The organism is Catellatospora tritici (assembly GCF_019083965.1).
GTDB classification, from domain to species: domain Bacteria; phylum Actinomycetota; class Actinomycetes; order Mycobacteriales; family Micromonosporaceae; genus Catellatospora; species Catellatospora tritici.
In genome coordinates this window covers 1-57,671 of the sequence record NZ_JAHRCY010000036.1, presented here as the reverse complement: position 1 = coordinate 57,671, position 57,671 = coordinate 1, and the positions used below count along the sequence as shown (strand labels likewise).

General features: G+C 68.9%; 33 protein-coding genes and 1 pseudogene. 16 read left to right on the top strand and 18 right to left on the bottom strand.

The window, feature by feature from the left end; genetic code table 11:
• The first annotated feature begins 187 nt into the window (after positions 1-187).
• Together KUA19_RS40130 and KUA19_RS40125 are read left to right on the top strand one after the other, a co-directional pair.
• Positions 188-484, top strand: coding sequence for a hypothetical protein (locus tag KUA19_RS40130; protein ID WP_217404925.1), 297 nt, complete (start codon positions 188-190; stop codon positions 482-484).
• Positions 485-750: 266 nt separating this feature from the next.
• Positions 751-1,059, top strand: coding sequence for a hypothetical protein (locus KUA19_RS40125; RefSeq protein ID WP_217404924.1), 309 nt, complete (start codon positions 751-753; stop codon positions 1,057-1,059).
• A 139-nt stretch (positions 1,060-1,198) separates the two neighbouring features.
• On the opposite strand, the gene KUA19_RS40120 is transcribed toward KUA19_RS40125, so the two are convergent.
• Positions 1,199-2,713: a hypothetical protein gene (locus tag KUA19_RS40120; RefSeq protein ID WP_217404923.1), complete on the bottom strand. Its 1,515-nt coding sequence runs from the start codon at positions 2,711-2,713 to the stop codon at positions 1,199-1,201.
• Between the two features lie 30 nt (positions 2,714-2,743).
• Here KUA19_RS40120 and KUA19_RS40115 point away from each other — a divergent pair, with 30 nt between their 5' ends.
• Positions 2,744-3,262 carry a toll/interleukin-1 receptor domain-containing protein gene (locus tag KUA19_RS40115; RefSeq protein WP_217404922.1) on the top strand — a complete coding sequence of 173 codons (519 nt, stop codon included), beginning with the start codon at positions 2,744-2,746 and terminating at the stop codon, positions 3,260-3,262.
• A gap of 24 nt (positions 3,263-3,286) precedes the next feature.
• Here KUA19_RS40115 and KUA19_RS40110 read toward each other — a convergent pair whose 3' ends face one another.
• The 5 genes from KUA19_RS40110 to KUA19_RS40090 form a co-directional block, all read right to left on the bottom strand.
• Positions 3,287-7,339, bottom strand: coding sequence for an nSTAND1 domain-containing NTPase (locus tag KUA19_RS40110; protein WP_217404921.1), 4,053 nt, complete (start codon positions 7,337-7,339; stop codon positions 3,287-3,289).
• A 52-nt stretch (positions 7,340-7,391) separates the two neighbouring features.
• Entirely contained in the window at positions 7,392-10,562 is a 3,171-nt protein-coding gene (locus tag KUA19_RS44345; protein ID WP_302563822.1) for an endo alpha-1,4 polygalactosaminidase, read from the bottom strand.
• A gap of 644 nt (positions 10,563-11,206) precedes the next feature.
• Positions 11,207-12,589 carry an IS607 family element RNA-guided endonuclease TnpB gene (tnpB, locus tag KUA19_RS40100; protein WP_217404919.1) on the bottom strand — a complete coding sequence of 461 codons (1,383 nt, stop codon included), beginning with the start codon at positions 12,587-12,589 and terminating at the stop codon, positions 11,207-11,209.
• Positions 12,590-13,400: 811 nt separating this feature from the next.
• A complete protein-coding gene (locus tag KUA19_RS40095; RefSeq protein WP_217404917.1) occupies positions 13,401-16,187 on the bottom strand; it encodes a toll/interleukin-1 receptor domain-containing protein in 2,787 nt (928 codons plus the stop codon).
• Positions 16,188-16,286: 99 nt separating this feature from the next.
• Positions 16,287-16,832, bottom strand: a complete 546-nt coding sequence (locus tag KUA19_RS40090; RefSeq protein WP_217404915.1) for a RyR domain-containing protein — start codon at positions 16,830-16,832, stop codon at positions 16,287-16,289.
• Between the two features lie 349 nt (positions 16,833-17,181).
• On the opposite strand from KUA19_RS40090, the gene KUA19_RS40085 reads away from it, so the two are divergent.
• The 5 genes from KUA19_RS40085 to KUA19_RS40065 all read left to right on the top strand — a co-directional run bounded on the left by KUA19_RS40085 (position 17,182) and on the right by KUA19_RS40065 (position 28,337).
• Positions 17,182-20,064, top strand: a complete 2,883-nt coding sequence (locus tag KUA19_RS40085; protein WP_217404913.1) for a toll/interleukin-1 receptor domain-containing protein — start codon at positions 17,182-17,184, stop codon at positions 20,062-20,064.
• Between the two features lie 79 nt (positions 20,065-20,143).
• Positions 20,144-23,854, top strand: coding sequence for a DUF4062 domain-containing protein (locus KUA19_RS40080; protein ID WP_302563806.1), 3,711 nt, complete (start codon positions 20,144-20,146; stop codon positions 23,852-23,854).
• A 258-nt stretch (positions 23,855-24,112) separates the two neighbouring features.
• A complete protein-coding gene (locus tag KUA19_RS40075) occupies positions 24,113-25,873 on the top strand; it encodes a RyR domain-containing protein (RefSeq protein WP_217404909.1) in 1,761 nt (586 codons plus the stop codon).
• A 230-nt stretch (positions 25,874-26,103) separates the two neighbouring features.
• Positions 26,104-27,003 (top strand): hypothetical protein, encoded by a 900-nt coding sequence (locus tag KUA19_RS40070; protein ID WP_372452032.1) that lies wholly within the window; start codon positions 26,104-26,106, stop codon positions 27,001-27,003.
• On the top strand, positions 27,000-28,337 hold the full coding sequence (locus KUA19_RS40065) for a methyltransferase (RefSeq protein ID WP_217404907.1): 1,338 nt from the start codon (positions 27,000-27,002) through the stop codon (positions 28,335-28,337). Before KUA19_RS40070 ends, KUA19_RS40065 begins: the two co-directional genes overlap by 4 nt.
• 13 nt (positions 28,338-28,350) lie before the next feature.
• On the opposite strand, the gene KUA19_RS40060 is transcribed toward KUA19_RS40065, so the two are convergent.
• On the bottom strand, positions 28,351-29,175 hold the full coding sequence (locus KUA19_RS40060; protein WP_217404905.1) for an SDR family NAD(P)-dependent oxidoreductase: 825 nt from the start codon (positions 29,173-29,175) through the stop codon (positions 28,351-28,353).
• A 242-nt stretch (positions 29,176-29,417) separates the two neighbouring features.
• Between KUA19_RS40060 and KUA19_RS40055 the strand changes: the two genes are divergently transcribed.
• From KUA19_RS40055 to KUA19_RS40045, 3 genes and pseudogenes are all read left to right on the top strand, one after another.
• Positions 29,418-29,870: an SgcJ/EcaC family oxidoreductase gene (locus KUA19_RS40055; protein WP_217404903.1), complete on the top strand. Its 453-nt coding sequence runs from the start codon at positions 29,418-29,420 to the stop codon at positions 29,868-29,870.
• Positions 29,798-30,394: pseudogene (locus KUA19_RS43605) on the top strand (FAD-dependent oxidoreductase); the annotation flags it as partial. The gene KUA19_RS40055 and the pseudogene KUA19_RS43605, both read left to right, overlap by 73 nt.
• Positions 30,395-31,282: 888 nt before the next feature.
• On the top strand, positions 31,283-32,461 hold the full coding sequence (locus KUA19_RS40045) for a cytochrome P450 family protein (protein WP_217404966.1): 1,179 nt from the start codon (positions 31,283-31,285) through the stop codon (positions 32,459-32,461).
• Positions 32,462-32,693: 232 nt separating this feature from the next.
• On the opposite strand, the gene KUA19_RS40040 is transcribed toward KUA19_RS40045, so the two are convergent.
• Positions 32,694-35,588, bottom strand: coding sequence for an NB-ARC domain-containing protein (locus KUA19_RS40040; RefSeq protein WP_217404901.1), 2,895 nt, complete (start codon positions 35,586-35,588; stop codon positions 32,694-32,696).
• Positions 35,589-36,495: 907 nt separating this feature from the next.
• Here KUA19_RS40040 and KUA19_RS40035 point away from each other — a divergent pair.
• The gene (locus tag KUA19_RS40035) at positions 36,496-37,248 is read left to right on the top strand and encodes a peptidoglycan-binding domain-containing protein (protein ID WP_217404899.1); all 753 of its coding nucleotides are present in this window, start codon (positions 36,496-36,498) and stop codon (positions 37,246-37,248) included.
• A gap of 97 nt (positions 37,249-37,345) precedes the next feature.
• Here KUA19_RS40035 and KUA19_RS45165 read toward each other — a convergent pair whose 3' ends face one another.
• A complete protein-coding gene (locus KUA19_RS45165; protein ID WP_217404897.1) occupies positions 37,346-37,486 on the bottom strand; it encodes a type II toxin-antitoxin system RelE family toxin in 141 nt (46 codons plus the stop codon).
• Positions 37,487-37,786: 300 nt separating this feature from the next.
• Positions 37,787-38,935 (bottom strand): hypothetical protein, encoded by a 1,149-nt coding sequence (locus KUA19_RS40025; protein ID WP_217404895.1) that lies wholly within the window; start codon positions 38,933-38,935, stop codon positions 37,787-37,789.
• An 844-nt stretch (positions 38,936-39,779) separates the two neighbouring features.
• Here KUA19_RS40025 and KUA19_RS43600 point away from each other — a divergent pair.
• The 3 genes from KUA19_RS43600 to KUA19_RS40015 all read left to right on the top strand — a co-directional run bounded on the left by KUA19_RS43600 (position 39,780) and on the right by KUA19_RS40015 (position 46,110).
• Positions 39,780-40,601: a hypothetical protein gene (locus KUA19_RS43600; protein ID WP_254550865.1), complete on the top strand. Its 822-nt coding sequence runs from the start codon at positions 39,780-39,782 to the stop codon at positions 40,599-40,601.
• Positions 40,517-42,724 (top strand): discoidin domain-containing protein, encoded by a 2,208-nt coding sequence (locus KUA19_RS43595; RefSeq protein ID WP_308167922.1) that lies wholly within the window; start codon positions 40,517-40,519, stop codon positions 42,722-42,724. The genes KUA19_RS43600 and KUA19_RS43595 overlap by 85 nt, the downstream gene beginning before the upstream one ends.
• Before the next feature lie 242 nt (positions 42,725-42,966).
• Positions 42,967-46,110 carry a DUF4062 domain-containing protein gene (locus KUA19_RS40015; RefSeq protein WP_217404893.1) on the top strand — a complete coding sequence of 1,048 codons (3,144 nt, stop codon included), beginning with the start codon at positions 42,967-42,969 and terminating at the stop codon, positions 46,108-46,110.
• Between the two features lie 8 nt (positions 46,111-46,118).
• Here the strand turns inward: KUA19_RS40015 and KUA19_RS40010 are convergent, their stop codons facing one another.
• The 3 genes from KUA19_RS40010 to KUA19_RS40005 form a co-directional block, all read right to left on the bottom strand.
• Positions 46,119-46,988 (bottom strand): hypothetical protein, encoded by an 870-nt coding sequence (locus tag KUA19_RS40010; protein WP_217404891.1) that lies wholly within the window; start codon positions 46,986-46,988, stop codon positions 46,119-46,121.
• Positions 46,989-47,033: 45 nt separating this feature from the next.
• Positions 47,034-47,156: a hypothetical protein gene (locus KUA19_RS44340; RefSeq protein ID WP_302563801.1), complete on the bottom strand. Its 123-nt coding sequence runs from the start codon at positions 47,154-47,156 to the stop codon at positions 47,034-47,036.
• A gap of 275 nt (positions 47,157-47,431) precedes the next feature.
• Entirely contained in the window at positions 47,432-47,971 is a 540-nt protein-coding gene (locus KUA19_RS40005) for a cysteine dioxygenase family protein (RefSeq protein ID WP_217404889.1), read from the bottom strand.
• 542 nt (positions 47,972-48,513) lie between these two features.
• Here KUA19_RS40005 and KUA19_RS40000 point away from each other — a divergent pair.
• Positions 48,514-49,167, top strand: coding sequence for a 4'-phosphopantetheinyl transferase family protein (locus KUA19_RS40000; RefSeq protein ID WP_308167921.1), 654 nt, complete (start codon positions 48,514-48,516; stop codon positions 49,165-49,167).
• Between the two features lie 169 nt (positions 49,168-49,336).
• Here the strand turns inward: KUA19_RS40000 and KUA19_RS39995 are convergent, their stop codons facing one another.
• The 5 genes from KUA19_RS39995 to KUA19_RS39975 form a co-directional block, all read right to left on the bottom strand.
• Positions 49,337-52,027, bottom strand: a complete 2,691-nt coding sequence (locus KUA19_RS39995) for a condensation domain-containing protein (protein WP_217404887.1) — start codon at positions 52,025-52,027, stop codon at positions 49,337-49,339.
• A 2-nt stretch (positions 52,028-52,029) separates the two neighbouring features.
• Positions 52,030-53,235 (bottom strand): class-II aminoacyl-tRNA synthetase family protein, encoded by a 1,206-nt coding sequence (locus KUA19_RS39990; protein ID WP_217404885.1) that lies wholly within the window; start codon positions 53,233-53,235, stop codon positions 52,030-52,032.
• Between the two features lie 89 nt (positions 53,236-53,324).
• Positions 53,325-53,576 (bottom strand): acyl carrier protein, encoded by a 252-nt coding sequence (locus KUA19_RS39985; protein WP_217404884.1) that lies wholly within the window; start codon positions 53,574-53,576, stop codon positions 53,325-53,327.
• Between the two features lie 39 nt (positions 53,577-53,615).
• Positions 53,616-54,467 carry a 3-hydroxyacyl-CoA dehydrogenase family protein gene (locus KUA19_RS44850; RefSeq protein WP_217404882.1) on the bottom strand — a complete coding sequence of 284 codons (852 nt, stop codon included), beginning with the start codon at positions 54,465-54,467 and terminating at the stop codon, positions 53,616-53,618.
• A 43-nt stretch (positions 54,468-54,510) separates the two neighbouring features.
• On the bottom strand, positions 54,511-57,671 hold a 3,161-nt coding region (locus KUA19_RS39975), incomplete at its 5' end, for an SDR family NAD(P)-dependent oxidoreductase (protein ID WP_217404880.1).

Here is a 57,671-nt window from a genome sequence, read left to right as displayed (position 1 = left end):
ACCGGCGCCGTGGTGACCACACAACCAACCCGGCCTCAGGCACGCTTTCGGCCGACTTTGGAGTCTCCTTAGAGATCACCCCGCCGTCGAGCTGCCGCCGCGGGGGCTCTTACGGCAGATGTCGATCGCCTATGGAGTGACCCGGCTCGGCCATTTATGATCATGCCGACCAACTCTGGAGGCAACCGTGAAACGTACGCTGGCAACCGCCGCGGCCATGCTCGTGGCCGCCGCGGCCGGAACCGCACTCGCCACTCCCGCACACGCCGACGTCCTCTGCATGACGGTGGAGAACGCCCCGTTCTACGCCTCGATCGACGGGTACGGCGGGACCAGCTACCTCTTCACGCTGAGCCCGGGTCGTGGGTTCCGTGCCGATGGCTGGGGCTACAACGACGTGTACGGCCGCAATTGGATCCGTGGCCACGGCGCGGAACACCCCGATCGCACGGGCTGGGTGCTCCACAATCACACCAACTGCTGATCCTGGTGTCTGCGGCTGCTTCGACCGTCCAGGCGCGGATCGATGCGGCTCGCAGGCGGGTGGCCTGATCGGCGGGCGAGGCTGCCACCTTGCCCGCCGACATCGCGTACGTGCGTCCGTTCTGCACTGTGCGGATGCGACACGCGGCGGTGGTTGTCACGGGGTGGGGTGCCCCGAGCCGGATTTATGACAACCGCTCACTTTGTGGCCGAGGGGCGGGTTGTCGTGTGCTCTGGGCTGCGACGACCGGTCCCACATCCCCAACGTTGCTGACGCTCAAGTGTCGCGATCTCAAGACAACCGCGCAGCAGGAGAGTCTTGCGCTTCTGGCGCTCTACGACGCCGTCACCACGGACCGGGATCTGGGACGGATCGGCGGCACGGACGCCGACTTTCCCGAGCTTCACGAGAACGCCGTGCAGCAGGTGGCCGCGGCCAAGCAGGCTTTGGCAGAGTATGTGAGGACTGGCGGCACCCTGCCGACGCGATACTTCGCCGACGACGTCTACCTCGCGTGGAACCAGCTGGTGGTCTATCGGCAGAACGCCGACGACGTCGCGCCCTCCTGCTCGTAGACGGCCTGGACGAGGTCTTCGCACCCGACCGGCGTGAACAGCTGCTCGCCGACGTGCGCGTCCTTCTCGACGAGCATCCCAGCGTCCGGGTGAACCGCAGGCGCCGCCGTAGCGGTGCCCGCACCTGGGATTGCGGAGCTCAACGCCGGCCCACGGCGCTGAGTCGGTGCCGCAGCGACTCGGCGAACACCTGCCGGTCGAGCACCGTGTGGCCGTAGGCGAGGATCTCCTCGCCGTCGAGCAGCCTGGCCAGCAGTCCCTGCGGGCTGCCGGTCAGCGCCGTCTGCGGGTGTGCGAGCGCGGCGACGCGTTCGCGTGCGCCGACGAGCACCCAGCGGCCGGCGAACATCGGTTTGATGTGCTGGACCTCCCAGAGCAGCGCGTCGGTGGGTTCGGAGACGTCGATGACGACGACATCGCAGACCTGTGCCAGGCCGTGGATCGCTCGCTGCCAGAACGAGGTCGGCACGCTGACGACCATGAGCCGTGGCGCGAAGGTGCGGCGGGCCGCGGCGGCGAGCCGACCGGCCGCCGCGCCGATCTCGTGTTCGCGGTGCACGGACTGTCGGGCGATGCCCTCGGCCCGGCTCGCGGCGCGCCGCGCGGCGAATCCAGCGATCATGATCAGGGCGAACAGGCAGCCGAAGATGATCAGCATGAGCGTGCCCAGGGCGTTGATGAACGCGATCCCGACGGTCTGGGCCAGGCGGTCGCCCGCGGAGTCGGCCTGTGCCAGCGCATTGTCGAGGTTGCGTTGCTCCTGGGCGGCGGCGTCGCCGCTGATGAAGTACCAGACGACCCAGCCGGCCAGCCCCACTCCGACGAGGACCGCCAGCGTCGACAGCCCTCGCTTGGCCGTGCCCACGCCGACCGGGACGACCATCGAGTCGTCGAGGGTCACCAGGCGCCAGGTGCGCCCAGCGGCCCGGCGAAGCGCGAAACTCACTGTGTTCGTCGTCGGCGCGAACCCGAACTTGCGCAGGTAGAGGCCGATTCTGCGCCGCCCGCGGATGAGCCGCAGGCCCAGCCAGACGGCAGCCCCCGCGAGCGCGGTGAAGATCAGCAGCTGCTGCCAGCCCTGCCCGGACATGCTCATCTGCGAGCCAGTGCGCAGGCTGTCGGCGAAGACCACGACCGCCAGCAGCGGTACGACGGCCATCACGAGTCCGGCCGACACCAGCAACACTCCGAGCGTGACGGCGACGAAACGCACCACCGTACGCCCGGCGCCATGCGCCGGCACGCGCTCGACAATCCTTACCGTCATTGCCACCCATCCCAGGAACGACCTCCCGGCAGCATCCATCGTCAGGGATCCCAGCGGCATCGGCCGCACGGAGCGATGTCGTTTGATGGACAGTGTCGTCAGGTCGGCTGATGAGGTTGGTCCTGGCGCCGTTTGATCACTGGTACGCGATAACGTGGGCACATTGGATTCGCATCGGAACCGACGTTCACCGAGGCCCTGTTCGACGGGCTGACGCCCTGGCATCTGCTGGTCATGGCCCTTGCCGCCGTGCCGCTCGCGGTCGTGTGGCGTCGCCGCCTCGCGAACCGTCGCCAACCTGATCCTGAGGTCGCTGTGCTCTCGGCCGCCGCAGACCGCGTGGCGCCGGCGCCGCTCGCTGAGAACAGGCAGGTCACGCAGGTCCACCGGCCGGATCCGCCGCCCCACCCACCAGCGGTGAACGGGGAACCGAAGCCCGTCGAGGCGCCGGCAGCCGCTGCGACGCCCACGTACTCGAAGATCTTCATCAGTTATCGGCGCTCCGACGTCGCGCATGCCGCGCACCGGCTCTACGACTACCTGGCTGACAGGTTCACCGCCGATGCGGTGTTCATCGACCTCGACACGATCGCGCCCGGCGCGGACTTCGTCAGCGCGCTCGACGACGCGCTCAAGCACTGCCGGGTGCTGCTCGCCGTCATCGGGCCGGGCTGGGTCGACGCCGCCGACCCCGACGGTGTGCGCCGCCTGAGCAGCCCCACCGACCTCGTCCGCCGGGAGATCGAAAGTGCCCTGGACCGGGATGTCGTGGTGATCCCCGTCCTGGTGGACGCCGCGATGCCCGGCGAGCACGACCTGCCGGACTCGATGGCGGCGTTCGTGCGCCGCCAGGCGCTCGCGCTGCGGCTGGCCAGTTTCCGCGCGGACTGCGCCAGGCTGGGCGACCACATCAGCATCGTGGTCGCCCAGCCCTGACCGACGGCGGCCGCCGCCGTCCGGTCAGCAGGTCTGTGGGTAGGGCAGGCCGGTGTGGTAGTCGGTCCATTGCTGTTCGGACAGTCCGCGTCCGGCGATCTCGCAGGAGCGGTCCTCCACGTGGTCGCGTTCGTCGCGCAAATCCCCCAGGTCGATCAGTGCCGTGGCTCCGTCGCCTCCGACGGCGAGAGTGCGGTTGTCAGGACTGAACGCCAGCGACCATACGACGGTCCGGGCCGGCGTCAGCGGCGGTCCCAGTGCCGGATAGTTGGATTCCCGCAGGTCCCATAGGAGTACCTGCCCGTCGGTGCCGCCGGTGGCCAGGATCTGGCCGTCGGGGCTGAACTCCAGCGTCTGCACCGGCCCGGTGTGGGCGGTCAGGGTGGGCCCGACCTGGCTGTGGTTGGGGTTGGTCATGTCCCACAGGCGCACCGTGCGGTCGACGCTGGCGGTGGCCAGGGTGTGACTGTCGGGGCTGAACGCGACCTTCCAGACGGTGTTGGTGTGGACCTCGATCGGCTGCCCGATCTGTGCGTGGGAGGGCAGGGTCAGGTCCCACACGCTGACCTTGTTGTCCACGCTCCCCGTGGCCAGCTTGGTTCCGTCCGCGCTGAACGCGACGGAGACGACCTCGTCGGAGTGCCCGATCAGATTGCCCTCGATCTTGGGATATCGGGGCCTGGTGATATCGATCAGCATGACCGTGTGGTTGGCGTTGGCGAGCGCGAGGGTATGGCCGTTAGGGCTGAACGCGACCGCGTAGACGGCGCCGGTCTGCCGGTCCAGGGTCGCCTTGCGTTTCGGTCGCGCGGGAACGGTCATGTCCCACAGGATCACGATGCCGTTGTCGTCGGCGGTGGCCATGGTCTTGCCGTCGGGACTGAAGTCGATGGAGTACACCGCCTCCTGGTGGTCGGTCAGCGGCGGGCCCAGCCGGGTGTAGGGGACGGTCGTGGTGTCCCAGAGCTGGACCGTCCAGTCCTCGCCGACGGTGCCCAGGGTCTTGCCGTCGGGGCTGTAGGCCAGTCCGAACACCCCGTGGACGTGGCCGGGCAGCGGGCCGGCCGGGTGGGGGTAGGGCAGGCGTCGCAGGTCCCAGACCACGGCGGTGGCGTCCTGGCTGGCGGTGACGAACGTCTGGCCGTCGGCGCTGAACCCGATCGCGAAGACGGAGTTCACGTGCGCGACCAGCTGGGACGACACCTGCGGGTGGGTCGGCGTGGTGAGGTTCCACAGCAGCACGGCGCCTTCGTCGCTGCCGACCCCGAGGGTGCGGCCGTCGGGGCTGAACGCCACCGACCAGACCGGCGTGTTCAATGCGGTCAGTGCCTTCCCGATGCGGGGATACGCCAGGTCGGCGGCGTTCCACAGGTTCACCCTGTTGTCCTCACCACCCGTGGCCAGCATGCGACCGTCGGGGCTGAACGCCAGGGCGTACACGGGTGCGATCGACGCTTCGATGGGCGTGCCGAGCATCGACAGGCGCGGACCTGTCGTGTCCCACAGCACCACGTTGCCGTCTCCGTCGGCGGTGGCCAGCACGCGCCCGTCGGGCCGGTACGCCAGGGCGTTGAGGTCGGTGTCGTCGGCCGCGGCCAGTTTGCTCAGCTGTGGATGTCCGGGTGTCGTGGCGTCCCACAAGGTGACGGCACCGGTGTCGTCACCGACGGCCAGCACCCGCCCGGCCGGGTCGAATCGCACGGTGTGAATGGTGATCTTGACTTCGGCGTTGCCGAGGGAGATGGCCGCGCCGTACTGGACCGGCTTCGCCCCGGTGACGTCCCACACGATGACGTTGCCGACGTCGTCGCCGGTGGCCAGGAACTTGCCGTCCGGACTGAACGACAGTGCGTTGAGCGAGTCCTCGGGTTGTCCGGGGACGTCCGTCTCGTGGCGAGGCACACCCGAGGAGTCGAGCGACCACAGGCTGAGCATGCCGTCGTACCGGGCGGTGGCCAGCTGGCTTCCGTCGGGGCTGTAGGCCGCCGCCAGGATCGGCGAGTCTGCGACGAGGGTGGCGATGACCGGGCTGTCGAGAGCGTTGCGCAGCAGGCTGGCGCGGGTACCGTCGTCCCGTTGCACGGCCTGCGCCGCCAGCGACAACTGGACAGCCAGGCGAGGATCGTTGACGCGTACCGCCGAGGCCTCGGCGACGAGCCGTTGCGACACGGCCAGGCGCTGCTCTTCCCGGGCCTGGTGGGCCAGTTTGTCGGCGACATCCAGCTGCCGGAGCGAGATCGCGCTGGTGACCGCGGCCACCACGGTCAGCGCGATCAGGACGGAGACGGTACCGCGGTAGCGCAGCCGGTCCCAGGACCAGCTGGACCGCAGGAAGTCCCGCGACAACTGGTCGAGCCGTCTGCCGGCGGCGCTGCTCGCCCGAGTCTGCTCCCGGGCCAGGGCGAGCTGACCGCCGCGCCACAGCCGGTCGCGGGGGCGCCCGGCCTCGTGCCATTCCTGCGCGGCCCGCCTCACGCCGCGGGTGGCCCGCAGTCCCGAGGCGTCGGCTTGGATCGCGTCGGCCAGCGGTGACCAGGCCGTGAGCAGGCTGGGGTGGGTGAGCCGCACGATCAGGAATTCGTCGTCGCCCTTGTCGACCGTGATTAGCCGGCGGGTCTCGAACTCGACCAGCGCGGTCCACAGCGGCTCGGACAGGCTTTTCAGACGCTGGGACTGCGGCACGACACCGCCACCCGGATCGGCCTCGACCAGCTGCATCAGGCCTTGGACGATGTCGTCACGTGGCATTCCGGTCGCGGCCGCGGCTGCGGTCAGCGCAGCGTCGGCCTGCCGGGTGACGATCGCGGACAGCCCGCCCATGCTGTCGTACCGGCCGGTGGTGATGGTGTTGCCACGGACGACGCCGACCGCCAGCTCCGCCAGCATGAGCTGTAGCAGCGGGAGCGCGTTGCCGTCCCCGGCGTCCTCGACCAGGGTCTTGGCGAGGTAGGGGTCGAGTCTGAACCCCGCCGCCCGAGCCGGTTCCTCGATCACGTCCCGCATCGCCTGGCGACCCGGCGGGCGCAGCGGGTACAGCTGCAACGGCAGGGTCGCGGCCTCGGGCCGGTCGTGCAGCTGCTCGAACGCCTCCCAGCGCATCGTCGTCAGGATCGGCGCCGCCGAGGAAAGGCCCCGCAGTAGGTCGGCGATCCGAGCCAGCCTGGCCGGCGCCAGCGTCGCCAGCTGGCCCAGATCCTCGATGATGACGAGCAGGTGTTCGGGCGTGGCCGATCCGCCGACGCCGGATTCGGGTGCCTGGAGCAGCTCGTCGACCAGCCGGCGCGCGTCATTGGGCTGTTCCAGGGCGCGGGTGACCTCGGTGGTGCCCCATGGCATGCCAGTCTTCCGGCCGGCCAGGATGAGGCAGCGGGCCAGGGCCTGCTCGGGGTCGTCGTCCAGGGTGACGCGCAGGACCCGCCACCTCTGATCCTGGTGGAACCGGGGGAACACGCCGGCCTGGACGAGGGAGCTCTTGCCGCAGCCGGACTGGCCCACGACGACGTGCACCGCGAACCGGTTGCGCGCCTGGCCGTCGATGATCCGTTTGGCGACGGCGTCGATGTCGGCGTGGCGGCCGCGGAAGACCGCACGCCGATCGGGCCCGAAGGCCTGGGCGCCCGGGTAAGGCGACAGCGCCGCGGCATCGTCCCAGCCGCGGCGGCCGTACAACCCTTGATGATCAGCCCAGTCGAGGAGGATCTGCCGGGCGCGGGCGCGCACCTGCTCGGCGTCCTCGCCTGGTTCGGGCACCATTCTGATCTGTTGCCGGTTGTCGAGGATCGGGTGCCGGACGCCGAGTTCGCACAGCAGCGGCACGATGTCCATGCCGTGGCCGACGGCTATGCCGACCTCGGCCGAACACCATGCCGACTGGGTGTGGGCTTCGGTGACCAGGCAGATCACCGAGTCTGCGGCGTGAAGGCGGCTCAGCACCACGTCCCGCCAGTAGTCGCCCGGCTCTGTCGCCAGCGGCATGCTGCTGACGTAGACGTCGTGGCCGGCGGCCGTCAGCCACGACTCGATCAGCGCGGCGAGGGCATGGTCCTGCGAGGAGTGGCTGACGAAGAAGTTCGCCATGGTCGCCCTTCTGGCGGGGTCGGGGGGTGTGCTGTCCGGTCCTGTGTCTGCGCTACCGGCAGGGTTGGAACAGGGAGTCGTCGAGGTTGACCGACAGCTGCACACCGTTGAAGTTGGCGGCGTTGCTGTCCACGCAGAAGCCGGGTGAGGCCGTGTACTCGGCGATGAACACCGGTTTGCCCGCCTGGACGAACTGCTGGTAGACGGCGCACTCACCGTTGGCGTGGCACTCCTCGTTGAGGGCCATGTCGAAGTAGGGCAGCAACAGGGTCGCCTGGGCGATGTCGTTCTTGAAGACGGTGCTCATGCCCCGGGTGTGTGCTTCGTCGGCCAGCCAGGCGTTGTAGTAGGCCTGGTCGGAGCCGGTCAGCGGGAATCCGGTGACGTTGACGAAAGCGTCGATGTTGTCGAATTCGACGGCGTCGAAGCCTTTCGCGTCACACATGTCCAGCCGGGCCCGCATCAGCGCGGCGAGCGCGCTGCCGGGCTGCCGGACGTCGCGTACGTCGAGCCAGTTCTCGCCCTCCCAGCCCACCAGCGGGGAGCCGACGATCGCCGCCGGGAACTGGGCGGCGTCGTCGCGCCAGTCCTCGCGGGAGCCGACGCTGAGGTAGCAGACGGCTTTGATACCGGCGGCATGCAGGGCAGCTACGTCGCCGGCCTGGGCGGCGAAGCCGTCTATGTCGTACATCTGCACGGCTCGGTACGGCGGCGACGGCACGGGGTCCAGCACCCAGTTCCAGGTCGTGGCGACAGCCGGGTGCCAGCAGCCGGGGCAGGCCACGGGGGCGGGCAGTGCCACGGTCGGGGCGGTGGTTGCGGACACCGCAGCGGATGCGGCCGAGGTGTTGCCTGCGGCGTCTCGGGCTTTGACGATGAACACGATGGTGGTTGCCGGTGCGAACCCGGTGAGCGTGGCGGAGGTGCCGGTGACGGTTGCCTCCGGCGTGGCGTCGGCGTCGGCGAAGAGGTCGTACGCGGTGACGGCCACGTTGTCGGTGGCCGCGGTCCAGGACAGCGACACCGACGTGGTGCTCACCCCGGTGACCGTGACAGCGGTGGGGGCGCTGGGCGCGGTGGTGTCGACCGGCGTCGCCGTGACCGGGGCTGAAGCGGCGGAGGTGTTGCCTGCGGCGTCTTTGGCTTTGACGGTGAAGGTGTAGGTGGTGGCGGGGGTGAGTCCGGTGAGGGTGGCGGTGGTGGTGGTGACGGTTGCTGCCGGGGTGGTCGCGCCGTCGATGTGGATCTGGTAGCCGGTCACTGCGACGTTGTCCGTGGACGCCGTCCACGACAGTGACACCGACGTTGCGCTCACCCCGGTTACGACCAGCCCGGAGGGCACACTGGGGGCGGTGGTGTCGGGCGTCGAGCTGGTGGTCAGGACGATCGCCGCGTAGTCGATGTCGGCGTTGTCGCTGGCGTTGGCGGCGACAACTTGCACCTGGACGGCGCCGGTGGTCGAGATGTAGTCAGCAGGTGTTCCTGAAGTGGCGAAGGTGTACAGCGTCCAGGGGCCCCAGTCGGAGGCTGCGGCGGTGGAGCCGACGGTGGTCCACGTGTTGGTGGTCCAGTTCTTCAGCTTGAAGGTCCAGGTCTGCGTGGCAGCGTCCGGCCCCCGGTAGTTGATTTTCAGCTGAATGGCGCTCACCGAGGACGGGCTGACCCCGCCGGGCACGGTGTAGCCGAGGTACCCGCTGTAGGCGCCCATGAATTCGATGTACTTCGTCCAGGTGTCCTGGGTGCCGGACTGGTCCTGGACGGTCAGGTTGGTGACGGACTGCCCGCTGCCGAGCTGGCCCGCGCTGGTGGTGAGGCTGGCGGGGGTCAGCGTTGTCGTGCCGCCGCTCGCGGCCGACGTCGTGCCGGTCGCGCCGGTGGATGCGGCGGAGGTGTTGCCGGCGGCGTCTTTGGCTTTGACGGTGAAGGTGTAGGTGGTGGCGGGGGTGAGTCCGGTGAGGGTGGCGGTGAGGCCGGTGACGGTGGTTGCCGGGGTGGTCGCGCCGTCGATGTGGATCTGGTAGCCGGTCACTGCGACGTTGTCTGTGGATGCCGTCCATGACAGTGACACCGACGACGTGCTCACCCCGGTCACCACCAGGCCCGACGGAGCACTCGGCGCGGTCGTGTCGGCTGCCGCCGACGTCGTACCGGTGGCGCCGGTGGATGCGGCGGAGGTGTTGCCGGCGGCGTCTTTGGCTTTGACGGTGAAGGTGTAGGTGGTGGCGGGGGTGAGTCCGGTGAGGGTGGCGGTGAGGCCGGTGACGGTTGCTGCCGGGGTGGTCGCGCCGTCGATGTGGATCTGGTAGCCGGTCACTGCGACGTTGTCTGTGGACGCCGTCCACGACAGCGACACCGACGACGCGCTCACCCCGGTCACCACCAGCCCGGAGGGCACACTGGGGGCGGTGGTGTCGGCCGCGGCCGACGTCGTACCGGTGGCACTGGCCGAAGCGGCGGAGACGTTACCGGCCGCATCCCTGGCCTTGACGGTGAACGTGTACGCCGTCGATGCCGCCAGCCCGGTGACCGTGGCGGTCGTGCCGGTGACCGAGGCGACCGGGGAGGGGCCACCGCCCTGGTAGAGGTCATAGGCCGTGACAGCGGTGTCGTCGCTGGCCGCGGACCAGGACAATGACACCGACGAGCTGGTCACCGACGTCACCGCGAGGTTCGCCGGGGTGCTCGGAGCGGTGGTGTCGGCGCCGGCGGGGTAGGTCAGGACGATGGCCGCGTAGTCGAGGTCTGCGGCATCGTCGTCGTTGCCGGCGGTCAGCTGCAGCTGTATGGCGCCGCTGGAGGAGATGTAGTCGGCGAGGGTGCCACCGGCGCTTAAAGTCAGCAACGTCCATGGCCCCCAGTCGGAGGCGGAGGCGTTGGAGCCGATCGTGGTCCAGGTGCCGGTGGACCAGTTCTTCAGCTTGAAGGTCCAGGGTTGGGTCGCAGCGTCCGGCCCCCGGTAGTTGATTTTCGCCTGGATGCCGGTGACCGCCGACGCGGAGACGCCGCCGGGGACGGCGTAAGTCAGCTGTCCGGAGTAGGCGCCGCCGAACTCCACGTACTTGCTCCAGGTGTCCTGGGTTCCCGACTGGTCCTGGACGTTCAGGTTGGTCACCGGCTGGCCGCCACCGACGGTCCCGGCACTCGTGGTGAGCGACGACGGCGTCAGCACCGACGTAGCCGCGCTGGCCGGGCTGGGATTGAGAGCGACGCCTGCGGCCGCCATGGTCACGCCTACGCAGATTCTTCCCAGGATTCTCTTTGCCCGGGTTCGACGGTCGGTGCGCATGGCAACTCCTCGCTCATCGGAACAGGGGCTTGTCGGCGTGTGGGGCGGCATTGCGACTCCACTATGCACCGGCCGCACAAATGATCGACGTCGACCACTGCGGATTCAGCCTATACGGACGGGAAATGATCGCAATGGGTCGCGTAGCACCGTTCGGACATTGTTTCAAGCCGATCTTCCCGCGGCCTCTCTTGTCTGCTCGACCTCCCCATCGACCTGGTCGGCGTCGGTCAGTGAAACGTCTTTCCGGACAACTCGCCGCGCGCATCGATCGCATCTGATTCGAGACCGGACAGAACATGGACGCCTGCAAAGTGCCAGTTGCGCCGTGCTGACGGTTCCCAACCCCTGGGGCTTTGCATCCTTTTCGCTTACATTCGTTTGCGCGCAGCGCTTTTGGTAGCGTATGGAGCACCTATTCTGGGTGCTCTGATCTTGCGCGGGCGGCGTTCCCTTCGAGGTGACGCTGTGTGGCTCGACCGCCGGGGGCATCTTCCGTCAGGCTCGCGGTGCCTGCCCTGCGGGCGACAGCCACGACCCGTGGGGGCTGGAGTTCCTGCTCCGTTGCAACTGAGTGGTCTTTAGTGAGTACTCGTGTTGCAGTCGGCCGTTGCCGGCCGACGGTCCCCGTCTTGCCCACCGGGATGGTGGTGCGGGGTGGTCGCTTCACGGCCACCTGCCACCACAAGGATGGTCTTATGGTCGGCTCCACGGCCGTTTAGCGTCTCCCGGCCACTCCGGACGACGTACTGCTTCAAGTTGATCGCGGCATTGAGGTCGCGGTCCAGGATCAGGCCGCAGTGCTCGCAGTGGTAGGTCCGTTCCCGCAGCGGCAGCTTGAGTCTCACTGCGCCGCAGGACGAACAGGTCTTCGAGGAGGCGAACCAGCGGTCGGCCACGACCTCCCGGCCGCCGTTCCAGGCGGTCTTGTACTGCAATTGTCGGTGCAGGGTGGCCCAGCCGGCGTCGGCGATGTGCCGGGCCAGCCGCCGGTTGGCCATCATCCCTGAGATGTTGAGATCCTCGACGATCACGGTGCCGTACGTCGCGGCGAGGGTCGTGGTCAGTTTGTGCAGGCCGTCGGCGCGCAGGTTCGCGACCCGGGCGTGCGCTCGGGCCAGGCAGGTCTTGGCCCGCCGCCAGCGGCGCGACGGCTGCTGCCCGGTACGCCGATCCGGACCCTGGCGTCGGGACAGGGTCCGGGCTGCGCCGCGCAGCCGTTCGGAGGCGGCCGCCAGGTGGCGCGGGTTGGGCACCACCTGGCCGGTCGACAGCACCGCAAGGTTGGCGATCCCGACGTCGACACCGACGGTGCGCTGCGGATGCACCGGTGTCCGGGTCGTGCGGGTGACCTCGACGGTGAACGACACATGCCAGCGCCCGCTGGTGAGCCGGACCGTGGCCGACAGGATCCTGGCGGTGCCCGCGTGCAGGCGGCGCGCCAGTTTCCGGGTCGACTCGTGGGTGCGGATACGGCCCAGCCTCGGCAGGGTCACGTGGTGGCGGGTGTCCTCGACCCGGATCGTGCCGGTGGTGAACCGCACCGACGGCACCACCCGCCGCCGCGACCGAAACCGCGCAAACCCCACCCTTGGCCCGGCACGGCGACCCGACCGCGACGCCGACCAGTTGCCCAACGCCCTGGCCAGCCCATCCAGCCCGGTGTTATACGCCTCCTTCGAGCACTGCGACCACCACGGCGCGACCTGCGGCTTGGCCGTATTCCAGGCGCGACGCAGGGCGGGCAGGGTCCAGCCCTGCGCCGGGGTCAGCTGGGCGTCGGTGAGGCCGTAGGTGCGTTCGGCGGCACGCTGGCCGAGGTTGGTGCGTACTGTGGCCAGGGCCCAGTTGAACGCGAACCGGCCCGCACCGGCATGCCGGTGCAGGTCGCGGTCCTGCGCCGGGGTCGGGTCCAGGGCGAAACGATACGCCTGCACCACCACCTCACCGGCCACATCGGACATGCAGCAGAGGGTAGACACCCGGTATGACAACACCGGCCACCATCGGCAAACCGAGGACACCTACGCACGCTCAAGCACGCCAAAGCTCACCTAACCGGCAACAGTTCGATGCCCCTTCGACCGTGTTGAGCAGGAGCACCGGCAGACCCAGTGGCGTTTCTGCGGCAAGTGCAACGGCCTGTTTGGGGACCGCAGCCGGGTACGTGCCCGAAGGATCACCATCCGCATCAGGCCGGGGCCGGGCCGCAGGCGCCCGGGTTCAATTTCGGGCTCACCCATAACTGTCCGCATGGTGTGAGGACTTCACGGTAATAGTCCGGGCGGAGAGGCTGCGGTCGTGGCGGCTGGAACGTTGCCCGAGGTCGCGCAAGCCGTGTCGGCGGTGCGGGTGGTCGGGGTGCTGCCGCGTGAGGCGGCGCACTTTCAACCTCGGCTGGCTGAGGTGGCGGCGCTGCGGAGTGCGGTGGCTGGTCCGGGCCAGGTGGCGTTGGTGACGCTGGCGGGTCCGGTCGACGGTGGACAGGATCGGGTAGTGGTGTCGGTGCACCGGCTGACCGCCCGCATGGTGCGGCTGCTCGGCCGACGACCGGATGCGACAGTGCTGGCAGATGTCGCGGTGGCGGCGGCGGAGTTCGTGGGAGTGTTATCGGCGGGGCTGCCGTTGTCGCAGGTGGCCCCGCGGCCGCGACTCACGCCTGCGGGTGACGCCGACCGACTCCGTTCCCTCGAACGGGTACCAGCTCTGCTCGCCCGCGCCGGAATCGCAAGCGGGCCGCCGATCCGTATGCATTGGAACGAATGTCGTCCTGCTTCAGCGGCGGCACGTCAGGTTGGTCGGGACGAGGTCGCTGACGTGGCCTTGCCACTCCGCTGCGGTGAGGTCCCTGCCTGCGGCCCGGCACGCCTGGTCGATCCGGCCGGTCTCGGTGAGGTCCCAAATGATCGCGGTGCCGGGCGTGTCGACCTGTGCCGGCTCCAGGACGGTCACCAGTGCGGTCCCGCCGGAGGCCAGAGCCACGCCGGTGTGACCCGCCCACTCGGTGGTGGTGGGCAGGGCGAACGTGCCGACGACGGCGCCTGCCTGGACGTCGGTGATGGTGACGCTGCCGTCGGTGAACTGCTGCGCGAGCAGCGTCCCGGTGTCGCTGACTGCCATGCCGGGCACGAACCCACGACCGGCTGCCATCGTGCGGCGCGGCGTCGCCGCCGTGGGATCCCAGACCTCGACCGCACCGTCATCGCGCCGGACGAGTAGGTCGCCTCCGGCGAAGGCGACATCGGCGACCGGGCCGCCGGGCAGCTGACGCCAGCGGCCGTCGCGAAGATCTAGGAGAAACGCCGGATGGCGGTAGTCTTCGCTCGCGGGAATCCAGCCGGTCGCCACGACCCAGACACCGTCCGCGCGTACCGCCCCGAAACCGGGACGTTCCTGCGTGGCCGTGGCCAGATACTGCGGTCCGGGCCATTTCGCCAGCAGTTCGCCGGTAGCGGACGACCGCACGACCGTCTCGCCTGTCGTGGCGACCAGCACGACGGTCGAACCGTCGCCCGGCGAGGCGGCCGCGATGAGCGCGTCCAGGCCGGGTCCGGCGGCCGACCACCGGTCGACCGGTGTGCCTCGGCTGTCGACGATCACGGCTCCGGCGCCGCTGGTGGGCAGCAGCAGACGGTCTCCGCCGAGCCAGAGCGGCGGCCCGGCGACTTTGACGTCCGCGGCGAGCACATGTTGGTCGCCGCTGGTGCTGATCGTGAGGGTGGACGCGCCGAGGATGCTCTCCCCGGCCACCGCGACCGTGCGACCGTCGGGTGAGACCGACGTCCAGGGGCTGCGGCAGGCGTTGCAGCTGCTGCCCAGCGAGATGGGCAGCGCCTTGCCGGTGCGTCCGTACCGGGTGAGATCCCAAAGCGCGACGGTGTCACCCGAGGCGGAGACGAGGTGGTCGTTGTCGGCGTGGAATTTAAGCAGGTCGGTGTTCACCCCGGGGATACCGTCCAGGGTGACGATGTGCGGACCGAGGTCGTTGTCGGGGTCTGGGGTGACCACGTAGATCGTTCCGGTGCTGGCGACGGCCGTCCGGCGGCCGTCGTCGCTGACCGCGAACGCCTCCGGATGGCTGACATCACCGAGGTGATACTGGGTGCGCAGGTCAGGCTGGTAGAAGTCGTTGCCGGGCGCGGTCCGCCAGAGGTGGATGATGCCCGACGACGCTGATCCGACGTAGGTCCCTGATGTGGCGAGGGCGTCTTCGAAGTTGTTGATGGGATAGCCGACTCGGGACTCGTTGACCAGACTGAGGGAAGGCAGTGACCATCGCGACCAGTCCTCGTAGTTGGAGACCACCATCTCCTTCTCCGACGGTATCGCCAGGCGGGGGCCGCAGGCGGGCATCGTGTGAGTGCCGCCGCCGGTACGCTCGGACAGGACCAGCGTAGGTTTCCCGAGTGAGATCGACCCGCACACCGCCAGGTAGGTGCCGGCGGGTGAGACCGCGACGGTGGTCGCCCGTGCGCCGGCCGTGAACGCCACGGGCTCGACCTTCCCGTCGACCCAGGCCAGGGTTCGCTCACCGTCGGTGCCGAGCACCACGGATCCGTCCCGGCTGACGGCGACGTCGACGACCGGCCCGTCGAAACGCAGCACGTCCTCGCGCACGCCGTGGCCGTCGCCGGAGTCCATCGTCCAGCGGTGGACCAGTCCCTTGTGGGTGCCGGCGACCACGACCCGCCGATCAGCCGACCCGGCCAGCGCCGTGACGGTGCCGTCGGCGGGCAGGAAGCCGACCAGGTGCGGGCTGGCCGCCGAAACCTGCGCCAATGCGGTGCGGGTCTGCGGGTTGGGGTCCGTCCGGAAGGCCTCGACCGCGTACAGCTGGGCCAGGTCCAGCCGGGTCGTGGCCATCGACTGGGCGAGCGAGGCCAGCTGGCGGCTCGTCGCGATGCGGGCCTGCTCCTGAGCCCGGTCGCGCTGGCGGGTCGCCTCCACCCCTTGCTGGACCGCGAGCGCGAGCAGCAGGACCAGCGCGGTAACCGCCGCGGTGATGCTCTGGCGGGTGCGGCGGCGGTGCTTGAGGTGTACGCCGACCAGCTCTGCCTTTTCGACGCCGCGTACCGGGGCGACGAGCCCGGCGACGGCGTCGCCGAGTCGTGGGCGCTCACCGTCGCGGGTGCCGAACTCGCGCAGGTCTGCCCAGAGCGGTTCGTCGGGGAACCGGCCGGCCAGCATGGCGGGTAGGGCGGTGGTGCGGTTCCAGTCGAAGTCGTGCGCGTCCCAGACGATGTCGCCGTCGGCCAGTGCGATCAGCACGTTGGCGGGGCCCTTGGTGTCGAGCCACCACTGGACCTCCTGGGCCACCCAGGGGGATGAGGCCGAGGCGCGGGAGGCGACCAGAACCAGCCACCGGGACTCCCGCAACGCGGCCTGGATCGACGCGCTGAGGCCTCCGGCCGAGCTCAGGTCGGTGACGTCGCGGAAGATCCGCAGGCCTCGGGCCCGGTACCACGGAGCGGCGTATCGCTGCATCTGTGTCTGCAGCGCGGATGCCAGGCCCCGGTCGGGGTGGCTGTACGAGATGAACGCGTCGTACTTGTCCACCGACACGCGGTTCCTCTCCGGGCACCTGACACGACTGACGTCAGGACGCTACCGTCGGGAGGGCGATGCACCGTATCGACCGAACGACAGGTTCCGCTGTGCCGTTCAGCGGAGTGTCCGACCGCGGCCGCCCTTACCCTTCCGCGGCCGCACCATCTGCAACCCCACAGCGGCCAGGAGCGGCGGGATGCGGCGCACGGTGGCGCGGTCCTTGTCCTTCTCGACCTCGGCCAGGTCCGCCCAGGGAACCAGGCACGGATGGTGCCGGGCGGCGTCGTCGCGAACAGGGGAGTACGTCCACCCGGCCGCAGTACGCTGGGCGACCCACCGTTGGTGTTCGCGCACCGACAACTGCTCGACCTCGGCTTCGCTGAAGGCGGCGCCGGCGCCGCCGGCGGCGTCGGCCGGTGCGACGGTGTAGCCGAGGCTGTCGAGCTTGGCACTGATGTCAGCGACCTGGGCGCGATTGGCTTCTTGGACGTCGGCGGTCAACGCGTCCCACGCGACCATGGTCGGTTTCGCGCCCATCGCCACGCCTGCCGCGATCTGGTCGGCCAGGTAGCACTCGTGTACGACACGGGCGAGGTCGTCCAGATGTCCTTCAAGATCAGTCATGAATTCCACGCTAGCCCATTCACGCCAGTTGTTCACGCGCTGTCGGTAGGCCGATGCCCCGTTCGGCCTCCTCCCGAGTGCGCCGCCTTGGCCGATGAACGGGGTGACCTGCGGTGGCTGTGGGGCGAGCCTGGCCTGCACCCATGACCTGGACCGGGGCCCGCCACGGCAGGTCGGCACGGCAGCCTCTGAACGACATCTTCACCCGGGAAGAGGCAGGTGCCACAGGGCCGGCTGAGCGGCCGGGGCCGTGCAATTCACGGCCGAGTCGCGGCACTGATCTCACCGTCCAGTTCGTACCTTGACCCGATGCCATCGCTTGGCAGGGCTGGCTAGCGTTGGCAAGCCCACCCAGGCTGACGGCGAACCGCGAGGAGCACTGACGTTGAGTTCGGCTCAGACCTCACCCCTGGCTCGGTTCGAAGGCAAGTACTCGGCGTTCATCTCCTACAACCGCGGTATCGACGCAGAACTGTCGGCGACCCTGCAGGAAGTTCTGCAGAGCCTTGCCCGGCCCTGGTACCGCCGCCGCGCCCTGAAGGTCTTCCGTGATGTCACCGTCCTGTCCGCGAGCCCGGACGCATGGCACGGCGTGGCGAAGGGCCTGGACGAGTCGGAGTTCCTGATCCTGCTCGCCTCCCCGCAGGCCGCGGCGTCCGAATGGGTGGTCAAGGAGGTCGAGTACTGGCTGAACTCCAAGCCGAGGGCGAACATACTGATCGCGCTGACGGCGGGCGAGCTGGTCTGGGACACGTCGGCCGGTGACTTCGACTGGACCAAGACGACAGCGTTGCCGCCCAACCTGGGCGGCTGTTTCGCAGCGGAGCCCAGCTGGGTCGACCTGCGCCCGACCCGCGGTCTGTCGCGAAGGTCGCGGCGGCGGTTCTGGCGCACCGCCGCCGCGCCACTGGCGGCGGCGCTGCACCACACGACAGTCGACGAGGTCCTCCACGACGACGAACGCGTGTTCCGCCGGAATCGACTCGCCGCGGCCGGTGCGGCGGTCACCCTTTCCGCACTGACCGTCGCAGCTGTCCTCTTCGCGATCGAGGCCAGAGACCAGGCTCGGACCGCACAGACGCAGACCCGGGTGGCGGTGTCCGGACAGGTGGCCGCACGCAGCGAGATCCTCGGCGACCGGGACCCGACACTGTCGGGCCTGCTCGCCGCGGCAGCGTGGCGCATCGACCGCAGCGACCAGTCGGTACACGCTGTCGCCACCGCGCTGGCCAGCCGTAGCCGGGGCGTCCTCACCGGACACACAGGGTTCGTCAACGCGGTGGCGTTCAGCCCCGACGGGCGGATACTGGCCACTGGCAGCGGCGGCCCACTGAGCTTCTCCGACAACACGGTCCGGCTGTGGGACACCGCCACAGGCCGCAGCGTGTCAACCCTCACCGGGCACGAGGGGCGGGTGTTCACAGTCGCGTTCAGCCCCGACGGGCGCACGCTGGCCAGCGCCAGCCGCGACGGCACGGCCCGCCTGTGGGACGTCGCGACCGGTAGGTCGCTTGCCACTCTCACCGGGCATACCGGCGACGTCTTCAAGGTGGCGTTCAGCCCTGACGGCCGCACTCTGGCCACGACGAGCTTCGACGACACCGCCCGCGTCTGGGACGTCGCCTCCGGAAGATCGACCGCGACGCTGGTGGGTCACACCGACGACGTGGGCCCCCTCGCCTTCGACCCGACCGGGCGGACACTGGCCACCGCCGGCATCGACGGCACCGTCCGCGTGTGGAACCCGGCAACCGGCAAGTCTCTCCTGACGATCATCGCGCACACGGGCATGGTCGCCTCGCTCGCCTACAGCCCGGACGGCACGACCCTCGCCAGTGGCGGTGCCGACGGCGACGTGCGTCTGTGGAACGCGACCACGGGCAGACCGGTCGCCGAGCTCTCTGGCCATACGGCTGCGGTAACGTCGGTCTCCTTCAGTCCGGACGGTAGTTTGCTCGCCTCGGCCAGCCAGGACACCACCGCCAGGCTGTGGCGGGTCGGGTCAGGCAGAGCGGTGCACACTCTCGCCGGCCACACCGACCTGGTACAGGATGTCGCCTTCAGCCCGGACGGCACCCGCATCATCACCGCCGGCACCGACCGCACTGCCCGTCTGTGGGACACCGTCACCGGTAGACCCATCGCCATCTTCGCCGGGCACCAGGCGCCCGTCACCGCGGTGGTGTTCAGCCCCGACGGCCGAACCGTGGCCAGCGGCAGCGAAGACGAGACGGCCAGGTTGTGGAGCGCCACCAATGGCGGGCCGACGGCAACGCTGAGCGCCCATACCGGAAGTGCGATCGCTTTCAGCCCCGACGGCCGGACCGTCGCCACCGCCCCCGGCGGCTTCGCCAACAGCGATACGCACGCCCAGTTGTGGGACGCCGGCACCGCACGACCGATACGAACCCTCAGTGGCCACGCCAGAGCTGTCGCGTCCGTGGCGTTCAGCCCCGACGGTCGACTTGTCGCGACCGGCAGCTACGACACAACCGCGCGGCTGTGGAACGCGGCCACCGGTGAACCGGTCGCCGAACTCGCCGACCATCACGGGTGGGTGAAATCCATGATGTTCAGTCCGGACGGGAAGCTCATCGCCACCGGCAGCACCGATGAGAACGCCCGGCTGTGGAGCACCTCAACCGGGCAACTGCTCACGACCATCCCCGTGCACAACAACCGCAGCAAGTACCACAACGATGTCGAGTCGCTGGCGTTCAGTACCGACGGACGCACACTCATCATCGGTGCGCTGACCACAGTCCTGTTCTGGGACATGGCAGGCGGCAAAATAACCAGGGTGATCGATGTGCCGTCGCTGCGGGACCTGAGCGTCAGCCCTGATGGCAACACCGTCGCCATCGCCGGCGACAATCGTTCGGTCGGACTCTGGGATGTCGCCACCGGAACACTGCGCACGACACTCGACCACGGTCGACCCGTCTACGCTGTCGCGTTCGGCCCGAACGGGCGCGCCGTCGCCACCAGCACCGAGGACACCACCGTCCAGCTGTGGGACACCGTCAGCGGGCAACCCATCGCCGAGTTCAAGGGTCACACTGACGCGGTGTACTCGGTGGCGTTCGGCCCCGACGGCCGCACCCTGGCCACCACGGGTGCAGACGGCACCGCGAAACTGTGGGACGTTCCGATCGTGGGCGACCCCTACGCCATCCTGTGTGACCGCATCGGGCGGTCACTGACTGTCAAAGAATGGGAGGAGAACGTACCCTACCTGCAATTCCAGCAGGTCTGTGGAGGGTTGTAGGACGTCCGGTGGGGATCACGTCAGGACCGCCAATCGAAGCCGTGGGCAATGCCCAATCCGGGATACCGAGGTTGAAAGTATGCTGAGCTCACGACGGGTCTGGCGAAATCTTCCTGTTTTCATCTGCTCCACGTTCCGTGACATGGACGACGAGCGCGACATGCTCGTCCAGATCGTCATTCCATTGGTCAACCGGCAGCTGCGCGACAGCGGGTTCGCGGGCTCGCTCTACCCCGTCGACCTGCGGTGGGGCGTCAATACCGACGAGCATCTGGACGCGGCGTCGCGCCAACTCTCGATTCTGCGGACCTGCGTCGCCGAGGTCCGACGCTGCCGACCGTTGTTCGTCGGCCTGATCGGCCACCGGTACGGCTGGATCCCCTCACCTTCGCTTGCCAGAACTGCCCTGGCCGAAGCCCGTCTGCCCGACCCCGGCCTGCCGCTGTCGGTGACGATGATGGAGATGCTGGCAGCGGTGCACTCCGCCGACCGTGAGCCGCCGGTGCTGCTGAAGCGGGTGACGTCGCACGCCGACCTGGGCGCCGCTTGCATGAGCAGAGGCGACATGCCACCGGCCGACCGTGGCGCGCTCGACGCCATGGAGGGTTACTTCACCGCGCTCGGGCATCCGTTCGTTCCGTTCGCCGCCCAGTGGTCGCCGCGCGAGGCGCGTTTCGAGAGTCCGGAGTTCATCAAGCTCGCCACCGGCGCGCTGCTGGCCGCGGCCGAGCGGCAGCTGAGTCACACAACGACGGGAACGTGGCTGGACGCGGAGCTGGCAGCACAGCGCCTGGCCGCGGAGGACGAGGTGCAGAGCATTGTCGGACGCGTCGAGGAACTCGACTACATCGCCGATCACTGGAACCTGTTCTCCCTGAGGGACGACCACAGCGTCGGAGACCAGCCCCGCCACCCCCTGTGGATGCTGCGCCGCCTGAGTGAACGAGGCACGATCGCGGTGGTCGGTGCTCCCGGGTCGGGAAAGTCGGCGCTGCTGGCGAAGGTCGCCATCGACCTGAAGGTCCGGGACATGGCACGCGACGATCTCGTCCGTCGTGCCTACGTCCGTGCCGGGCTGACGGCGGCCACACGGCGCCTGCCGGTGTGCCTGCTGCTGCTGCTCGCCCAACTCGACCGGCAGGCCGCGACGCGGATCGCCGCAGGCACGTCGGCCGAGGCGCTCGCCCTCGGCGACGTGCTCGACGTGTGGCTGTCCACGCTGAGAGCCGCGACCCAACTCGACGCGCCGCTGGTCGTGTTCGACGGCCTTGACCAACTCGTCGGCGCGCAGACGGCGATCACACCGGTGGCCTGGTTGCCCACCACGCTGGGCGATCGGGTTCACCTGATCGTGTCCGCGGCGGCGGAGACGTTCGAGGCAGAGTTGCTGCGGGAGCGTCCCAACACCCATGTCCTGGAGCTGGCCGAGCTGCCCGTCGCCGACGCCCGGGTGCTGGTCGGCAACCGCATCGCCGCCCGTCACCGCGCGATCGCGCCGGAGCCGCTGGCGGCCTTGGTCGCGCGGCCGCGCTCGCCGCGCTGGCTCGTCGTCGCGACCGACTTGTTGCTCGCCCTCACTGGATACGACTACCTGGCGCTGCGCGACACCCCGCCCACTGCCGATCCGGAGGCCGCCTTGCGGCGGCTGCTCAGTGACGTCGCGGCGGAGCTGCCGCCTGACCTCGACGCTCTGGACGACGAGGTGTTCAGCAGGCTCGTCCACCTACTCGGCTCTGAGTTCACGGTGCCGTTCTGCTTTCTCGCGGTCATGCCGGCAGGCCTTGATGAGCAGACCCTGCGGGCCGTACTGGCGCTGAGCGCGCCGTCGCTGTCTGAAGGCGATCTCGCCATGCTGCGCGACGTGTTCTCCACCCACATCCACGTCACCGACGGCGAGTGGCGGTTTCGCCACATCAGCACGCTGCTGGCCGTTCACCGGTTCTTGACCGAGACCAGCGGCGAAGTCGGCCTCGACCTGACTCGTGCGTATCGGGAGATCGCGATCCGGCATCTCGCGACGCAGCCACCCGAACACGGTATGCGAGTCCGCTACCTCCTCCCGCTCCTGTTCCACAACGGGGACTACCGGGCCTTGGTCACCTGTGTGCAGCACCCGGACACGACTCCGGACGAAGCCATCCAGGCTTTGGCCGTGGAGCTGGGTTGGGCCGCCACCCTTCAGGACGCGCCGGCGACAGTCCTTGCTCTATGCGACGCCACTCGCTCCGACGACGAACTTCTGACGGTCCTCGGCCTCGTGAGCGTGATCCTGCCGGTCCTGTCGCACGAGCACGCGGCCACGGTCGTCGCCCGGCTGCGTGAACTGCTCCCGCGCGTGGTCGGTCGCTCGCCGAGCCGGTTCGGCCTCGGGCACGCCGAGCTGGCGTCGATGTTCACGTACGCCACCGCGGATCTTCGCGACCTCAGCGCCCATTCCGTCGTGCGGTGGCTCGACACGGCGCTTCGCGGCGATGGTGTGGTATCGCTGCGCCAGGCGCCCGTCCTTCCACTCGAAGGGTCCGCTTACCACCGCACGGTGGCCGCCGTGACGACGCTGGCCATGCTCTCCGAATATGCGCTCGCGGCGGCTGGCGGCATAATCGACTCCGCGCCGTCCGACGCTGCGGAGTTGCACGCCCGGCTGAGCGCGGTCCGGCAGGTGGTGAGTGAGCTCGCCGGCGAGGCCGTCATCGCCGCTGGCCGCGAGTTACTGCACCTTCACGTCGCGACCGCCGAGCGCGCTGCCGCCCTGGCCTGGCCGGACGGCGGCTTCCGGCCCGTCGCCAACGACTTCGCCCGTTGCCAGGCGCTGGTGGACAACGCGCGGGGCAGCGCCGAATTCGTCGTCCTGTTCGCTCTGAACGCCCGCGCCAACGCGCTTGCCCAGCTCAACAACATAGGCGACATGTCCCGGATGACACCCGAGGACGCCCCGTTCGCCGCTGCGGCTCTGGCTTTCCTGGAGGAAGCCGCCTGGCAGCTGAGTGTCCAACTCAGGGTGGCCCCTGCGATGTACAGTGTCGAAGCCGCCGCCATACCGGTCCACAGTATGCGGCAGATGATCCTGGCGATGTGCGATCAGGACGGCTCGGCCTACGAGGTAGGGCTCGCCTTGACGGCCCACCCGCACGTCATCGATGTGGCAGGCTGGCCGGGCTTTGTGATGTTCGCCGCCCAGACGCTCGGCAGCTACCTGCAGTCGCGACGCCCCGTCGATCCCAGCCCGCTCATAGTTCGCCTGTCCGACGAACTGGACGAGCGCGGGTACGACCTCACCGGGCTGGACACCGACCTGCACGAGTTCCTGCCGCTGCTTCCGCTGACCGCCTCGATGCTCGCGCTCTGCCAGGGCTTCCCCTCCACCGCGGTGGCCACAGCTCAGCGCACCCTCGCCCGGATCGACGCCGGCGTGATTGTCGACGATCCGGATGACGCGGCTATCGACCTGGTGCGTGCCGCCGTTACCGAAACCGAGGTCGAGATCGTCGAATGGCTTCAGGACGTCGCTGATGAGGGCGAGGACGCCGAGCCCCTGACAACCGGTGAAGAGGCCCGCCTCGAACAGCTGTGCGCCACTCTCGACGGCCTGCGGCACGTGTCGATCGCCCATGATGGCGGGCAGTACGGCGACTACGTCGGCCTCGGCCTCAGCACCGCCATCCGGCACGGGCAGCTGCGCCTGCCCTGCTCCGACGCGGCATTGCAACACGCGAGCCGGATCGCGGCGGCGTCGGCGACCGACGAACACGCTGCGACTGTCCTCAAACTGATCCGCCACCTGCTCCGATGACGGCCGGGTCGCGGCGAACAGCGGGCACCGATGCGCGCTGTATTCGTCTACTTCGCTGTGACACCGGGTCGTGTCGGACAGGACCCACACGTAGCCGGGATGGGCGATCTTCACGGTGGCCGACCACGCCGGCGAGTGGAACAGCCCCGTGATCGACACCACGGGCGTTCACAATCCACCTACCATCCGATGCCGCCGCGGCTGCGCATCGGGCACGCTTCGGAGAGGGCCAAGGTCGGTCCAGCGGGAGAGGCGGTCATGGCATCAGTGGCGACGGGACGTAACACCCGCATCCTGACTCTCGCTCGCGTCGGATTCTTCCTCGTCATCGTGGCCGCGCTGGGCCTTGGCCACTGGGGCATGTACGTGCTGTCCATGAGCCCGAAGCGGCCGGAGATGGGCCGAGGCTGGCTCGACCTGATCTACTACAACCTGCAACTGTTCGCGCTCGACTCGGACCCGCTGGGCGAGGCCAAATGGCTTCCCTTGCAGCTGCAGTTCGCGCGCTTCCTCGCGCCGTTGGCGACGGTCTACGCCCTGTTCGAGGCGGCCAGGGCATTGTTCGCCACCGAGTGGCGCAGATGGCGGCAGCGACGTCGGCGCGGACACGTCGTCGTCATCGGGACCACCGCGCTGGCCGATGCCATCGCGGAGAACCTGCGGGCGGCTGGGCGGCGGGTCGCCCAGATCGACGCCGCCGATCCGACGGACCTGCGTGACGCCGGTGTCGGTGGCGCCGCCAAGGTGTACGCCTGCGCCGACGACCGTCACGACCCCGGTGTCAACGTGCTCGCCGCGCTGGCCGCCTGCCAGGTCCCGCGCAGGCGCAGGACACCGCTGGCCTTCCTGGCTCGCCGCCGCCGCCCCACGCTCGCCGTACACGCGCACATCAGCGACCCTGCGCTCGCGCTCGCGCTCCAGGCCCGGCGGCTGGGCATGCCCACGGCGGACGGGCAGAACCTCAACTTCTTCAACGCTGACGAACTGGCCGCATGGGTGCTCGTCCGCGATGACCCGTTCGACTTCGGCCCGACGACCGCACCGCACATCGTCGTGGCCGGTCTCGGCGCATTCGGGCAGGCGCTGGTCGTCGAATTTGCCAGACGCTGGCGGTTCACCCGGGACAATCCCGTCCAGGCTCGCGTGACCCTGGTCGGTCCGGACGCTGACCGCATCGCCGAGGAACTCCGCGGCTGGAAGGTGGTGGCCGAAAGCTGCGAGCTCAGCCCGGAAACGCGAGGCCTGCCGTACGCGGTGCCTTCCGGAACCCAGGACCCGCCCCACCGCGTCTACCTCTGCGACCAGGACGACCAGGCGGCCGTGCGAACGGCACTCACCGCGGTGCGCCTATGGGCTGGCGGGCCTGCGTCCCTCGTCGTGCGGGTGGACAGTATGTCCACCATCACCGGCTACTTCGGCGGCGGTTCGAAGCCCGCCATGCTCGACGACATCAAACACCGGCTGCGACTGGTCGTGGTCAGCGAGCTCGTCCAGGCACATCCGGCCATCCACAGCGACCTGCTCGAACGCCTGGGGCGGGCCGTGCATGAAAACTACCTGCGCAACCAGCTCGCCCGCGGTGTCGCGATGGGCGACAAACCCGCGATGACGTCGTGGGAGATGCTGCCGGAGTATCTGCGCGACAGCAACCGGGAACAGGCCGCCCAGATCGGCGAGAAGCTCGACCTCATCGGCTGCACGGTCGGTCCCCGCGACGCCGGGGTGGAGTTCCGGTTCCACAAGGATGAGGTCGAGTACCTTGCCAAGGTGGAAAAGGAGCGCTGGAACGAGGAGAAGCGGGCTGCCGATTGGACCTACGCCGCCGAACGAAACGATGCGCTCAAACACCACAACCTCCTGGTGTCCTGGGAGGAGCTCGCCGAGGTGGAACGGGAAAAGGACCGCGATGCCGTCCGCTGCATCCCCGACCTGCTCGCCGACGCGGGTTTGCAGGTCGTGCGGGTTGAGCAGGCGCGGATTCCGGCACAAACGCGGGTAGATGAGGCCATCGGCCACTGACCCACAAGACCGCGGTGGCCTCAGGGTCCGGTCCGGTGCGACCAGCGCCACAACTTCCTTGAGCAATCGCTCAAACATCGTTACCGTCACGCGTGACAGTGTTTTGAGCGATCGCTTAAGGAGATGCCGTGCACCCCTCCGACCAGCCGGAACCACCCCACTCGGACCAGTCGCAGCCCAACGCCGAGCAGCTGCTGCAGCAGTTCTGGCAGCAGCCGCAGCAGTGGCAGGTGCCCGCGCCCGGCGACCGGCCCGACCCGCGGGCGTCCCTGCGCGCCAGGCTCGTGGTCGCCATCGCGGTGGCGATCCTCGGCGCGATAGCTTTCGCCGTCACCGTCCTGGACGGGCGCACCGACAGCGCCATGGTCTTCGTCGGCCTGCCCACCCTGCTCGCCGTCGCGCTGACGCTCACCTCGGTGCGCAACGTCTACGGCCGCGTCACCAAGGTTGTCACCATCGCGCTCCTGCTCACCGCGGTCTTCCTGCACGAGGGCTTCATCTGCGTGGTGCTGGCCGCGCCGCTGGTCTACGCCGTCGCACTCGGCGTCACCGCGATCGTCCAGGCGATCCGGCGCGGCAACCGCCGCTACGCCCTGCTGCTGCCCCTGCTGCTGATCAGCGGCGGCGAGGGCCTGGCACCCGAGGCCCGGATCAACCCGGAACAGGCCACCACCGTGGTACGGGTGCTGCCGCTCACGGTCGACCAGGTCACCGCGCGGCTCGCCGAAGGGCCCCAGCCCACCGCGCTGCGCTCGGTCACGCTGCGGATGTTGAGCATGCCCACCCCGTTGCAGGTCGAGGGCGACGGGCTCGACCTGGGCGACCGCTGGATGTTCGCCTACCACGGCTCGGCGCACGGCCCCGGCGGCCACATCGTCACCGAGGTCACCGAACGCTCCGCGCAGCGGGTCGGGTTCGGATTCGTCGAGGACACCACCATCAACGCGCGCTGGTTCCACTGGCGCCACGCCGCGGTGACCTGGCGCGCCGTCGACGCCGGGCACACCGAGGTCACCCTCGACATCGCGTACGAGCGCCGGCTCGACCCGTTCTGGTACTTCGGCCCGCTTCAGGAGACGCTCATGCACTCCGGCGGCGAGCACCTGCTCGACATGCTCAACCTGCGATGACCCCCACCGTCGGGCTCACCGTCGCCCGTTACGCGTGCCTGATGCTGCCGCTGGCGGCCTTGGCCGCGGCGGCACTGCCGGGGTCCGCCGCACTCGCCGCGCTGCGTCCCGGCGCCCCGATGCCGGACCCGGCGCGGCGGCGCCGGCTCCACGGCGCCGGGCTGCTGTCCTTCGTCGCGGCGGCCACCGGCATCGCCGCGCTCGACGCCGTGGCCCAGGGGCTGGGCTGGTGGTCGTACGCGCCGGTGGACGCGGCGTGGCGCGGCCTGCCGGTCGACCTGTGGCTGGGCTGGGCGGTGCTGTGGGGTCCGGTGCCGGTGCTGGCACACCGGGTGCTGCGTACGCCGGTGGCGCTGCTGCTCCTGCTGTGGCTGGATCTGCTGGCCATGCCCCGGCTCGACCCGTTGGTCGAACTGGGCCCGCACTGGTGGCTCGGCGAGCTGGCCGGGATCGTGGCGGTGGCGCTGCCCGCGCAGCTGCTCGGCCGCTGGACCGCCCGCGACCTGCGGCTCTACCCCCGCGCACTGCTGCAACTGACGACCTTCGCCGGCACTGTGCTGTGGCTCATCCCCACCACGGCGTTCACCTACGGCGATGGGTCCTGGGGCCACCTGTGGCGGCTGCCGTCCGGGGTCCTGCCGCTGCTGGCGCAGCTCGCGGCGCTGGTGTCGGTGCCCGCCCTGGCGGCGATGCGGGAGTTCGCCGTACGCGGCCACGGCACGCCGTACCCGTGGGATCCGCCGAAGCGGCTGGTCATCACCGGACCGTACGCCTACCTGGCCAACCCCATGCAGCTCAGCGCGTCGCTGCTGCTGGTGGTGCTGGCGGTGGGCGCGGCCAGCGCGACCCTGGCCGTCGCCGCCGTGGCCGCGGTCGCGTTCAGCGTGGCACTGGCCGCCCCGCATGAGCGGGCAGATCTGGACGGCCGGTTCGGGCATGCCTGGCGCGCCTACCGTACGCAAGTGCGCGACTGGGTGCCCCGGCTGCGTCCACTGCCCCAGCCCGCCGCCACGGTATGGCTCGACCGCGACTGCGGCCCCTGCGCCGCCGTCACCCGATGGCTACTGCACCGACACCCGGCACACCTGGTCGTGGCGGCCGCCGCCGACCACCCGCAAGTGCTGTGGCGCGCCCGCTATACCGGCCCCGACGGACACCACGCGCGCGGCGCGGCAGCGATCGCACGGGCGCTGGAACACACCCATCTCGGCTGGGCGTACCTCGGCTGGCTCCTGCTCCTGCCCCCGGTCGCCTGGCTGGCCCAGCAACTCACCGACGCCTTCATCACGGCCCCGCACCCCGCCCGCCCCGAGACAGCGGCCCACTCGACCTGAAAGAGCTGGTCCGTCAGACCGGAATACGCCCCGCCTGGAGCAGATCGAGCATGGCCGGGCCGGTGTTGTACGCGGTCACCCCACCGTCGACGGTCAGCGAGGTCCCGGTGACCATCCGGGCAGCGTCACTGGCCAGGTAGACCGCCGCGCCGGCCAGGTCGTCCGGCTCGCCCCACACGGCCAGCGGCACGGCCTGGATCAGCCCGTCGGACAGGCCGGGATTGCCGGCGAAACTACTGGTGAGCTGGGTCCTGGTCCAGCCGGGCGCGATCGCGTTCACCCGTACCCCGGCGGCACCCCACTCGATGGCGAGCGTCCGGGTCAGTGAGATGACCCCCGCTTTGGCCACCGCATACGGCGACAGCATGGGTACCCCGTTGTAGCCTCCGACCGAGGCGACGTTGATCACTGAGCCGGTGCCCCGCCCGGTCATGTGCCCGCCCACCGCACGGCACACGTGCACCACCGATTCGAGGTTGGTCCGCAGGATCTTGGTCCAGTCGTCGGCGGTCATCGCCAGGAACGGTCCGACATGCTCGAATCCGCCCGCGTTGTTGACCACGACATCGAGTTGGCCGAGCTCGGTGATCGCCGCCGCCACCGTCTGGTAAGTCTGCTCGGAATCGTCGATGTCGCAGGTGTAGGCGACCGCGCGCCGACCCATCGCCTCGATCTCCTTGGCGACCTCGGCGAGGGCCGCGGTGCTGCGGGCGAGGATGGCGACATCCGCTCCGGCCTCGGCCAGGCCGAGTGCGATCGCCCGCCCGATTCCCCTGGAAGCACCGGTCACCAGTGCGGTTTTGCCGTCGAGGTCGAACCGCCCTGAACTGCTCCGCATCGCTGCCCCTCTCGAAGTGTCCACCGGGCGTGGCTGCCACCCACCGCATTGTGCCGCCGGGCCGGGTCCGCCGTGCATCTTCACGTGTGCGCTGTCGTGCGGGACCAGGCACGACCTCGACCTGGACGGGGACTCGATCTCGGTGATGGCGATCGGTCGACTTCGCACGGCGGGAGATGCCACGTGCCCTGGCCCGGCACACGATGGGTGGTGAGGGTAAAGAGCGGCGAAGGGACTTCGTCATGACGATCATCGACTCCAGACCCGTGTCTGCCGAGGACAAGGCGTCCGTTCTCAAGTTCATTCAGAAGATCACCGAATCGTGGAACGCCAACGAGGCCGAGCCGCTGTGCGAGGTCTACGCCGATGACGCGTCGGTCGTGCTGCCCGGGGCGATCCTCAAGGGACGACCCGCAATCACGGACTGGATGGCCGCGGCGTTCGCGGGGAAGTGGAAGGGCACGCACGTGCTTGGCCACCCGCTGGAGTACCGGTACATCAGGGACGACGTCCTGCTGGTCGTCTCGCACGGCGGTGCGTACATGCCCGGTGACACCGAAGTGCCGGTCCACTTCGCCATCCGCGGCATGTGGGTGTTCATCAAGGACAATCCGGACGACGAATGGATCATCACCGCGTACGCCAACACCCCCGTGTACGCCACCATCGAGCTGCCCGAAACGCACCTGTCGTGAGCGCCGGTGGCCGCGCGTTGATACTCGGGGGGAGTATCGCTGGGCTGTTCGCGGCCCAGGCACTCGCCGGCGCCTATCGTGAAGTGCTCATCGTGGACCGGGACACGCTCGTCGGGACGACCGGTCCGCGGCGGGCCACGCCACAGTCCTTCCACGCGCACGCGCTGCTCGCCCGCGGTCAGCAGGCCATCGAGGAACTGTTCCCCGGCATCACCGACGAGTTCGCCGCCGACGGGGTGCCCGTCGGTGATGTCGGATCCGATCTGCGCTGGGTCATCAACGGTCGGCGCCTTCGGCAGACGCCCATCGGGCTGACCTGCCTGGCCACGCCCAGGACGGTGCTGGAAGACCGGGTACGCGGGCGAGTGGGCGCCCTACCCAATGTGAGACTGCTGGAGCACTGCGACATCGTCGGCCTGGTGACCACCCCGGACCGGCGCCGGGTCACCGGCGCCCGGGTGTTCCACCAGGTCGGCGAAGTCTCCGAGGTGCTGACCGCCGACCTGGTGGTGGACGCCACCGGCCGTGGTTCGCGCGTGCCGTTGTGGCTCGCGGAGCTGGGCTACCAGCCGCCCGCCGAGGACCGGGTGAAGATCGGCCTCGGCTATGCCACCCGGAACTACCGGCTGCCTGTCGGCCTGCTGGGGACCGACATCGCCTACATCGTCGCGCAGACCCCCTCGCATCCGCGCGGCGCGGTTCTCGCCCGCGAGCGGCTGCTCCCGGATGGTGGCGAACGGTATGTGCTGTCGCTCAACGCCCATGCCGGCGACCACCCGCCCGCAGACCCGGCAGGCTTTCTCGAGTACGCCCGGTCAGTGCCGGTCCCGGAGATCTATCAGGCGATCCGTGGCGCGCAGCCGCTCAACGACATCCAGACCTACAAGTTCCCGAACACCCTCTGGCGCCACTACGAGAAGCTGACCGCCTTCCCGGCCGGGCTACTGCTGATCGGGGACAGCGTGGCGAGCCCGAATCCGGTCTACGCGCAGGGAAACACGCTGTCGGCGCTGGAGGCCCTCGTGCTGAGGTCTCAGGTGGCCGACGGCAGCGAGCCGGATCCGAGCCGGTACTTCGCCGAGATCACGCCCAACATCCAGGCTGCCTGGGACGTCAACCTCGCCGGTGACCTGAGGTATCCGGAGATCGAAGGCCGCCGGACCCCGAAGATCCGGGTCGCTTCGGCGTTCCTGGGCAAGGTCCAGCGCGCCGCCGTACACGACGATGCGCTGACCGAGGCGTTCCTGCGGGCAGCCGGTCTGATCGACCCACCCCAAGCCCTGTTCAAGCTCGGCACCGTGCTACGGACGCTGTGGCACAGCGGGCGTCCCGAATCGCAAACAACCCAGCCGGAGGAGTCGGTGGAAGCCGAGAAGTGCCCGTATGCCATCGACCGCACTGGCAGCGATGTGATGGCAGAGGCCACCCGCCTGCGTGAACTCGGCGCGGCAGTCCAGGTAGAGCTGCCGGGAAAGGTGCTCGCCTGGTCCATCAACAGCTTCTCGCTCGCCAAGCGGTTGTTCGCCGATCCGCGGGTCTCCAAAGACCCCCGCAAACACTGGCCCGCATTCGTCAACGGCGAGATCGGCGACGACTGGCCACTGATCAGCTGGGTCAAAATGGACAGCATGACGATCAACGACGGTGATGACCACCGTCGTCTGCGGGGCCTGATCGCCCCGGACTTCGGCCCACGTCGGATCGAGGCCCAGCGCCCGCTGGTCGAGCAGACCGTCACCGCCATCCTCGACGACCTCGCCAAGATCCCGGCAACTGAACCCGTCGACCTGCGCAAGGCCTTCGCCCAGCAGATCCCGGCTCGAATGATCTGCGAACTCTTCGGCGTCCCCGAACAGGCGCGTCCGGAAGTGCTGCGCGGCCTGGAACTCGCCGTCGACACCACCCTGCCGCCCGAGGTCGCCGAGGCCAACCTGCACCACTGGCAGCTCGCCCTGCAGGAGCTCGCCGCGGCCAAACGCGAACATCCCGCCGACGACATGACCAGCCGCCTGGTCCAGGCTCAGGATGCCGAGCGGCTGAGCGGATCCGAGGTCATCGGATCCCTGTTCAACGTGCTCGGGGCCGGCTCGGAAACGGTGATGAACCTGATCACGAAAGCGGTCGTCGCACTGCTCACCCACCCCGACCAGTTTGCCCTGGTCACATCCGGGCAGGTCGGCTGGGAGGACGTCATCGAGGAGACGCTGCGGGTCGAGGCTCCGATCGCTCAGTTGCCGCTGCGGTTCGCCGTCGAGGACATCGAGCTCGAAGACGGCGCCGTGATCGCCAAAGGCACACCGATCCTGATGTGCCTGGCCGCGGCCGGCCGTGACCCCGACCGCTACGGCGCCACCGCGGCCGAGTTCGACCTGACCCGAGCCGACAAGGACCATCTGTCGTTCGGCTACGGTGCGCACTTCTGCGTCGGCGCCTCGCTGGCCCGCCTCGAGGCGCTGACCGCGTTGCCCGCGCTGTTCACCCGCTTCCCGAAGTTGTCCCTTGCCGTGGCGACCGCAGAACTCAAGCCTCCCGGCACGTTCATCATGAACGGCAACCTGACCCTGCCGGTGTACCTGCACGGCCATCCCTGACCAGGGGCGACCGCCGGGAGGCACGGTCGCCCCTTGGCGTCCGGTGACGCCTACACCATGGCGGGTGCGTTGATGAGCTTGGCGAAGTCCTCCTCGGTCCCGCGGAAGGCATTGGCGTCGCACGTCTCTGGCCGCCGATGACGACTCGGCTGCCGAACTGCCAGATGACCGGAACCCGGCCGCTGTACAGCTGGCGGAGTGGCCGTATTCCGAACCTGCGGTATTCGACGTTTCATCGGGCGTCCCAGATCCGGGCTGTTTGATCGCCGCCGTTGGTGAGGAGCCAGGTGCCGTCGGGTGCTATCGCGCACTGGCGTATCGCGCCAGTGTGGCCGGTGAGAGTGCGACGTAGCGCGCCGGTGGCGCAGTCCCAGATGCGGGCAGTGCCGTCGTGGCCTGCGGTGGCGAGCCAGGTGCCGTCTGGGGCGATCGCACACGAGGGCACCGGTCCGGTATGACCACGCAGCTCGTGGTTTAGAAGACCGGTGGCGCTGTCCCAGATGCGGGCAGTGCCGTCGCTGCTTGCGGTGGCTAGCCAGGTGCCGGCGGGCGCGATCGCACACACGTGCAGCGGCCCGGTGTGGCCGGTGAGGGTGTGGCGCAGGGCGCCTGTGGTGCTGTCCCAGATGCGGGCCGTGCCGTCGCCGCCAGCGGTGGCCAGCCAGGTGCCGTCGGGCGCGATGACGCACGTCATCACGGGGGCGATGTGGCCGGTCAGTGTGTGGCGCAGGGCGCCGGTGGCGCTGTCCCAGATCCGCGCCGTGCCATCGCGGCTTGCCGTGGCGAGCCAGGTGCCGTCCGGCGCGATGACGCATCTGTTCACGGGTGCCGTGTGACCGCGGAGTTTGTGGCGTAGTGCGCCGGTGGCGCTGTCCCAGATCCGCGCCGTGCTGTTGCGGTGGCCGGTGGTGGCCAGCCAGGTGCCGTCCGGCGCGATGGCACACGAGGACACCAGGCGGTTACGGTCGGTCAGGGTGTTGCGCAGGGCTCCGGTGATGCTGTCCCAGAGCAATGTCGCGCCGTAGCCGCCGATGGCGATCCAGGTGCCGTCCGGTGCGATCGCACAGGAATGCACCGGCCCGGTCCGGCCGGGGAGTGTGTGGCGCAGGGCGCCGGTGGCGCTGTCCCAGATGGCCGCCGTGCCGTAGCCGCCCATTGCGCTGAAGGTGGCAAGCCAGGTGCCGTCCGGCGAGATCGCGCATGAGGTGAACCAGCTGACGCCATCGGTAAGTGTCCGGCGTAGGGCGGGGTCGTAGGCGTTGGCGGCGCTGCGGGGCTTGTCGCGAAGAGGCTGGGGCAAGATGTTCAGGTAATTGTTGAGGACGGGTTCTAGTCCGGGAATGCCCCAGAGTCGGTCGACGAGTTGGTCGGCGAGCCACCACTGGTCGCTGCCCGGCGGGGGAGTCAGTAGATGGGCGTTCTGGCTGATGGCCTGCCGCAGGATCGCGACGGTGGGGTCGCTGGTGCGGCCGAAGTCGCCGCCGAGGGCGGCCGGTCCGTCGCGACGCAGTTTCGCTTCGGCCCAGCGCAGGTCTCGTAGCAGGTCGGCAACTTCGTCTTCATGGCCGGCTGTGTGGAGGTGTTCGAACAGGTGCTGCCACAGGTACCGGGCGTGATCGGGTAGCAGCCACCACGGCGTAGGCCCCGCCTCGTCGCCGGTGGCCGCGGCGAGCATGCCGCGGGCTGCGTCGAGGAGGCTGGCGTGGAGAGCGGGAAGGTCATCGCGGCTGATGGTGCGCAGGTGCGCGCGGATTACGTCGTGCAGACGTAGCGAGCGGCCGGGCTGGTAGTCGGCGACGAGGCTGAGGCTGGCCAGGCGTCGGCAGAGGCGGTCGACCTGGTTGGCGCTGAGTCCGCTGCCAGTGCCCCACAGTGCGTGTAGTAGCGCGATGTCGATGTCGCTGTCTTCGGCGAACACGGCCAGTTGCGTGTAGAGCACGCGGCAGTCGACGGGGTCGTCTGCGGCGGGAATCAGAAGGTTGAGGCTTGCGTTGATGCTGGCCGCGACCGCCTGCTGCCGGCTGGCTTCGTCGGTCAGCGACAGCGTGTCCGGCCCTTCCTGCTCGAGCTGGTCGGCAAGCTGAGCTGCCGCTACATTTATGCCTAGTCTGGGATCGAGTGCGTCGCGCAGGTGCCCGTTGGCCAGGCGCAGCAGCAGCGGCCATCGACCTGTCAGCCGCAGCAGCCTGGTCATTTCAGGCTCACCGATCGGCGGAAGCCCTGCGGCTAAGATCAATCGGGCTTGCGCTGGTTCCAGCTCGTCCACACGCACTCCGCGCGCTCGCGCCGATGGCGGCAACACGTCAGGGCGCCGGGTGGTGACGAGCCGGGTCGCGCGACGACCGGAATGCATGAACGGGCGCAGCTGCTCGGCGCGCCATACGTCGTCGATCACCAGCAGTACCCGACCGGACCGGTCGAGCAACTGTCCGAGATGCTGCCCTGCCAGGTCAGGGTCGACATAGCCAGGTCTGGACCCGGTGAGCTGCTCGGACATGTCATTGATCTTCTGGGCGAGGTCTGCGCCCTTGACATCTTCGCCGACAGTCACCCACACCCCCGCACGGAACAGGCGCCGCACTCGGCGGTCGGAGCACAGTAGTCGGGCGAGGGTCGTTTTGCCGAAGCCGCCTGCGCCGACCAAGCCGGTCGTCAGGCCGACCGTTCCACCGTCCGCCTCGGCCAGCTGGGCTCTGATCGGGTCGCTCAGCGCGGTACGCGGGAGGTCAGCCTCGTCGGGGCGTTCCATCGCCCACACTCGTCGCACACCGCGTTTCGGGGCCACGGCGGCAGCCAACACTACGTCGAGGCCGATGAGCAGGACCACCGCCGTCACCGGCGGCACCGGCAGCCACGCCAGCCAGGACGGCCACGCAGGTGGGGACGTGGTCGCCGCGTTGATCGAGATCGCGGCGAAGCCGGCCACCAGTGCGATACCGCCCGCCAGCAGCGCTGGCACGAACCGCGGCCAGCCACGGTGCCGCATCACCCAGACCGAGCCCAAAGCAGCGACCATGACGCCTGCAGCCAGCAGCAGCAACCCCACCGGAACAGGTAGCGAAGCGGGCAAGCCGGCCGCAGGAGCCTTCACCACGAACACGCCTGCACCAGCCAGTACGGCGGCCACACCCACCAGCAGGGGCCCGGACCAACGACCTCGACCCACAGCACCTCATCATGCGAGACCATCCGATGGTCCCATAGAAGTACGTAAACGCTAGTCTCGCATCCGCCTGCTGAGTGAAGGTCACCGCCCCAACGGACATGAGTGGATGCTTTCGTCGAAACGCTGCGGACGGCCCGGTCAGTGCATCAAGTCCGCTCGTATAGCTGGCGGAGTGTAGGTATTCGAAATCTGCCGTATTTGCAGCACTGGTCCATCGCTGGCGTGCTGGTGCAAGCAACGAACCGCGACGAATGAGCCCTGGTCGCGGTGACTGCGGCTTGGGCTGATGCGGCGGCTACTCGTGGGACAACACCTCGATCGTCAACATGAGCCTTGACCGATCATCTATCGATGATCTTCGTGGTGTCGGACGATCCAGGTGGTTGCGGCGGTTTTCAAGACCGAATAGCTAACTGCTGGTGAGCTGCACCAACGCAACGCTGTGTCTACATTCTTCCGTGCATCTTCCGCGACGCTCGGTGGAGGTGAGGAGGGCGATCGCGGGACCGTGACGTCTGCCGATGCGCCGCTAGATTGCCGGAGGGGGGATGCGTGGGCGGGGTCGGGCGGGCCGGGTTCGGCTCTGGCTTGCCGGTGTGCTGGTGGTGGCCGCGACGGCGTGGCCGGTGGTGGCGCCGGAGGTGAAGTCCTGGTTGGTAAGCGTGGTGGCCCTGGTGGCGGCGGCGTTGGCCAGGTTTGGGCCGGACTGGGTTGCGGCGTTGCGTGCCCGCCAGCGGGCTTATCGCCGAGTCATGCATCTGTCGCCATTTGGGGCTGTCTGCCGCTCAAACCCGGTAGCCTGGTAGGCGAACCGCACTTCGGAAACTTCAGCCCTGTCGCTGCTGACCCGTCATCCGAAGGAGTGATCATGGCACCCGTGCTGAACCCGCCGCACCTGAACAGCGCCCAGGCAATCGCTGGCCCGACACCTCCCAACCTAATGGACGTACTCGTCTCATTCGACGATCATTCGGAGGGCGAAAGCGGCTACGAGATCATCGCCAACTGGATCGGTGGCGCCAGCTTTACGCAGCTTCCACCCGTTCCCGGCAGCACAGCGACGAAGGTGCGCGGAGTGATACCGAACATGGTGCCGCTGAGGGAGTACCGCGTCACGGTGCGCTCCTGGGCGTACCAGCCCGGTGGCTTCGGCGTCGATTATTCTCCGAAGTCGAATGAGCGGGTTCTAAAGATGCCCGTGAGGGTCTGGCCCCACCTCCGCAGCGACGGCGAGGTGGTTAGGACGGCGCAATACCTCTTGCGCCACCACGGCGCCGACATAGTGGTGGACGGCGTGTACGGGGCACAAACAAAGTTTGCGGTGAGGGATTTCAACAATGCCCATGGTGAAGGGAATTTCATCGTCCTCTTCGCGTCCACCTGGGAGAAGCTGATTGTGCCGGTGCAGCAGGGCAGCCAGGGTGACCCCGTAAGCGCCGTGCAGAGCCAACTGGCCTCGCGGGGGATGGACGTCGTCGTGGACGGCGACTTCGGCTCCCAGACCGAAGCAGCGGTGAAAACGTTCCAGTTGCAAGTCTGGTCGGCGACTGGGGCCCAGACCGGCATCGTGGACGCTGAGACGTGGTCCGCGCTGGTCAACGGCCAGCCACTGCCAGGATAGCGCCGCAGCGCCCAGGCCAGTACTCCGCTTTAGCAAGTACGGCCGCAGCACGTGTCGAGGCACGATGCGAAAGGTCGCATCGTGCCTCGGAACCCGGTTAGCGGTATACGTCGCGCCGATGCGCCACCCTCATGACGGTCACTGTCTGCGTCGGGTCGTCGATCTCGTACACGATCCGGTACTCGCTGACCCGCACGCGCCAGTCGTTGCCGCCGCCGCCAAGGCCGACTGCCGACATCCCAGCGGGCGGTCACGAAGACCAGTCAGGGGCGACCCAGCCGAAGAACGTCGGGCAGAGGTCACGAAGACCGCCGAGGGCAACGGCATTGAACTGGATTACCGTCACCTCGGCCGGCCTTCGTACCCGTCTATCACCCGGACGTTGGAGAGTGGCACCGCTGGCAGCCGGATCAGCCGCACCAACAACGGGTCCACGGCGATCATCACTGGTCCTCGACCTGGCATTAGGCGTCCGTGCGGCCCGGTGCGGGCCCAGGCGGTAATCACTCAGTGGCTCTATCCGGGTTGGGGGGGCGTGTCATCGCTGTGAACGGCTCGTGGCCCCCGCGGCGCGTGCGCCGACGAAGGCGAGCCAGTCGCGCTTGGCGTGGTGCGTCCATCTGATCGCAGCCGTGATACTGATCCCGAGGATCTTGCTCAGTACCGGCGCGGGCAGCTCCTCTGCCAGACTGACCAGCGCGGAGTTGCGCGCACGGCGAATCCGAATTCCGTTCTGGCGCAGTCTTTCGCACAGGGCGGCTGCTGAGAGGGGCCGACCCGCCAGGCGACCGGGAAACAGCCACGGTGTGCCGGGCACGGCACGCCCGACCAGCGATGAAGTGCGCGCTGCGGACGCGGCTTGCGCGATGAGGGCGGCAACGGCGGGCGGCAGCTGTGTGTGATGTTCCTTTACCTGCAGGAAGTGCTCGCCACTGCGGGTGGTGACGTTGTCGGTGGTGAGGGTCGCGATGAACGTCACCGGCAAGCCGTAGATGAGCAGCAACGATGCGGCCGCCCGGACGTCGACGGAGATCGTCGCGTCGTGGAGGACGCGGTCGAGCAGTGCCCACCTCTGGTCTTCGGTCATGGACAAGTCGGGGCCAGACGGCGCGATCGCGGCGACGGACAGCTTCTCGGCCAGTCCTCGGCGGTTGGCCCAGGTGAGGAAGTCGCCGAGAAGTCGCCGGTTGAGGCCGCCACCCTCAATCCACGTGTCCACGTGTGCCTGACGAGCCCGCTCAAGTGTGAGGTCGCTCGTGTCGAGCCAGCGCAGGAACGTGAGAGCCGTGGAGACCTTGAGGCGGGCGTTGCGGGCGCTGGCGGCGGTGAACCGGGTCCGGTCCGCGCGCTGCCTGGCACGCCTCAGCACCGACCAGTTGCCATAGGCGCGCAACACCTGCCGGTGATGCGCGGGTGCGATGGCCAATGTCCGGCTCAGCCAGGGGGCCAGCTGCTCGAGTTGCTCGTTGCGGCGAGGCAGGACACCGGCGTGGACGAGCATCTCACGCAGTGCGGCAGCGGCGCACTGCTGAGTTGCGGTGTCCAGGGCCTCATGCGTGACGGCGGAACCGGATCGCACCAGGTCACGTAGCAGCGCCGCGCTGCCGTCACCACGCTCGACCCATGCCAGCACCGAACGCGGCCGATGCGCTGCGGCAAGCGCCGCCAGCAGCGGCGTGAGCTCCACCGGAACAGATCCCTCGGGCCCGCGGAACTGGTCTTCCACCTTTGATCGCGCGACGCACCGGACGCATTCGCCATGGCGGTATCGTTCCTCGGCTTCGCCGCACGTACGACACGTGTAGTCGATCGCGCTACCGGCGCACGGTCCGCACACGTCGCGGCCGCGGGAGTCGCTCGCGACCAGCACACGGACGTTGCCGCACGAAGGGCAAGGCGACGGGTTGGCGCGAGCGTGGCGGTAACAGTGACGGCAGACCCCGCCGATGGGCCACCGGGCGGCGGGCGGGCAGTTTCTGCCGCACCGGGCACATGGCGCTGCCCGCCTCGGCCGGCACGACACGCATAGCGGCCGCGCAGTGGCCGCGAAGGCACAAGGTCGAAATCGCCCGCATCCAGCGCACTCCACCACGGGTTGCAGATTGCAGCGCCGACACAGGTCCGGGCCGCCGTCGCGACCACGCACGGAGATCCGGCGCGTCTGGCCGCAGCGACCGCAACGGCGCGGCTGCCGACCGCCGCGCTCGTAGCAGGGCGGGCACAACGGCCCGTCCGGCCCGCGCCGTGCAGCCTTGTCGACCCGCCCACAAGCAGCGCAGGTGTGGACCGGCTTGCCATGGCAGGTGCTGCACAGCGGCGACCCATCCGTAGCCGACCGTTGACCCGCCGGACTCGACCGCATCGCGAACACCGCTCGTGCCGACGCGGATCGCGGTCACGGCAAGGATGGCAAAGCGGACCCTCCGGCTCGATCGCGGCTACCGGCCGGGTCAGCTCGCACCGCGCGCACGGGCGGGCCCGTGCCTTGGCCGCGCAGCTCTGGCACGCCCGGCTCGACCACGTTCGTGACGGTGCCGAACTCGGTGCTCAGCACCGACGCGGGCGTCGTGCGGGTCACCGCCCCGGGCCGCAAGGAGTGCGAAGGCACCGGCGACTCGCCCGGCGACGGCCTGCCGCTGACCTCCGTACACCCGAACTTCACCCTCACCAACCTGCGCCCGTCCGGCTTCGAGCCCCGGGTGACCGGCATGGACTGGCTCGCCGACAGCCGTCTGGTCATCTGCACCTGGGGCGGCACCAACGACTCCGGCACCTCCCAGGCCGGTGAGGTCTGGATCCTGGGCAACACCGGCGGCAACACCAGCCCGGGCGCGGTCACGACCAAGCGGATCGGCAGCAACCTCAAGGAGCCGATGGGCCTGAAGATCGTCGACGGCGTGGTCTACGTGTCGGAGAAGATGCGACTGACCCGGCTGGTCGACACCAACGGCGACGAGGTCGCCGACCAGTACCAGCAGGTCGCGACCTGGCCCTACGGCGGCACGTTCCACGAGTTCGCGTTCGGCCTGCTCTACGCCGACGGGTACTTCTACATCAACCTGTCGGTCGGCATCGACTACGGCGGCGCCACCACGAACCCCCGCAGCCGGTCGCCAACCGCGGCACCACCATCAAAATCAACAAGGACACCGGCGCGTGGACGTACGTCGCCGGCGGCCTGCGGACCCCGCACGGCATCGGGTGGGGCCCGGAGAACGGCATCTTCGTCACCGACAACCAGGGCGGCTGGCTGCCCGCCTCGAAACTGGTGCACATCAAGCAGGGCCGTTTCTTCAACCACTACCTCAACCCGGCCGGCCCGTTCGAGAGCGCCCCGGTCACCCAACCCGTGATCTGGCTGCCGCAGAACGAGATCGGCAACTCGCCCAGCACTCCGATGTACATGACCAGCGGCCTCTACGCCGGCCAGTTCGTCATCGGCGATGTCACCTACGGCGGCCTGCAGCGCGCCGCGGTCGAGAAGGTCAACGGCGAGTACCAGGGCGCCCTGTTCCGGATGACGCAGGGCCTGGAAGGCGGCGTGTCCGAGGTCAACGTCGGCCCGGACGGCGCGATCTACGTCGGCGGCATCGGCGGCGGCGGCAACTGGGGCCAGACCGGCAAGCTGAACTTCGGCCTGCAGAAGCTCACGCCCAACGGTGGCAACGCCTTCGACATGCTGTCGATGAAGGCCCTGCCCAACGGGTTCGAGATCGAGTACACCCAGCCGGTGTCGGCGGCGACCGCCACCGCGCTGGCCACGAAGTACCGGGTCAAGCAGTGGCGCTACGTCCCGACCGCCGCCTACGGCGGTCCGAAGATCGACGAGGAGACCCTGACCGTGGCGTCGGCGACCCTGTCCGCCGACGGCAAGAAGGTCACCCTGGTGATCAACGGGCTCAGGGCCGGCCGGGTGGTGCACATCCGCTCGCCGAAGCCGTTCGCGTCCAGCAACGGCCAGTCGCTGTGGAGCACCGAGGTCTGGTACACCCTCAACGTCATCCCGGGCCAGGGCCCGTCGAGCAACCTGGCACTGAACAAGCCCGCCACGGCCGACAGCTCCTGCGCCGCCTCGGAGGGGCCGGCGCAGGCGGTCAACGGCAGCGTCTCGGGCGGCAACTCCGACAAGTGGTGCTCGCTCGGCGCGACCAAGTGGCTGCAGGTCGACCTCGGCTCGACGCAGAGCGTCAACCGGTTCGTCGTCCAGCACGCCGGCACGGGTGGGGAAGAGGTCGGGTTCAACACCCGCGACTTCAACATCCAGACGTCCACCAACGGGACGAGCTGGACCACCGCGGTGACCGTCACCGCGAACACGGCCGGCACCACCACCCACAACATCACCGCGACGCAGGCCAGATACCTCCGGTTGAACGTCACCAGCGGCGCCACCACCGGCAACGGCGCGGCCCGCATCTACGAGTTCGAGGCATACGGCCCGACCGCACCGCCGACGGGCAACCTGGCCGTGGGCAAACCGGCGACCGCGGACAGCTCCTGCGCCGCGGCCGAGGGCCCGGCGCAGGCGGTCAACGGCAGCGTCTCGGGTGGCAACGGCGACAAGTGGTGCTCGCTGGGCGCCACCAAGTGGCTGCAGGTCGACCTCGGCACCGCGCAGACGGTCAGCCAGCTGGTCGTCCGGCACGCCGGCGCCGGCGGCGAGAACACCGCCTGGAACACCCGCGACTTCAACCTCCAGTTGTCCACCAACGGCACCAGCTGGACCACGGTCGCGACCGTCACCGCCAACACGGCCAGCGTCACCACGCACAACTTCACCGCGACCTCGGCCCGGTACATCCGGCTCAACGTCACCACGCCGACCAGCGACGGCAACGGCGCGGCCCGCATCTACGAGTTCGAGGCGTACGCAAGCTCCACGCCGCCGGCCCGGATCGTGCTGTTCGACGGCACGAACATGAACAACTTCCAGCACTCCAACGGCACCCCGGTCACCTGGCCGCTGGGCAACGGCGGTGTCGAGGTCCTCGGCGGCGACATCAAGTCCAAGCAGGCGTTCGGTGACTTCAAACTGCACGCCGAGTTCTGGCTGCCGCTGCTGCCCGGGGACGTGACCGGTCAGCAACGCGCCAACAGCGGCATCTACCTGCAGGACCGCTACGAACTCCAGGTGCTGGACTCGTTCGGGGACACGACCCTGGCCAACAACGAGTGCGGCGCGATCTACGAGAAAATCGCACCGTCGGTCAACGCGGCCACCGCCCCACAGACGTGGCAGACCTACGACGTCACGTTCCGAGCCGCCCGGTTCAACAGCTCCAATGTGAAGACCGAGAACGCTCGTGTCACCGTCGTCTGGAACGGCGTCACCGTCATCAACAACGCGGAGATCAACGGCCCGACCGGCAACGGCGCCGCTGAGACCGCGGCGCCCGGACCGCTGCGGTTCCAGGACCACGGCGACCCGGGCGCGAACCTGTACTACCGCAACATCTGGGTGGAGCCGGTGGTCTGACCTCGGCTGACCTGAGGAAGCCGGTCCGGATCCGTATCCGGGCCGGCTTTCTCGACCAATGATGCCGACACCGGACGCGCAGTCCCGTCTCAGCCGTTGCGCAGCAACGCGTCGGCGACTGCGGGTGCGGATGTACCCACACCGCTGGTGAACCCGGCGGTTCGCTGGAGTGAGGTGAGACACCCCTCTGGTACAAGTAGGAGAGTCGTGTCGGAACTTCGGGTCCAGCTCAGGAGACGCTCGTGCCGCAAGCACAGCCCAACGACCACGTCCGCAGCGTGAATGGGGCCGGCGCCCGCGCCACGGTGGGCCGCCGAGTCTTCATCAGCAGCGCGTCTGGTGCGCTGGCGCCGTACCGGCAGGCCGCCGTGGACGTCTGCCATCGGATCGGGATGACCCCGGTGCACATGGAGGAATTCGACCCGCAGCGCCCCACCCCGTTTGAGGTCTGCCGCGAGCGGTTGGGCACCTGTCACGTGTTCGTACTGCTGCTGGCCCACCGATATGGCTCTCGCCCGCCGGGCCAGCCGCTGTCCTACACAGAGCTGGAGTACGAGTGGGCCACGGCGCGGACCGATCTGCCGCTGCTGCCCTTCCTGGTGGATCCGAACTTCGCCTGGCCGCCGCCCGACGTCGACCACGGTTCCGACGCCGAGGCATTGGCACAGTTCCGTGCCCGGGTGTCCCGACAACATGTGGTCAGGCGCTTCGCCGAGGTGGCGAAGTTCCGCGAGGACCTGCTCCTCGCACTACGACCATACGAGCAGGCCGCAGGCGCAGCCGACGAGCATGAGGCGGCCGCCGTCTCACTACCGGCACCGCCGGCGTTCCATGCGGTGCCACCCTACGTGGGCAGCGCGCCGTTCACCGGGCGCGGCACCCATCTGGCCAGGTTGGACGACTGGGGCGGCTCCGCTGACCCGGTGCTGGTCGTCGAAGCGATCGGTGGAACCGGCAAGAGCGCACTCACCTGGGAGTGGGCGTCCAACCGGGCCGGCGGCGCCATCGACGATCTGGCCGGCCGCCTGTGGTGGAGCTTCTACGAGGGATCCGCGTCGATGGGCCGCTTCCTGCGCGAAGTCCTCGCGTACACAACCGGCGCACCGCTCGCCGACATCCGGCGGCTGCCACGTGCCGACCTGGCAGCACAGGCAGTGGCCGCGCTGCGGGCCCGGCCGTATCTGCTGGTGCTGGACGGCTTCGAGCGCCTGCTCCGCGCCTATCACCGCCTCGACCCGTCCAAGGTGCGCGACGACGAGGCGGACACGACGAAGCGTTCGATGATCGACACGCAGGCCGAGGACCTGCTCCGTAACCTCACCGCGGTCGGCCCCTCCAAAATCCTCATCAGTACCCGGCTGATGCCCGACGCGCTGACTCGCTTCGGGCGGCCGATACCCGGCGTGCGGCACATCCAACTGCCCGGCCTCACCGAGGCGGACACCGCCACGTTGCTGGGACGCCTCGGCGTACGGGGCAGCCGCGCCGCGCTGAGCGGCTTCTTCCGCCGACTCGACAACCACCCGCTGCTGATCGGCATCGTGGCCGGGTTGGTACGCGACTACCGGCCCGAGCCGGGCGGGTTCGACCGGTGGCTAGGCGACACCACCGCCGGCGGCGCGCTGGGCCTGCCTGACCTGGACCTGACCCAGCGCCGCACGCACATCCTCGCCGCGGCCCTGGCCGACCTGGCCCCCGGGAGTAAGCGTCTGCTGGACTGGCTCTCGGTGCTGGCGGGTTCGGTTGAATGGACCACTCTGGAAGCGATCAACCCGTTCCGGCCGGCACCGCCCCAGCGGACGGTGCCAGACCTCGACGCGCTCGGCTCGCCGTCCGATCCGTTCGAATTCCGCTCGCCCTCTCCCGGCGACGGTGTTCAGGGCGCCGACTCTGAGACTGAGAACTACGACGCCGGGGCAGATCGGTGGGTCCAGTGGCACGCAGCGCGGGACCGCATGGTCGCCGCTGCGGAGCGCGAGTACGAGCAGCGGCTGGCCGCATGGAAGCCGACCGAGCCGGGCCGCGCGAGAGCTCAACTCGACCAGGCGCTCAAAGATCTCGAGGAACGCGGCCTGCTGTGGTGGGACCGGGCCGCGAACTCCTACGACATGCACCCGATCATCCGCGCCTACGTGCACGACCGGCTGGACAAGTCCGATCGGGTGCAGGCCAACACCGCCGTCCGAGACCACTTTCAGGCGCTTCCGCCCGAGGACCCGAGCCGTGCAACCAGCGTCGAGGATCTGCGACACACCATCACGATCTTCCGGGCGCTGGTAGGCGCCGGCCTGCTAGCCGAGGCCGACAGCCTGTGGCGGTCGGGGATCGGCAAGGCCCTGCTGGTCGAGTTGGGCGCCTATCCGACAGTGATCGAGCTGCTGACACCACTCGCCGCAGACGGAACTTGGTTTGTCCGCGGCGACCTCACCCTCGCGTATCACCTCCATGGGCGCCTCGACGAAGCGATCAGGCAGGAGACAGCGATCCTGGCAGACGCTCTTCGTGACGAACACACCATCGAAGTCGGCGTGAGTCTGCAGCGATGTGCGGTCGGGCTGGACCTGGCCGGGAGATGGCTGCTCTCGGAGCGCCTACTCGACCTGAGGGCCGAACTTACGGCAGCTACGGGTGGGGATCCCGAGCGGGACGCGGTCCTGATCCTGTCCCGGAGCACGATTGATGGCAGGCGCGGGCGGACGAACGAGGCATACGCACTCCTGAACGCTGCCGCGCGGCTCATCCCTCCGACGAACTCTCCTTGGTTCACAGACGGGCTTCACGCGAATCGACTTCGGTTGGCACAGTTTGACGGCACGCTGACCAGCGAGCAGCTCACGCGAGTCGATCAAGAGATTCACTCGTCCTCTTATCGAATCGCCCTCACCATGATCCGGTGCCGTTTCGAGATCCAGCGCGGGGACTTCGCCGCAGCGCTGGTAATCGCTGACCAGGGCGAGCGCCTGGCCCGCAACTCCGGCCAGGACACGGTGCCTGCCTTGCAAGCTTTCCTGCTGACCAAGCTCGGCCGGCCGGCCGAGGCGGCGGCGGCTATCGAGGAGTCGCTGCTGCGGCTGCCCCGGCTGCCAGCCTCCAGCCGACCACACCATCACCTCGCCCAGGCTCTTCAAGCGCTCGGGCGACATGACGAAGCCGTACACCATGCCCATGAGGCGTACCGGCAGGCCTGGCACGACGGCCCGCCCCACCACGACCACTGGGCGCTGCGTGATGCCCGCGAACTGTTGGCCGACCTCGGCGAGAGTCCACCGGACCTTCCGGTGACCGATCCGGCCACAGTGAAGGCGCCGCTGGAGGACGAGGTCCGCACATTCATCGCCAAGGCGCGCGTCGAACGTCTTTCAGGCGACCCGGAGGAGGCCGTGTAGGCGGCTGGCTAGCCGAGGAACGGGATGCCGGTGATGTCCGTCAGGTCGTGTACGACCGGCCGGTCATTCCAGATGAGCGGCAGCAGGTAGAGAAGCAGGCCGGTACCCCCGAGGAGGATGACCGTCAGCGCGGGCCGGCCCGGCAGCACGCCGTTGAAGAAGCCCGGCACGACGAGGACCGCCACCACTGTGGCCACCAGCAGGAACGCGAGCAGGGTCACAGCGGCGACCCAGCTCCAGGCCGCCGCGACGCCAAGGACCTCCATGCCCCGGCGCGACAGCGGGAAGGCCCAGATGAGGATCACGAACAGCGAGGCGAAGGAGGCGGAGTTCTCGCCGACACCCTTGGGCTCCTCGCGCACCGCGCGTAGGATCGCCGCGAAGACGGAGCTGGCGACGATCCAGACGATGATGTACGGGATGAGCCACTTCAGGTCCACCACCAGTGCCCACTTGTCACGTGCGGGCATCGGGTAGCCGAACATGAAGACGAGCAGCGCCAGCAGCACGGGGACGAAGCGGCGCCGGTTCCACGCGTTGGCGCGCCGGAATCTGCGGTACCGTTCCGCGTCCGGCAGATGACCGTCCTCGGTCATGACGTACGCGTGGCCCACGTAGGTGCCGTACCCGAACATGGCGACCATGACCACCAGGTGGGTGACGGTGACGACCCGCGCCCACGCCGATGCGATGTGCAGGAACTGGTAGCCGTGCCACATGTGCCCGGCACCGCTGATGATCAATGTCAGCATGAGTGCGAACCCGCCGGCGGATCCGAGAGTCTCCGACACTTTGTCGCCGGCAAGCCGGTACATCACCAGAAATCCCGCGGTCAGCAGGCCGAGGATGGTGAACAGCATCCATTGTGGCGGCGTCACGGATTGAGCCTCGACAATGGCGCATTTCCTGTCAAGGGTCGAGGGTCAGGCCGCGATGGCGGCGAGCCGGCTCGTGGCTCGCTGCTCGTCGGGGCGGCTGATGCCGTACATGTCGGCGACCGCACGGGCCGCCGTGACCGTGTCGCCCTCGTGCAGCGAGACGCGCACCCGCGAGGCGGCATAGTCTCACCAGGCCTTCACGTCGAGCGGAGGTGGCGACCAGCCGGCTCGCGATGCGTCAGACGCCGATACGCGGTATCGCCGGCCGCGCGCAGTGAGGACTCCTCGGCGGCGGGCAACGGCTGCCCGCTGGCTGCGTCGGCCAGGCGGTCGCCGCCAGGGCGTCGGCAGCGGGTCCTCACCGATCGCGCGGAGCGCCCGCACGACCACGCCGCCCGCGCCGAGCTCCACCGCGCGTCGGACACTGTTGGTGTTTCCCGGCGTCAGCAGACCGGAGGCGACGATTCCCGGACCGCGTCTGTGGAAAAGGTCCGATGGATGCTTGTGCCCTCATCGGTGATATCCGTGCCATAGACATGGATAGATACCGCCAGCTCGGGACCGTGGTTGGCCACTTTGTGGATATCGCCGGCCGGCGGCACCAGTACCGAGACGCTGCCCTTGGCGTGCACCTCCCTGTGGTCCACCGAAAGCCACTCGTCGCCGTCCTGGTCATGGAGTGCGTAGGTCGTCTGCTCCTCCACGCCCTGCAGCACTCCGACGACGCACCATGCCTTGTGGTTGTGGATCGGTGTCTCCTGGCCCGGCAGCCAGACAAGGGATACCACCGAATAGAGCCCTTGCGGGTGCACATGGACGAGATGCTGCCGGTATCCGCTCTCGCATGACTCCCGAAACCTCGGATCGAGGGAGTCGGGAGAGGCGAGCAGGTCCGGGATCACCTGGGCGACCGCGGCGGCCCGTGTGTGGCAGTCAGGGTGCGACGCGACGATCTGATCGATCTTCTCCAGGGCGGTTGTCAATGAGTGGTCACTCAACGTTGATGCTCCACAGCGTCCGGGGGTTGACGATCGCAGTGCCGTCGGCAGCCACGCTTGCGCCCACAACATGACACCGCCCGTGACCGAATCTCTCATTGTCCAGGAGAACAATGTCGTCGCTTCGAGAATGTTGCGACGCGAACCACGGATCATTGGCGATGGAGACCATTCCACTCCGCGAAATGGTTTCCGTATGGGCACTCCGATGCCCGATTGGGCCGGTCACAGATCTTAGCAATAAGGGCCACCCCAGCAAAGCCCCATGGTGAACTTAATCACTTGCGGCATGAGCCTGAATGATGCATCAGTGCATGATTTGGGCTGGTGGCAGCAGCCGACGAGAGGACGCCGCCCGTCCTTGGCGCCCTGGCCCCGCAGGGTGCGAATCGACCTAATACAATCAGGTCCAGCGCGCATGACGTGGTCGGTATCGACAACGAGCCTCCACCGGATCCGGGGCGATTCATGCGCGGCATTCCCGGAGAGGACCTGGACCGCTGATCGAGGACATCCTGCCCGCCGCCGTGGTCGCCATCGAGGCATTCGGCTACGACGGCCCCGAACACGCGCCGCCGTTTCCCGAGGAGGAGGCGCTCGTGGTCCGCGCGGTGCCCAAGCGCCGGCGGGAGTTTGCCGTCGTCCGGTCCTGTGCGCGACGTGCCATGGCGAAGCTCGGTGTCCCGGCGCAGCCGGTACTCAACGGCGAACGCGGCGCACCGCGTTGGCCGACCGGCTTGGTCGGCAGCATGACCCACTGCGATGGCTACTGCGCCGCCGCACTGGTCCGCGACAGCGACCTCGCCTCGCTGGGCATCGACGCCGAACCGGACGAGCCGTTGCCCACCGGGGTGCTCGAAGCGATGGCTCTGCCCGGCGAGGCGACTCGCCTCGCCCGCCTGGCTCGGGAGCGTCCGGATGTCAACTGGGATCGTCTGTTGTTCAGCGCCAAGGAGTCCGTATACAAAGCATGGTTTCCGCTCACCGGACGATGGCTGGACTTCGCAGAGGCTGACATCGAGATATCCGCGAACCCGGGCGATCCGCGAACGGGCTCCTTGCGTGCTTCTCTGCTCGTTCCCGGTCCCCTGGTCGGTGGCCGGCGACTGAGCCACTTCGAGGGCCGGTGGACGGCCCGCAACGAGCTGGTCGCCACGGTGGTGACGGTGCCCAACCCCTGATCCAACCCGGGCACCTGGCAGCGGTGCCCGGCCGAGAAGCGGTCTACGCCATCGCGGGAACCGCACGGGGCGGGCGGCCCCCTGCGATTGCCCGCGATGGCTTCGCTGAACTCTCACCGGGGCTTGTCCAGGTACAAGCGGACGTGTCCCGGGGCGGAGCGGGTGTGACTCATGCGGTCTCCGCCGACCGGGCCTGTCGACTCGGGACGCCCACCTTCATACCGAGCAGTTCGAGGTCGCCGAGCAGCTCGATGAGGCCCGCCCGGTCGTCCTGGCCGCGGCGCATGGTGGTGAGGACGGTCGCGGCGGCGCCGGACTCCTCGACGCTCTGCCACAGGGCCGGGGCGAGCACCGGGTGGGCGCTGACCTCGACCAGCACGTCATGGTCGGCCAGCAGCGCGGCGGTCGAGTCGGCCAGCAGGACGGGCTGGCGCAGATTCTGCGCGAAGTACCCGGCGTTGACCTGCCGCCAGTCGAGCAGTTGCCCCGTCACCGAGGAGATCATCGGGATGCGGCCGGGCCGGGGGGTGAGCTCGCCGATGGCCCGTTCGAGGTCTTCCATGATCGGATCGATCGCCGCGCTGTGGGCCGGCAGGTCGACCCGGACCATCGCGCAGAGCACGTCCTCGGCCTGGAGCTTCGCGACGATGGCCTCCAACTCGGACCGGTCACCGGACAGCACGGTGGTCCGCGGCCCGTTCCTCGCGGCGATGGACACGCTCCCCATTCGCCCGCGCAGGTGCTCCGAGAGGTCGGTGGCCGAGAGCTCCGCCACGGCCATGCCGCTGTTCGGGCCGGCCACGCGGCGCTGCTGGTCGCTGTAGTGGTGGACCAGCCGAACCGCGTCCGGTATGTCGAGGATACCGGCGATGACGCAGGAGGCGATCTCGCCGATGCTGTGGCCCGCGACGGCGCCCGGTCGGACGCCTGCCTCCTCCAGCCAGCGGGCGATGCCCACCTGGATGGCGAAGATGATGGGCTGCATGACGCCGACGTCGCCCGTGCGGGCTTCGGGTTCGTCGAGGAAGAGCTCGTGGACGAGTGACCAGCCCGTGTGCCGGGCCAGTTCGCTGTCGCACTCCTCGAGGGTCGCGCGGAAGACGGGTTCGGTGCGGAAAAGCGTCCTGCCCATGCCGACCCACTGCTGGCCGTAGGGGGAGCAGACGAAGGCGACCCGGCGCCCGTCCGCGGCGACGAGCGCCGGTTCGACGCACGGGCGTTGGGCCGGCTCGAGCACGGGCGCCTGGTCGAGTTCGCTCAGTCGCCGGCCCGGGGCGGCGGCCACGGCGTCGAGCAGGTCGCCGAACTCCTGCGCGAGCCGCTCGGCCTCGTCGGGGGCGAACAGGTCGAGGGCGTAGGTGAGGCTGCCGTCGATGCCGTCCGGTGCTCGGCCGTCGGTGAAGCGTTCGAACAACTCGAAGCGGAGGTCGAAGCGGGTGATCCCCTCCTCCACCGGCTCGGGCCGGACCACGAGGCCGGGGAGCCGGAACTCGGCGCTCGCGTTGTTCTGGAACGCGAGCATCACCTGGATGAGTGGGTGCCAGGCGGGGGAGCGCGGCGGATTGAGGGTTTGGACGAGGTGGTCGAACGGCACGTCCTGGTGGGCGAAAGCCGCCAGGTCCGTGGTGCGCACCCGGAACAGCAGCTCCCGGAAGGTCGGGTCGTTGTCGGTCCTGGTGCGCAGCACCAGCGTGTTGACGAAGAACCCGATCAGGTCGTCGAGGCCCTCGTCGGAGCGCCCGGCGGTGGGGATGCCGATGGCGATGTCGGTGCCGGCTCCGCGCCTGGTGAGCAGGGCCGCGAGGGCGGCCTGCACGACCATGAACACGCTGGTGCCGGTCTCCCGCGCGAGCTGGTGCAGCGCCCGGTGGGTCGCCTGCGGGACCTGGACGGTGGCTCGGCCGCCCCGGTGCGAGGGGGTGTCCGGGCGCGGGGCCGCCACGTCGATCCGCAGCCGGTCCGGCATCCCTGCCAGTTCTCCGCGCCAGAAGGACAACTGGCGGTTGACCAGGCTGTTCGGGTCGTCCGGATCGCCCAGTAGCTCATCCTGCCAGAGCGTGTAATCGACGTACTGGACCGGGAGTTCGGGCCATGCCGCTTGCTCGCCGAGGCGGCGCGCGGCGTAGGCGAGGGCCAGATCGCCGGTCAAGGGCAGCAGTGACCAGCCGTCGCAGGCGATGTGATGGATCGTCAGGAGCAGCACGTGTTCGTCCGGAGCCAGTCGGAACAGCTGGGCCCGCAGCGCCGTCTCGGCGGTGAGGTCGAAGGCGTAACCGGCCGCCGCGCTCAGCATCTTGGGCAGGTCGGCTTCGGTGACGCTGTCGACCGGCAGTTCGACCGGAGCTTCGTCCGGGTCCAGGACGATCTGCTGTGGCCGGCCGTCCCAGTCGGGGTAGGCGGTACGCAAGCTCTCGTGCCGGGCGACCAGGTCGTCGAGGGCGAGCTGAAGTGCCGGAAGGTCGAGGTCGCCGCGCAGCCGGTAGGCCATGGGCATGTTGTAGTGCCCGGCCGCGCCGTGCAGTCGGTTCAGGAACCAGAGACGCCGCTGGGTCTGCGAGAGCGGAATCTCCGTTGGGCGGTCCAGGCGACGCAGCGGTGGACGCCGGCCGCTGGTGCCCTGCTCCAGGTGTGCGGCGAGTTGGGCAACGGTCGGGGCCTCGAAGATCGTCCGAACCGGTATGTCGACGTCCAGCGCGGCCCGGATGCGGCCGGCGAGCCGGGTGGCCAGGAGGGAGTGGCCACCCAGCTCGAAGAAGGAGTCGTCGATGGTGATCTGGCCCAGCCCGAGCACCTGGGCGAACACCGCGCAGAGGATCTCCTCCTGTTGATCTCGCGGGTCGCGGCCCTTCCTCTCGCCCACGGTCAGCTCCCGCTGACGGCGGTGCGGACCTGGGCCGGCCACGCCGCGGTGTCGAGGCCGTACTGGCAGAGGAAGGCGTAGACGAGCCGCTCCAGGCCGAAGCCGACGCAGCCGCTCCGGGTGGGGCCGTCGGTGCCGTGGTCGATACCGAAGACCTTGCCGAACAGGTCGTCATGGAAGTTGAAGGATCCGACGGCGATCGTCCGCTCGGGTGCGACGTGCAGCCGCAGCTCGTACTTGAGCCCCATCAGCCGCTGCGACCAGATTCGCTCGGTGGTGTCCGTGCCGCAGAAGAACGGATCGTTGCCCACCTCGCAGAAGCCGCTCATGCCGAGCTCCTCGATGAAGGCGAAGATCTTCCGCATGTAGCGCTCACGGGAGTTCAGCACGTCTTCCCGGGAGCCCATGAAGACGATCTCCCGGATGGTGAAGTCCCACAGCCGCTCCAGGCTGGTGGCGTACGCCGCCTCGAAGCGGAACGACTTGCCGCGCGAGGTGACCACGTGCAGCTGGTCCGCCTCCAGGGTGCGCTGCCGGTACTGGTTGAAGGTGTGGTAGCACATCGTGGGTGGCAGGCAGTAGTCCACGTTGCCGCACGAGTCCAGCACCTGGGGGTCGATGCCGGTGACGGCCTGCTGCTCCTGGAAGGCGCGGTAGACGTCGAGGTCGTTGCGCAGCCGGGTGACGAACATCAGGTGCTGCGGGAACGACTTGAAGTAGCCCGCCGTCTCCAGCGCCTTCGTTTTGATCAAGGTCGGGTACTGGTACTCCCGGACCTCGTGGTCCTCGGCCAGCAGGTCGCAGACGGCCCGGTCGAAGTAGGCGAACAGGGAGATCAGCGGCTCGCCGAGGGCGACCTGGCCCTCGCCCACCTCGGTCACCGCACCGGTCCGGGCGAGGAGTTCGAAGATGTCCTGGTGCGGGGTGCGCTGGTGTGGCGAGGTCCAGACGGCCTTGGCCGGGGTCACCCACTGCCTCCGCACGTCGTTGTCGACCATGTAGTTCACCTTGGCCGTCATGGCGTCGTGGGGGAGCGGGTGCTCGGAGCGCAGCGTCACGGTGCGTACCTCGCCGCCGTCCACAGTCACCTCGAAACCTGTGATCTCGGGCGACACGAAGAAGAGTCGGCGCTCTATCTCGGCGGCCAGCGCCTCGGGGATCGGGCTGTGCAGGTCGATCCGGGTGAGGACATCGTTCAGGTGCGTCATGGTGGGTTGCTTCCTCGCCGATGGGGATTGGTCCGTGGGAGAACGGGCCAGCGCGTGGCGGCATCGCCGCCGCGCGCCCGTGGGTGGAACTAGGCTGCCGTCGCCGTCCGCGACGTGACCAGGCGGACGAGGCCGTCCACCGTGCGGAAGTTGTCGAAGTCCATGTCTGCCGGGCCGAGGGTCAGGGCGAACTCCTTCTCCACGAAGATCGCGAGCTGCATGGCGAAGAGGGAGTTGACGTAGCCGAGGGCAAAGAAGTCGTCGCTGTCGGCAAGCGGCTGTCCGGCCAGCTGCGGGGCGAGGAACTCACGGATCCGGGCGCGGGCGTCGTCGTTGGTCATTTCTGGTTTCTCCTTGGGTGGTTGGGGTTGTCGGGGGGATCAGTAGGTGTAGAAGCCCTGGCCGGTCTTACGGCCCAGCAGCCGGGCGTCGACCATCTTCTGGAGCAGCGGGGCCGGGCGGTACTTGCTGTCCTTGTAGCTCTCGTACATGACCGTGATCGAGTTCAGGATCGTGTCGAGGCCGATCAGGTCACCGGTTTCCAGGGGCCCCATCTTGTGGCCGAAGCAGCCACGGAACATCTTGTCGACGTCCTCGGCCGAGGCGATCTGGTCCTGGACGCAGAAGATGGCCTCATTGATGGTCACCATGAGCACCCGGTTGGTGATGAAGCCAGGGGCATCCTGGACGACAATGCCTTCCTTGCCCAGCTCCGTCAGCAGGCCGATCGCGGTGTTCAGAGTATCTTCGCTGGTGAAGTGGCCACTGACCACCTCGACGGTGTCCATCATCGGGACGGGGTTCATGAAGTGCAGGCCGAGGATCTCGGCCGGGCGCCCGGTGACCGAGCCGACCCGGGTGATCGGCACTGCCGAGGTGTTCACGCCGAAGATCACACCTGGGCGGCAGATGGCGTCGATCTGCTCGTAGACCTTGCGCTTGACATCCCAGTTCTCGGTGACGTTCTCCACCACGAAGTCAGCGTCGGCCAGCGCGGCCAGATCGGTGCCCATGGTGATCCGGGCGAGCACGGTCGCGGGGTCCTCCTTCGCCGGCTTGCCGAGCAGCATCGGCTGGACCAGCACGTCACGGCCGATCTGGGCCGCCGCGCTGTCGAGTTGGGCCGGTGAGATGTCGACGAGGATCACCTCGAATCCGGCCTCCGCGAAGGACTGCGCGACACCACGGCCGATCGTCCCTGCGCCGATCACGCCTACGGTACGAATGCTCACAATTACCACCTTTGTGGGATAGAGGGGGAGTTGGCTGGCATGGTCAGCCCTGGGCGTTCCTGGTGTCCAGATGTTCGGCGAGTTCCGCGATCGTGACGTAGCGGAACAGGTCGACCATCGAGACCCGGATGTTCATGATTTTCTGGATGCTCTGGGCGATCCGGAGTGCCGCCAGCGAATCCACCCCGAGCGCGAACGAGCTGTCGTGCACGTTGAGTTCGGCGAGGTCCAGCTCCCGGGCCCAGATGCGGGCCAGGGCGCGTTCGGTGTCGCTGAACTCGCCGCCCTCGTTGCCGAAGAGCTTTGGGCCGTCGCCGGACGGCGCGGTCTCCGCCGTCGTGGCCGACCCGGTGTAACTGCTGCGGGCAGCGGCGATGGCCTGCTGGATCGGGGCGGCCAGCAGCAGCGGTGCGCGGCGTAGCAGCTCCGTGAGCCCGGTGGACCCGCCCAGCTTCGGGTAGTTGATCTCGCCGACGACCACGGGCGTGCAGGCCGAGGTGAGGATCTCCTCGAAGCTGCTGAGACCGTCCTCGACCGACACCGACCGGAAGAAGCCCTGATCATGCTGGACCCCATGGTCGAACGCCATACCGGTGTCCAGCCAGTCGCTCCAGTCGACCGTCACGGTCCACCGGCCGCGCGCGCCGCGCTGCTCGGCGAAGTGGTCCAGGTAGCTGTTGGCGGCTGTGTAGTCGCCCTGCCCGGCCGCACCGAAGATGGCCACCGTGGAACCGAAATTGACCATGCACTCCGGCGGGTCGTCCTGCGTGACGAGGTCGAGCACGGTGGCGCCGAGCACCTTGGGGTTCAGCGTACGGCGGAAGGTCTCCGGGTCCTTGCGGAACAGGAAGCCGTCCCCGGCCACCCCGGCCGCGTGGACGATGCAGCCGATCGCCCCCAGCTCATCGCGGATCTTGGCGACGACGCTCTCCATCGCCGCCAGGTCCGTGACATCGCCGGAGTAGCTGCGCACCTCGGCGCCGTTGTCGGCCAGTTCACGCAGCGCCTCGATCTGCCTGCGCAGCTTGACCTCGGTGACCGCGTCCCACTGCTCGCGTGGAGGCAGTTCGGTGCGGTTGACCAGGGCCAGTCGCGCCCCCGGCACCGATCGGCTCAGGTGGCGGGCGACCGCCAGGCCGAGCCCGCCCAGACCACCGGTGATCAGGTACACCCCGTCCGGGCGGACCGGCGTGGACTTCGGCGTCTCACGGAGATGCACCGGTAGGAGCTCCGCGACGTACCGCAGCCCGTCACGCAGCGCGACGGTGGTGGGTGTCCGCGCGCCGAACAGCTCGGCGCAGACGGCCTCGGGGTCGGTGTCCTCGGCGATGTCGAGGCAGAACACGTCGGTGTTCTCGTACTCCTGGCCGATCACCTTCGCGAGGCCGAAAAGCGTCGCGTGGACGGGGGCCGTCTCCTGTTCGGTGCCGGTCACCCGTGCCACCGAGGGCGCGATCACGCTGATCCTGGCCGGGGCCACGCCGCGCTCGGAGAGGCTGCGGGCCAGGTGGAACAGGCTGTGGACGCCGTACGCCAACCGGGCTTCCAGGGCGGCCAGGTCCTGTTGGACGAGGTTGTCGGCGGGGGCCGCGACGTGCACGACCTCGTCCGGAAGCTCGCCGCCCAGGGCGTCCAGCAATCGACCGAAACCCTCGGCGGTGGGCGGCACTTCGTACTGAGCCGGAGCGACCGGCTGCCACTGGGCCGCGAGTGCGGCCTCGGTGACACTGATGCCGTGCGCGCGCAGTGCGGCGCTCAACTCGCCGCTGATGCTGCCCGGTTCACCGATCACCAGAACCCGGGCGGGTGAGGTCTGGCGCCCCTCCGGCTTCGGGGCCCGTACCCACCTGAGGGTGTGGTGACGGGAGTGCGGGCGCAGCTGGGCGACCGTGCGTTTGGCGTCGGTGACGCGCTTGACGGTGAAGCCGCGGATCTCGGCCGCGGTTGCCCCCGACTCGTCGCAGATCAGCACGTCGACCTTGCGGAACTCGGTGTTGTTCGCGTAATCGAGGTGCGGCTGGACGAAGCTCAGCCCCCGAGCCGGCAGCGGGCCGTGCAGAAGCAGCGAGTCGTAGCCGACCGGAAGGAAGAAATCCCGGTCGCCGAGGGCGAGCCGGCGGTCGTCGGCGGTGTCGAGGACGGCGAATCCACTGAAGCCGGTGGCCTGGTCGAGCAGCGTCGGGTGCAGGGCATAGTCCTGGCACTCGGCCCGGTACTGCTCGGGCAGGTCGAGCACGCCGAGGGCGGCCCGGACGCCGACGTGCACGGTCGGCAGGCTGCTCCGCCAGCGGTCGCCGAACTCCATCACCTTGTGCTCGGTCTGCCGCAGGGTGATGTCCACGCTTTCCAACGAGCAGAGTTCACGCAGACGTTCCAGATCCTGCTGCGGCGGGGGTGCGGTGAGCGGCTGAACGCCGACTACGCCCTGGACGTGCATCGTCCAGCGGTCGCCCGCCGGGTCGAGACTGGCGACGGTGAACTCGGCCTGCATGCCGTCGAGTTCACGGATGATCGTGTGTGTGGTGCGCGGGGTGTTCTCCTGTACCAGCAACGGGACCAGGAAGGTGACGTCGCGGAGTTCGGTGACCGGGCGACCGAAGTGGAGCGAGGCGGCGGCGCGGGCCATCTCCAGGTAGGTGGTCCCGGGGACGATCGCCTCTCCGAGCAGCTTGTGCTCGGAAAGCACCCAGTGCAGCTCGAGCGAGAACTCGGTGCGGAAGACGGACTGGCCCATCGTCCGGACCAGGACCTGGTCCAGCAGCGGGTGCGGGCCGGGGGTGTGCTGAACCGCGGCCTGCGGGACCTGGGGCTCCAGCCAGTAGCGCTTGTGTTGGAAGGGGTAGGTGGGTAGGGGGATGCGGCGGCGTTGTTGCTGGCTGTGGTAGCTGGTCCAGTTGGGGGTGGTGGTCCCGGGGACGATCGCCTCTCCGAGCAGCTTGTGCTCGGAAAGCACCCAGTGCAGCTCGAGCGAGAACTCGGTGCGGAAGACGGACTGGCCCATCGTCCGGACCAGGACCTGGTCCAGCAGCGGGTGCGGGCCGGGGGTGTGCTGAACCGCGGCCTGCGGGACCTGGGGCTCCAGCCAGTAGCGCTTGTGTTGGAAGGGGTAGGTGGGTAGGGGGATGCGGCGGCGTTGTTGCTGGCTGTGGTAGCTGGTCCAGTTGGGGGTGGTGCCGGTGAGCCAGAGGGTGGCCAGGGTGCGTT

Coding starts and splice junctions, on each gene's coding strand:
- KUA19_RS40110 (WP_217404921.1), bottom strand. CDS start 7,339: ATGGCGAACTTCTTCGTCAGCCACTCCTCGCAGGACCATGCCCTCGCC.
- KUA19_RS44345 (WP_302563822.1), bottom strand. CDS start 10,562: ATGGCGGCCGCAGGCGTCGCTCTCAATCCCAGCCCGGCCAGCGCGGCT.
- tnpB (WP_217404919.1), bottom strand. CDS start 12,589: ATGTCCGATGTGGCCGGTGAGGTGGTGGTGCAGGCGTATCGTTTCGCC.
- KUA19_RS40080 (WP_302563806.1), top strand. CDS start 20,144: ATGCTGAGCTCACGACGGGTCTGGCGAAATCTTCCTGTTTTCATCTGC.
- KUA19_RS40075 (WP_217404909.1), top strand. CDS start 24,113: ATGGCATCAGTGGCGACGGGACGTAACACCCGCATCCTGACTCTCGCT.
- KUA19_RS40065 (WP_217404907.1), top strand. CDS start 27,000: ATGACCCCCACCGTCGGGCTCACCGTCGCCCGTTACGCGTGCCTGATG.
- KUA19_RS40060 (WP_217404905.1), bottom strand. CDS start 29,175: ATGCGGAGCAGTTCAGGGCGGTTCGACCTCGACGGCAAAACCGCACTG.
- KUA19_RS40055 (WP_217404903.1), top strand. CDS start 29,418: ATGACGATCATCGACTCCAGACCCGTGTCTGCCGAGGACAAGGCGTCC.
- KUA19_RS40045 (WP_217404966.1), top strand. CDS start 31,283: ATGGCAGAGGCCACCCGCCTGCGTGAACTCGGCGCGGCAGTCCAGGTA.
- KUA19_RS40035 (WP_217404899.1), top strand. CDS start 36,496: ATGGCACCCGTGCTGAACCCGCCGCACCTGAACAGCGCCCAGGCAATC.
- KUA19_RS45165 (WP_217404897.1), bottom strand. CDS start 37,486: ATGTCGGCAGTCGGCCTTGGCGGCGGCGGCAACGACTGGCGCGTGCGG.
- KUA19_RS39990 (WP_217404885.1), bottom strand. CDS start 53,235: ATGACGCACCTGAACGATGTCCTCACCCGGATCGACCTGCACAGCCCG.
- KUA19_RS39985 (WP_217404884.1), bottom strand. CDS start 53,576: ATGACCAACGACGACGCCCGCGCCCGGATCCGTGAGTTCCTCGCCCCG.